Here is a 57,671-nt window from a genome sequence, read left to right as displayed (position 1 = left end):
CGCGACGTCGCGACGGGGCAGGATGTCATCAAATACGGTTCGCCGATCGGCCATGCGACGCGCGCCATTGCCATCGGCGAGCACGTCCACGGCCACAACCTGGCGACCGCGCTAAGCGGGCAGGCCGACTATGCGTTTGAGGGCGGGGCGGATATTGCGGCAACCGTCGCACCTGGCAACGCGACATTCCAGGGATATCGCCGTGCCGATGGCAGGGTCGGGACGCGCAACGAAATCTGGATATTGCCCACGGTCGGCTGCGTCGCGCGCACGGCCGAGCGGATCGCGGTGCGATCAGCCGTGGCGCTCAGCGATGTAGTCGACGGTGTCCACGCCTTCACCCACCCGCACGGTTGTTCGCAGCTCGGGCTCGACCTTGCGGGGACGCGCGCGATCCTCGCGTCGCTCGCTTGCCACCCTAATGCCGGTGGCGTGCTGATCGTCGGGCTGGGATGCGAGAACAACCAGATCGCGGCACTGCTCGCCGAAATCCCCGCGTGGCGGCGCCCGGCGATCCGCACGCTGACCGCTCAGGCGAGCGGCGATGAGGTCGAAGAAGGCTGCGCGCTGGTCGCCGAACTCGCCGCCAACGCGGTGTGCGAGCGGACGACGGTCGGGCTCGATTCGCTGGTCGTCGGGGTCAAATGCGGCGGGTCGGATGGGCTGTCGGGGCTGACCGCCAACCCGCTAGTCGGGCGAGTCAGCGACCGCGTTACCGCTGGCAACGGCCGCGTGATCCTGACCGAAATCCCCGAGCTGTTCGGGGCCGAAGGCCTGTTGATGCACCGCGCTGCGAATGAGCGGGTGTTCGATCGGCTGGTCGGGGTGGTCAACGGATTCAAGCAATATTTCCTCGACCACGGCGAGCCGGTGTCGGAGAATCCGTCCCCCGGCAACATCGCCGGGGGTATCACGACGCTCGAGGAGAAGTCGCTCGGCGCGGTGCAAAAGGCTGGCCGTGCGGCGCTCGCCGACGTGATCGGATACGGTGAACGCGCGACGGCCGACGGGCTGACCTTGCTCGAAGCACCGGGGAACGACGCGGTGTCGTCGACCGCGCTGGCGGCGGCCGGCGCGACCGTCATCCTGTTTACGACCGGACGCGGCACGCCGCTCGGTTTCCCAGTGCCGACGGTCAAGATTTCGTCGAACAGCGACCTCGCCGCGCGTAAACCGGGCTGGATCGATTTCGACGCTGGCCGCGTCCTAGACGACGGGTTCGACGCTACCACCGACGCGTTGCTCGATCGAATTTGCAGCATCGTATCGGGCGAAGAGACCGCCGCCGAGCGTAACGGCGAGCGCGAGATCGCAATCTGGAAGCGCGGGGTGACGCTGTGACTCGGCTATCGAAGGCTAGCCTTAACGCCTTGCCCGAAAACATCGCCGCGCCGCGCGATCGCGGTGCGATCGGCACCGGGATCGTCCATTTCGGGCCCGGCGCGTTTCATCGCGCGCATCAGGCGGCGTATGTCGATCGGTTGCTCGACCACGACCCGCGCTGGGGGATCGCGGCGGTGTCGCTGCGCAGTGCTGGGACGGTCGAAGCGCTCGCCGCGCAGGACGGTCTCTACGCGCTGGCGGTGCGCGATGCCGATCCGCGGATTCAGGTGATCAGCGCACACACGCGATTTCTCGGTCCTGGCGACAGCGCGGCGACGCTCGCGATACTGGCCGATCCGGCAATCGCGCTGGTGACGATGACGGTGACCGAAAAGGGCTATTGCCTGGCGCCTGACGGCACGCTCGATTTGGGTCACCCCGACATCGTCCACGATCTCGCCGCGCCTGCAGACCCCCGCAGCATCGTCGGCTGGCTCGTCGCCGGGCTAGCGGCACGGCGCGGCAGCGGCATTGCGCCATTCGTGCCGATGCCGTGCGACAACCTCGCGTCGAATGGCGCCAAGCTCCACGCCGCGCTGGCCGCCTTCGCGCGCCGACGTGATCCAGCACTGGCCGACTGGATCGGGGGCGAAGTGCGCGGGCCATCGACGATGGTCGATTCGATCACCCCGGCGAGCGACGCTGCGCTCTATGCCGACGTCGCCGCCGAACTTGGCGTCGAGGACCGCGCAGCGGTGCAGCGCGAGGCGTTCGTGCAATGGGTGATCGAGGATATCGGGCCGATCGGCCCCGACCTCGCTTCGGTCGGCGCGACCGTCACCGGCGACGTCGCGGGCTATGAGAAGGCCAAATTGCGTATCCTCAACGGCGCGCATTCGACCTTGGCCTATGCCGGGTTTCTGCACGGCCATGTCAGCGTCGCCGACGCGATGGCCGACGCCGATCTCGCCGGCTTCGTCGATATGATGATCCGCGAGGATATCATGCCGATGCTGCCGGCTGTTCTTGGGCTCGACCTCGACTCTTATCGCGCGGCGGTGCTGCAACGCTTTCGCAATCCGGCCATCGTCCACCGGCTCGACCAGATCGCGCAGGACGGATCACAGAAGCTGCCCTACCGGCTCGGCGACACGCTGATCGCCAATCGCCGCGCGGGACGGATGCCCGCTCACGTCGTCGCGGCGTTCGGGTGCTGGGTCGCGTTCCTGATGCACCGGGTTCGCGACGGCACCCCGATCATCGATCCGGCAAGTGTCGCGCTGGTCGAAGCGGCGAACACACCTGATCCGGCGATGGTGGTTGATCGGCTGCTCGACGTCGGCCTTGGCTTACCTGTGGAGGTGGCTGGCGATGATGCGCTCATTGCCGCGCTGAAAATCGCGGCAACACGCGCTTTTCGCGAGGAACTTGCGTTCGTGCCGGTCAACTGATCGCAAGGCCACTTGTCAATGACACCGGTTTCCTTTAGCCGTTCGCGAACGACGCTAGCAAAGGCGGGGAGGGGATTTTTCCGGGGTGCAGTCGAGCAACGACACCGACAATATCGCGCGGATCGCCCGGTCGTTCGTCGAAGCGCGCCGGACGGGCACGGCCTTGCCCGATTATCCCGGCACGATGCCCGCCGCGCTCGACGACGCTTACGCCGTGCAGGACGCCGCGATCGCGCTGGCCGGCGGCAAGATCGCCGGGTGGAAGGTGGGTCGCATCAATCCGCCGATTTACGGGATGAATCGCCTTGCCGGCCCGATCTTCGCCACCACTGTCGCGGCTGCCAATGGCGCGGAACTGGCGATGCCGGTGTTTCGCGACGGGTTCGCCGCCGCCGAGGCCGAATTCCTGCTGCGGATCGGCGCGACGCCCGACCCGGCGAAAACCGAATATACGATCGACGAGGCGCGCGGCCTGATCGACGCGGTGCATGTCGGGATCGAGATTGCCAGCTCGCCCTTTCCCGGGATCAACGAGCATGGGCCGAGCGTCACGATTTCCGATTTCGGCAACAACAACGGCTTGGTCGTCGGCGCGCCGATCAACGGGTGGCACGAGGTCGATCTTGATAGCTGGCCGGTCGAGTTGCGGATCAACGGTGAACGCGCCGGCGCGGCGACCACCGCGACGATGCTCGACGGGCCGTTCGGCGCGGCGCGGTTCCTGTTCGAGGCGATGGCGGCGCGCGGCATTCCGCTCGCGCCCGGCCAGTGGATTTCGACCGGCGCGGTCACCGGGGTTCACCCGGTCGCGATCGGCGACCGCGTCGAGGCAAGGTTCGATGGCCGCTTGACGGTCGATTGCGTGATCGAGGCCCGCTAAGAGGCTCAATCGGGAGAGTGACGATGGCGGCAACCGGCGTTTCGGAAGTCGATCCGAGCGGATCAAGGATCGGGCGTTACCGGTGGGTGATCGTCGGGCTGCTGTTTGCCGCGACCGCGATCAATTATGTCGACCGCCAGATGATCGCGGTGCTCAAACCCGATTTGGCGATCGAGCTCAAATGGTCCGAGAAGGACTATTCGGACATCGTCTTCTATTTTCAGCTGGCCTACGCGATCGGGTATCTGGGCTTCGGCAAGATCGTCGACGCGATCGGCGCGCGCTTCGGCTATGCGATCGCGGTCGTGATTTGGACCATCGCGCACGTCGCGCATGGCGGGGTGCATAGCGTTACCCAGTTCGCCATGGCGCGCTTTGGCTTGGGTATCGGCGAATCGGGCAATTTCCCGGCCGGCGTCAAAGCGGTCGCCGACTGGTTTCCCGCCAAGGAGCGCGCGTTTGCGATCGGGCTGTTCAACGCCGGATCGAATGTCGGTGCGATCCTGACCCCGCTGCTGATCTGGGCGATGGTCCCCGCGATCGGCTGGCGGATGACCTTCGTCGTGACCGGCATATTCGGCGTCGCGTGGCTGATCGCTTGGCTCGTCATCTTTCGCGACAGCCCGCGCGGTAATCCCAAGGTGGGCGGGGCTGAGCTAGCGCACATCACGCAGGATCCGGCCGACCCTGTAGTCAAGCCAAAGGGTCTGTGGACCAAGCTTCTGCTGCTGCCCGAAACCTGGGCCTTTGCACTCGGCAAGTTCTTCATCGACCCGATCTGGTGGTTCTATCTGTTCTGGCTGCCCAGCTATCTGGGCAAGCAATACCACCTTAACCTGACGTCATGGGCGACACCCGCGGGCGCGTTGGCGCTGGCGGCGATCTATCTGATCTCGGACGCCGGCAGCGTCGCCGGCGGCTGGACGTCGGGCCGTTTCATGAAAGCGGGGATGACCGTCAACAAGGCGCGCAAGCTGACGATGCTGATCGCCGCCTTGTTCGTACTGCCGGTGATGTTCGTGACTCAGCTCGACAATCTGTGGGTCAGCGTCGCCATCATCGGCGTCGCGGCGGCGGCGCATCAGGCCTTTTCGGCGACGCTCTACACGCTGCCGTCCGACTTGGTGCCGCGCTATGCGGTGGGGTCGGTGATCGGGATCGGCGGTACGCTGGGCGCGGTCGGCGGGATGGTGTTCACCACCTATATCGGCCAGGTCCTGACCGCGCTGGGTAGCTATACACCGTTGTTCATCGCGGCGGGCGCCGCCTATTTCCTGGCCTTGCTGTCGATCCACCTGCTGTCGCCGAAACTGGCGCGAACCGACGTCAAATAACCCGGCGGAGCAGCCGATAGTATTGCGATCTGAGCAAGTTGTCCGGGAGAGTCTGACGTGCGCCGCCCCAGTCTGATCACCTTGCTCGTCCTTGCCGCCACGACGATCGCTTGGCCGCTCGCCGCGGCGCAGGACAATTCCGGCCCGCTGTTCCGCATGTCGGCCGACAAGAGCCTGACCGCCGAAGTCGCGGGCGGCGACGCCGTCCCCAATTTCCGCAGCGGTGTGAGCGTCGTTCCCGACGGCGCGATCGGCGGCGCGGCGCGCTGGGCCGATGACGGCTATGTCGCGTGGAAGGCGCCGGGCAACATGCGCGCCGAGCGCGGCACGTTATCGTTTTTCTGGCGCTCGCGCGATCCAGTCGGCGAGGCACCGTTCGCGATCTTCCGCGCCGGGTTCGCCGACCATTCGAGCTGGGACATGGCGTTCCTGCGTGTGGACTGGAACGGCCACGGCTTCGACGCCTTCGTCACCGATAACAACCTGTCGCGCGTCCGCGTGTCGTGGGCGATGCCGACGTTGCCCGCGCCCGACGCGTGGCATCACATCGCATTCGGCTGGGACGAGACGGTCGGGGCGCAGCTCTACATCGACGGCAAGCTCGTCGCGCGCAAGGATCAGAGGGCCGATCTCGATTCGGGGCTCGACCAGTTCGGGCTCGCCGGGCGCGTCATGTCGCCCCACCAGGTGCAGAGCCGCTATCACTTCATGCGCGGCAGCGATGTTGATGAGATCCGGGTGTACGACCACATGCTCGGCGCGAGCGATGTCGCCGCGCTCGCCGACAAGCGCGATCCCGGCGCGGCGTCCGCGCCCGACGCCGCCGCGCGCCGCGCCGCCTGGCTGCATCGCTACGGCTGGGACCGCGGCGCGCCGCCGCTGCTCACCGACGCCGTCACCCGCATCCGCAAAGTTGAGTTCGCCGACGCGAAGGACCTCAAGGAATGGATGTGGAAGGGCGTCGATGGGATCGCCGAGACGACCTGGCCCGGCGTCTACAACCGCTCGCGGCTACCCGGGCGCGACGATTATTTCGAACTGCCCGACTGGAACGTCTATGTCGAAGGCGGCAAGCGCTATGACCTAACCGTGCCGGCGGGCGAGAAAGTCAATCGCGTCGAACTGCGCGGCGCGGCGTACGGTTCGCTGCTGTGGAATGGATCGCCCATTGCCAAGCGACCGGCTGGCGTCGCGCGCAGCATCGACAGTTTCCCCGAACGCACCGGCGGCACGATCAGCTTCGTCAACACAATGCAGGAACAGCCGATCCAGGAACTGTGGGCCTATGATGTCGGCGTCGGCAGCGAACCCACGGGCAGTTTCAAGCTGTCCTACACGGTCGATTCGAGCCTCGCGCCGCGCATGGCCGCGCTCGATTCGCTCAATGCGTTCATCGCCGGGCGCTACGCCCCCGACGAGCGCGCGACAGTGCTCGCGATGCCGTCTTCCGGGATCAAGGCTGCGGTCGGGGCGGGCGCCGCCGGTGGTAGCGGCACGATCGAGCGGCCTAAGGGCGATGCGCCGATCGTCCACATGCTGATCCCGGCAAGCTTCGGCGACGCGTATGCCGACAAACCGATTGCGCGTGCGTTCGATTATGGCTGGCAGAACATCCACGACGGGCTCGATGGTATCGCGATCGATATCCCCGCGCTCAAAGCGACACCCGATGCAAAGGGGTTGATCGCGCTCAACATAAGGGTCAAGGACCCGATCTGGCCGGGCCGCGACATGATCGACGTGTCGGTATCGGTGAAGCCCGGCGAAGCGCGGACCCTGTGGCTCGACCTGCGCGACCGCATCCTGCCGCCCGACAGCCTGTACCTGACGGTCGCTTCCGCCGCGCCCGACTTCAATGCCGAAAGCCTGAACGGCGCGAAAATCCGTTTGGTGTTCAAGCCGCGTGCCGAGGCGTTGAAGGAACACATCGCCGACCGCTTCAACCAGGTGAAGGACAATTGGGGCTTTCTGGTCGAGGAGCATACGGCATCGAAGCGTGCATCGCTCTACGCTCGCGCGTTCGCGGACATCAGCGATTTGCTCCGGGTCGATCCCGACAACGTGCTCGCGCGCGCCTATTGGGCCGACATCAATTATCGCCCCGAAAACATGCCTGCGTTCGTCCAACCGACTCCGCCACCCGGCGTGCCGCTATGGGCGTTCCGCCAGCTCGAGGATTTGAAGCTGTCGAAGCGGTTCGTCGATTGGTGGATCGATAATCGCCAGGTGCCGTACGGCGATTTCGGCGGGGGGATTTCGGACGACACCGACTTGACCGAGCAATGGCCGGGCCTCGCTCTGATGGGGATCGAATCCGACAAGGTGAACGCGTCGCTCACCGCGCTGTCTGACGCGGTCTACAAGAACGGGATGCGCACCAACGGGCTCGGCACGATTACCACCGACGAGCTCCATGCCTATGAGGAAGGCCTCAACAGCGATGCCGAGCGGCTCTACCTCAATTGGGGCGAGCCGCGCGCGATCGAGCGGCTGATGGACACCGTCCGCGGCCTGCAGCGCGTGCTGCTGGTCAACGCGCAGGGCCACATGCACTTCGTCAGCAACTGGTATGGCGGGCGCAAGATCTACCGCGAAGGCGCGTGGGAGTGGCAGAAGCCGTACAGCTTCACTGTGATGCACGCGCCGATGCTGGTCGGGCTGTACAACGGCAACCCGGCGGCGAGAGGACTGGTCATCGGGGTGATCGACGGCTGGCTGGCGCACGGCAAGCAGGGCGCCGACGGGGTGTGGAGCTTCCCCAACGAAATCAACTGGCGCACCGATGCGGAGCGTGCGGGCGACGGCGGCGGGCTCACCACGCCGCTCCAGTCGAGCTGGGCGGCGTATCGCTTTACCGGCAACGTCAAATACCTCCGCCCGATCGAGGCGCGCGTTTCGAAAGCGGGGCCGGGGTCGCTGAGCGAACTCAACGACAACGTCTTCGCAATCGCGCCGATGGGCGAGGCATGGCGCAAGGCGCTGCTCGCCAAGCCCGGCGACAGCGACTTCGCGCACTACGCCTCCTGGAGCAGTGGCGGCGACGTTTCGCTGCTGGCCGACATCCAGGCCGGGTCGATCGCGACCAAGGCGCAGCGGCTGTACATGATGACCGAAGGGCATTGGTGGGCCGACCGCGTCGAGTCCGACATGAGCATCCTGCAACGCGAACGGCTCGGCGGCGTGGCACTGGTGCGCAACCAGACCTGGCCGGGGCATGTCGTCAGCTGGCGCTTCGCCGACCCGCAAGCGGGTGAGCAAGTCGCGATTCTGCTGCCCGATGCGCGGCCCGACCATTTTCGCGTGATCGCGTACAACACGACCGACCGGCCCCAGCGCGCGACGATGACCGGATGGAGCGTCATCGCCGGGCAATGGTCGATGACCTATGCGACGAGCAATGACGGCGGCGCGACGCTCAATACCGATAGCGGCCGCGCGATCGTGACGCTCGAACGCAGCGCGCCGGTCGAGGTCAGCTTCGCCCCGCACACGACGACGGTGTACGATTTCACGCTGACCAAGGCGGGGACGCCCGTCGCCGAGCGCCCCGACCTCGGCATCGGTCGCGACGACGTGAGCGTGAAGGGGCGGAGCGTGTCGGTGACCGTCCATAGCCTCGGTTCTGTTGCGACGACGGGCGGCAGTGCGATGCTTGTCGATAGCGACGGCAAAGTGCTCGCGACCGTAGCGATCACCCCGCTCAAAGCGCCGCTCGACCTGTTGCCCAAGACTGCGATGGTCCGGCTGCAGCTTCCCGCCGGGATCGAGCTGAAACGCGTGCAGGTTCGCATCGCGCTGCCCGGAGACACGGCGGAAGTCACTCGGCTCAACAACAGCGTGCCGCTCGCGGCGGCGAGCGGATGATCACGCTCTCGCGGCGGCAGGCATTGGCCGCCGGCGCGGCGATGCTGGCGGTGCCAACGGCAGCGTTGGCGGCAAACGACGATGCGCGGCTCAAGGTGGCGCTCGACGCCCTTCCGAAAGAGGGCGATCCCGCCGCAAAGCTGGACGCCCTGGCCGGGCTCGACCCCGCCAGACTGTCGTTATCGCCGCAGCTCGACTTGCTGACGATCCGCGCGGGGCTGGCGGTCGATGCGGAGATCGCGCGCCGCTTTCCCGGTGCGAAGACGATCGCCGCGATTCCCATGCCGGAACGGCCGGTTTATTACCGACTACTGCTCAAGCGGCGGCTCGGCGATGTCGGTACCAACGACGCCAGAAGGCAACTCGGTGCCGCGCTGGTGACGCTGACCGCGCGTGCCGATGCAGCGTTGCGCGCGATTGGCCGTCGCGACGGCAGCGTCGGCACGCGGCTGACCGCGTTGATGGCGGACGAGCGCTTCCTCTATCCCGACAGCGACGCGGGCCGCGACCGTGCCGTCGCCGACATGAACCGGATGCTCGCCGCGCGGCGCACGCAGGTGCCGGTTGCCTTCGATACCGTGCCCGCCTGGTGCCTCGAGGTCGCGGTCAGCCGGCCGGCGCGCGCCGACGAACCGGCGGGAAAGCGCATCCTCCCCGAACCGGGCAGACCCGGCGGGTACATTGTCGATCTGAAAGACATTCGCCGCCGCCCGAGCTGGACGCTGGGCAGCGTCGTCGCGCACGAGCTCGTACCCGGCCACCTCGTCCAGCTGCCGATCGAGGCCGCCGCCGGGATGCACCCGTTGCGTGCCGATTATGCTGCAGCGTTCGTCGAGGGCTGGGGCGTCTATGCCGAACAGCTCGCCGCGGCCGAGGGCGCGTACGATGGCGATGCGCTCAGGCTGATCGGCCACCTCCACTGGCTGCTATTCCGCGCCGCGCGCGCGCGAATGGACATGGGGCTGCACCTCGATGGCTGGAGCATCGACCGCGCGCGCGCTTTCCTCGACGAGCATCAGGGCCCGCCCGCCTATTTCGCGCCGTACGATATCGAACTCGCCCGCACCGCCGCCGAACCCGCGAGCCGCGCCGCCGACGCGCTTGCCTGGCTCGCGATCGCCGACCTCGCGCCGCGCGACTGGCGCCGCCGCAAGCAATTCCACACGCGCGCGCTGGCGGGTGGGCGCAAGCGGCTCGATCATCTCCGCCGCTATGTGATTACCGGAAGTCTGGCATAAAGATCGGTTGCCGAACGCATTGGCGCGGCGGCGCCGTGCGCGATGGCGCCCTTCCATCGCTTAGGTCGCTATGGTAGCTTGAAGACCGGGTCGCGAAAAAAAGGGGTTGGACGCCAAACAGGTGCCATCCTCTAACGGGGATGCAGATGTTCCGCGCCGCGCTTTTGGCTGTCTTGCTTCTCGCACCCGTGATCGCGCGACCGCAATCGGCGGTCAGGCCCAGCATGGCCGACAGCTTCGCCTTGGGAACCGGCGGCGACGCGCTGTGCCGGGTCGGAGCGACGAACGCCGATCCTGTGGCCTCCGGATTGTTCGATCGCGCTTATGCGATCGTCTGTCGCGACGCCGCCGCGCCGATCGGGCACCTCTATGCGCTCCGCACAGACAAGGGCGATCCGACCGCGCGGCTTGCGGCCCGTCGCGAAGGGCTGGCCTGCCAACCCGCCACGACCACCGCTTTGGCCGACGCCGGGCAAGTGCAGGCGATCCGCTGCACCACCAGGGACGGAGCAGCCTATACCGTCCTGATCGCGACGCGGGGCAATACGCTCTACATCGCGGAAGGGTTGGGCGGTTATGTCTCCGCGCTCGAACTCGGGCTGCGCTCGATCGTCGCCGATCGCGTGGTGCCGGGCGAGGTGAGCATTGCCGTCACCGAAGCGGGTGACCCCGCCGCTTTCGCGCGCGCGCAGGCGGGCGTGCTCGATCCCGCCGCGGCGCGCGACCAGGGGTATCGCCGCAACAATTCGGGCAGCTATGCCGAAGCGGCGGCATTTTTCGAAACGCTGCTCGAGCGAGCCGGCGCGCTGACCGACGCCGCGGTCGCGCGGCGCGGCGAATATCTGGTCAACCGCGCGCTGCAGGAATCCGACCTCGGCAATTTCGCGCAGGCCGACGCGCTGTTCGCGCAGGCCGATCGCGTCCCGACCGGCGACCGCGTCGAGCTGCGGCTGCGGCGCAACTATCGCGCGCTCCATCTGCTCAATCAGGAACGGCCCGGCGACGCGATGACGGCGCTCGATGTGCCGGTCGAGCCGGCCTATCCGGCGCCGGCCGCGAGCACGATCGACGTCGAGACCGCGGTCGCGCTCAACGAAGGCGTGCCGCTCGCGCGCAAGCTCGGGATTACTGCGTCCGAGAAGCTGACATCGGGCGAAAAGGCGACGATCCTCGACGCGCAGGCGATGGCGCTGCGCGGCACGATCCTGCGGCTGCAAGGACGCCCGGATCAGGCCGCGCGCGCGCTCGACCAAGTGCCGCCGGCACTCGACCGCGTCCGCAATGGCCGCATCGCTTCGACCGCGCCGTTGCGCGCCCAAGTGCTGACCGAGCAAGCCTATTTGGCTGAGGGCGCGGGCAACTGGGGCGGTGCGGAAAAGCTGCTCAATGGCGCGATAGCGGTGCTGGGGCGCGAATATCCGGCATCGAACGCGCTGTCCGCCGCCAATGCGCGGCTCGCGGCGTTTTACGCGCGGACGGGCCGGACCGACGAAGCGCTGACGCTCTACGCGCAGGTGGTCAAGGAGCTGGGTGCTGCGGGCGGCGCGCCGACCGGGTTCGCGCGGTTGCTCGACCCGTACATGACCTTGCTGGTCGACCGCTCGGCGCGGCGGCCGGAGCTGACCGCCGACTTGTTCCTCGCCAGCCAGGTACTGCTGCGCCCCGGCGTGGCCGACACGCAAGCGACGCTGGCGCGCGAATTGTCGGGCGGGTCGGGCGAGGCGGCGCGGCTGTTCCGCCAGTCGCTGACCGAGGCGCGCCGGGCCGAGGTGTTGCGCGTCGAGCTTGCGCGACTGACCGCCATTCCATCACCGACCGAAGCCGATCGCGCCGGGATCGCCGCCGACCAAGCCGAGATCGCGCGCATCCAGGCCGATCAGGGCGCGACACTGGCGAAGCTCGCCGCCTATCCTGCGTACCGCGCGATCTCGACCCAGGCGCTCGACCTCGCCACCTTCCGCGCGTCGCTCAACCCGGGTGAAGGCTATTGGAAGCTCACCGTGGTCGGGCGGTCGATCTACGGCATGCTGATCACCCGCGACGACGCGACCGCATGGAAGCTGCCGCTCGATCCCGCCGAACTGGCCAAGCGTGTCGATGCCCTGCGAGCGACGATCGCCGAGCCGCAGGACGGCCGCACCGTCACCTATCCGTTCGACGCGGCGGGATCGCGCACACTGTATCTGGCGCTGGCCGGGCCTGCTGCCGACCGCTTGCCGCAGCTCAAACACCTCATTTTCGAGCCCGACGGCGCGATGCTGCGGCTGCCGGTGTCGCTGCTGATCGACGATCAGGCCGGCGTTGATCGCTATCTGACGCGGATCAGCGATCCTCAGGCGGATCCGTTCGACATGCGCGGGATCGACTGGCTGGGCGCGCGGGTCGGGATCAGCACCGCACTGTCGGCCCGCGCATTCCGCGACGTTCGCGCCACGGCGCCATCGGCGGGCCAGCGTGCCTATATCGGGTTCGGCGACAACGCGCAGATCCCGCCGTTCCGCGCGCTGACGACCCCGCCCGGATCGGCGGGGCTGCTCGATTGCCGCTGGCCCGCCAGCGCCTGGGCGAGCCCGGTGTCGCCCGCCGAGCTCTACACCGCGAAAACCGCGATCGGCGCGGGCGGCGCAACGCTGGAGACCGGCGCGGCGTTCACCGACACCGCGATCACCGGCGACGCGGCACTCGACAGCTATCGCATCCTCCATTTCGCCACGCACGGCCTGATCGTCGCGCCGCGCCCGCAATGTCCGTCGCAACCGGCGTTGCTGACCTCGTTCGGATCGAAGGATTCGGACGGGCTGCTCAGCTTCGACGAGATCTACGCGCTCAAGCTCGACGCCGATCTGATCATCCTGTCCGCCTGCGATACCGCGGCGGCGGCAAGCGTCGAGGCGACGCGCGCGGCGGGCGTCACCAACGGTGGCGGCAACGCGCTCGACGGGCTGGTCCGCGCCTTCATCGGTGCGGGCGGGCGATCGGTGCTGGCCAGCCACTGGCCAGCGCCCGACGATTACAAGGCAACCGAGCGGCTGATCAGCGGACTGTTCACCGCGCCGCCGGGCACATCGACGGCGGAAGCGTTGCGGCAGGCGCAGATCAAGCTGATGGCCGACCCGGAAACCTCCCATCCTTATTACTGGGCCGGCTTCGCGCTGATCGGCGACGGCACCCGACCGGTGCTGCGCGGCCGGTGAACGCGCTTCGCCAGTTCCGACGGACGGTCGCGCGGATCGGGTACGGCCGGTTGCTGGTGACGGCGTTGCTGTTGGGCGCCGCTTTGCTGATGGCGCGATATTCGTGGGACATCCCCGTCGCGGTCGACGTCGAACATGCAGCCTATGATGTTCGCGCCCTGGTCGCCGAGCCGAAAGTCGATCAGGACCAGCGGATCGTGATGGTCACGTTCAACGACGATACGCTGGCCAAGGTCGGTCGCCGTTACCCGCTCGACCGTGCGCTGCTGGCGCGGGCGCTGACCAATCTCGACCGGCTCGGTGCGAAGGGCATCGGGATCGACGTCCTGATCGATCAGGCGACTCCCGACGACCCCGCGCTAATCGCCGCCATGCGCGGCATGCGGACGCCGACATTCCTGGCGTTCGCGACCAACGCGACCAACCCCGATGCCGTGCTGTCGTGGCAGGAGCAATTCCAGCGCCGGTTTCAGTCGCAGCTTGCCCCCGGCAACGTCCACCCCGCCAGCATCCGCATCGAACCCGCCCTGGATGGCGTGATGCGGAGCTGGCCGGGGCGGCCGCCTGGATTGCCGCCAATGCTGGTCGATCAATTGACGGGCGGGCCGGGCAAGTTCGCCGGCTACGACCGCAGCATCGCCTATCGTTTGCCGCGCTACAAAGACGGCTTTGTGTTCGCCGAACTGCCGATCGACCTGTTCGACAGCGACGATACGCCGGACATGCTCAAAAACCAGATCGAGGGCCGCTACGTGTTGATCGGCGGCGATATCAGCGACCTCGACCGGTTCGATACACCGGGCACGTTGATGACCAAAAAAACCACGAGCGGCCTCGAAATCCACGCGACGATGCTGGCGCAGCGGCTCGACGGGCGAATGCCGATGGCGATCCCGTCGTGGCTGCTGTGGCTGATGGCGGGGATCGTCACGCTCGCGGGGGCGGCGGTCGGGACGGGCGATTTCGGCGGGTGGCGGCTGGCGACGTTGGTCGTATCGGGCCTCGCCGTGATCGTGCTGCTCCCGTTCGGGCTGCAATATTGGGGGGTCGATACGCAAGGGCTGCCCGCGTTCGGCGGGCTGATCGGCTGGACGATGGCGTATAGCGCCGCGGCGGCGCTGGCGCGGATGTTCGGGTCGGAGGAACGCCGCTTCGCGCAAGGCGCGCTCGGCCGCTACCTGCCGCGCGACGTCGCCGCCGCGATCCTGCGCGATCCGAGCCAACTCAGCCTGCACGGCGAGCGCACGACGATCTTCGCACTGTTCAGCGACCTCGAGGGGTTCACCAAGCTGACCCACGCGATATCCCCCGAGACGACGGCGGTTCTGCTCAACTCCTATCTCGACCGGCTGAGCGGTATCGTGCTCGCGCATGGCGGCACCGTCGACAAATTCGTCGGCGACGCGGTCGTCGCGTTCTGGGGCGCACCGATCGCGCGGCCCGACGACGGCGACCGCGCGCTGGCCGCGGCGATCGCAATGGTCGAGGCGGGCGAAGCCTTCCGGCAGGCGCCGCCGGCGGACTGCCCGCCGGTCGGCCGGACGCGGGTCGGGGTGCACCGCGGCGAGGCGATCGTCGGCAATTTCGGTGGCGAAGGACGGATGCAATATACCGCGCTGGGCGATGCGATGAACACCGCGTCACGGCTGGAGGGCGCGAACAAGCAACTCGGCACGCGCGCGCTGGTCAGCGCCGAAGCGGCGGCGGCGATGACCGACCCGCCGCTGCGCCCGATGGGGCGTATCACCGTCCGGGGCCGGTCGACCCCGATCGAGGTATACGAGCCGGTCAGCGGCGTGTCCGAAGACGAGCTGCATCTTTTCCGCAAAATGCTGCGTAATTTCGACACCGGAAAGAGCGGCGCGCTCGAAAAGCTCGAACGCTACGCCGAAGCCCGGGACGGCGATCGGGCCCTCGGCACGCTCGTCGAAAATTTGCATCGTATTGGACCAGGAGGCTGTCTTGCGCTCGATTAGATCACACTCGTTCCGCTGGCTGATGTTCGCCGGCTTTTCGCTCGCGGCGACGTCCGCCGTCGCCAAGGTCATGGTGCTGCGTGCGACCGGGCCGTCTGCGGCGAGCTTTGTGCCGGGCAAGACGTTGGCCGACGAAGCGCGCGTGACGCTGAAGGGCAATGACGAATTGGTCGTGCTCGACGCGAAGGGCACGCGCGTGCTGCGCGGGCCGGGCAGCTTCGTGATCGGCCGCAGCAGCACCGCGACCACCAGCACGCTCACCGCGCTCGCTACGCCGACCAATTCGCGCCGCGCGCGGATCGGGGCGGTGCGCAGCGTGCCCCCGGTGGACGGGCAATTGCTGCCCAATATCTGGTTCGTCGATACCGCGCGCGGCGGCACGACGTGCGTCGGCGATCCGCGCGACGTGACGCTGTGGCGCAGCGTCGCCGACAAGGCCGGCAGCACGACGATCACCGCCGACGGCGGCGCGACCGCCACGGTCGACTGGATTGCCGGGCAAAGCACGGTCGCGTGGCCGGCCGCGCTGCCGGTGACCGATCATGCCGCGTATCGGATCGCCGGATCGCGGATCGAATTTCGCGTCGTCCAGCCGCAGCCCGCCGACCTGCAACAGCTGGCGGGGGCGTTGGTCGCCAACCAGTGCCAGGGCCAGCTCGACGTGCTGATCAAGTCGACGTCGGACAAGAAATGACGCGCGCGGGCCATAGTGGAGGGCGTGGATGACGCGCTGGCAGGCCACGAGCTTGACGTCGCTGGCGGTGGCGCTGTCGTACGGCGTCGCCGCACCGGCGGCGGGCCAGGTTGCGCCGCCGACGCGCGAGGAAATCAACCGTATTCCCGATCAGGCCTTGCCGCCGACTCCGCCGCGGCTGACGGTTTCCGGCGGGATCGAACGCGCGCCCTGCCCGCTCGACGATCCGCGCTTTCAGGCGGTCACGGTGACGATCACGCAAGCCGTGTTCGATCAGCTCGAGGCGGTCGATCCGGCCGAGCTCGCGCCCGCCGTCGCGCCGTATCTCGGCAAAACCTCGCCGATCTCGGTGGTGTGCGAGATCCGCGATGCCGCCGCGACGATCCTGCGCAACAAGGGATACCTCGCCGCCGTTCAGGTGCCGCCGCAGACGATCGAAGGCGGCGTCGTCCATTTCCAGGTGTTGATGGCAAAGCTCGTCGCGCTGCATGTTCGCGGCAATGCCGGCAACGCCGAAAAGCTGTTCGCCGGGTATCTCGAGCAGCTCAAGACCGGGCGGCCGTTCAACCGCTTCGAGGCAGAACGTTCGCTGCTGCTGGCGGGGGACTTGCCGGGGTATAATGTCCATCTCGTGCTCAAGCCCGCTGGCACGGTGCCCGGCGAAGTCGCGGGCGACGTGATGGTCACACGCACGCCGGTCGAACTCTACGCCAACATCCAAAATTACGGGTCGCGCGCGGTCGGGCGCTTTTCCGGTCTAGCGCGGCTGACGGTCAACGATCTGCTCGGAATCGGTGACCGCGCCACACTAGGCTTCGACAACAGTTTCGACGCGCGCGAGCAGACCGTGGTCGAAGCCGGATACGAGATCCGGCCGGGCACCAGCGGACTCAGCCTGACCGGCCGTTTCACTTATGCCTGGACGCAGCCCACGATCGGCGGCGGCAATCCCTTGCGCGCCCGCACGATGGTCGCGACCGGCGAGCTCGGTTATCCGTTGATCCGGCACCAGGCCGAGACGGTCCGCGCCGCGCTCGGCCTCGACGTGATCGACCAAAAGCTCCGCTTCGCCGGGCTGGCGCTCAACACCGACAAGTTACGCGTGCTGTACGGCCGGGTCGATTTCGACGCGATCAGCCCCGACAGCATCGGCGACACGCGCGGCTACAACCCGACCGAGCCGCGTTGGCGCCTCAGCGGCTCGCTCGAAATCCGTCAGGGTCTCGGCGTCCTCGGCGCGAGCCGCGATTGCGGGCCCGCACCGTTTTACCTGCGCTGCGCCGTCGCGCCGTCGATCAGCCGGTTCGATGCCAATCCGCGCGCGGCGTTGGTCCGCACCAGCGCCAGCTTCGAGTTCCGCCCGACGCCCAAGATCGCGTTCGTGCTCAGCCCGCGTGGGCAATATGCCGTCGATCCCGTGCTCTCCTATGAGCAGATGTCGGCCGGTAACTACACCGTCGGCCGTGGCTACGATCCCGGCGCGCTGACCGGCGATAGCGGCATCGGGGGTTCGGCCGAGCTGCGGCTGTTCTCGATCGTTCCCAAGGGCGCGAACAAGCTCGCGCTGCAACCCTATGCGTTCGTCGACGGGGTCCGCCTGTGGACGCAAGGGCCGCTGGCGGCGGGCAACAATTCGCGGTCGATCTATTCGATCGGCGGTGGGCTTCGCGCCGCTTATGGCGACCGCGCGCGGCTCGACGTGACGCTCGCCGCGCCGCTCAGCCGCTTGCCGTTCGCCACCAAGCGTGAGGGCGTCCGCCTACTCGTGAGCTTCACCACCCGCTTGTTGCCCTGGAGGCCGCTATGACACCGCGCTGTCGTGCCATCATGATGCTGCGTTTATCCTGCGCTGCCGGTGCCCTCATCGCTTCCGGATATGCCTTCCCGGCGGCCGCGCAAGGCTATCAGGGCAATCCGACGGTCATCAACGGCGGCGTGACGATCGTTCGCACGCCTGGGCACGACCAGATCACTATCGATAGCGCGACGGCGGTGATCGACTGGTCGTCGTTCAATCCCAGTCCGGTCGGGCCGCTCGACTTTCTTCCCGCCGCGAACTCGGTCAATTATCTCGGCACCCAGGCGAATTACACAGTCCTTAACCGAATTGTGCCCAACGCGGCGGTGCCGATCATGCTCAACGGCGCGATCACCAGCCAGGTCGCTGGCGCTGCCCAGCCCGTCACGGGCGGGTCGATATGGTTCTACACCCTCGGCGGCTTCATGGTCGGCAGCACCGCGACGTTCAACGTCGGCGGGCTGCTGCTCAGCGCCAACGACATACCGCTCAACTCGAATAACGACTTCAACCCCAATGTAGCGCGTTTTGTCGGGAGGGTCGGCAGCACGTCGGAGGTCAACATCGCCGCCGGCGCGAAGATCGCCGCCCTCAATTATGTCGCGCTGATCGCCCCCAGGATTGTCCAGTCGGGCAGCATCCGCGCCGACGGCCAGATCGCCTATATCGCCGCTGAAACCGGCACGCTCACCATGCCACTGGGCGACGGGCTGTTCAGCATCGCGATCGACGCCGGCGGCGGGACGACGGTCGGCGGAACGGCGATCGTGCATGACGGCTCGACCGGCGGCCCAGTCACGCCCGGGTCCGCGCTGAACAAGCGCATCTACATGGTCACGGTCGCCAAGAACAACGCGGTGACGATGCTGCTCGGCGGCGCGATCGGCTACGACCTCAGCGCCGCGGCGGTCGGCAACACGGTGGTGCTGAGCGCTGGACGTGACGTGATAAACGGCGACGCGGTGATGACCGGCGCCGCGGCGGGGCCGGCGGCGAGTATTCAGCTGATCAACGGCAAGCTGACCACGCCACTGATCGCCAGCGCATCGGGCGACATCACCTTGCTTGGGCAAGGCGCCGGCACCTTGTCGCTGAGCGGCAACACGCTGGCGGTGGCGGACGGCACCGTCACGGCGCGTGCCACCACCGGGACGATCAACGCGAGCGGCAATCTGACCCTGCAAAGCGCGCGCTTCGGGCTCGATGCCGGCACCGCTCAGGTGATCGCGGACAAGGGCGGACAGATCAACATCAAGGGTGCCTTGAATGTGCTTGCCGACGGGGACGGCGTACGCCGCGGTTATAAAACCGGCGGCAGCGCGACCGGCGGGGTGGCGAGCGTATCGGCGGATGGCGGGTCGATCACCGCCAACACGCTGACCGTCAGCGCGACCGGCGTGGCGCAGCCCACGTCGCTTGGACCGGTAACCAGTCGCGGCGGGACCGCATCGGTGCTGCTCGCCAATGGCGCGAGCCTGAACGTCGGCCCGATCGTCATCGACGCGAGCGCGGGTGTCGGCCCGGGCGGGACCGTGCTCAACGACCCGACCTTTGTCGGTGCCGCGGCGATTGGCGGCACCGCCAGCCTGACCGTCGATAACGCGGTGTTCGCGCCCACCGCCCCGCTGACAATCACCGCGCGAGCGCTGGGCGGGAGCGGTCAGGCGGGCGGCGGCGCGGCGACCGGCGGCACCGTGCTCATCCAATCCATCAATGGCGGGGCGTTGACGCTGCCCGGCCTGTCGATCGACGTGACCGGTACCGGCGGGGCCTCGGCGGGCGGCGCAGGCGGCGCAGGCCAAGGTGGCGGCGCGACGGTGCGCGCGCAGAACGGCGCAATCACGATCGCCGATCTGGCAGGCCCGCAGGCGCTAACCATCAATGCTCAGGGTCGCGGCGGTACGGGGACCGGCGGCGTGGTCGGCAGCACCGGGGGCACAATCCTGGTCGCGGCGAACGGTGCGCCGCTCAGCGCCGGGACGACCTCGTTGCTGGTCGATGGCAATGCGGGCGGTTCGGGCGGCACGGCGTCGCTGACCGCCGCCGATGCGGGCGGCGCCAGCGGATCGATGACGCTCGGCGATACGACTTTGTCCGCCAATGGCGGCAACGGCGGCAAGATCGCGCTGACCAATACAAGCACCGCCGCCAGCCCGGCGATGCGTCTCGCGAGCCTCAACGCCAGCGCGTTGGGAGCGGTCGTCGCGGGCGGATCGTCGTTCGCGCTCAGCGCTCAGGGCAACCGCATCGCCGTCACCGGCAACGCCACCATTCTTACAGGCGGCGACCAGACCTATGCCGCGAGCGGCGGCGGGGGGTTTACTGTCGGCAACACGCTCCTAGCCACCGCCGGCGGCGCGGTGTCGCTCGTGCACACCGGTAATGCCGGCGCGGTCGATACGGTCAATGCCGGCGACGCCGACATGCGCGCCCAGAGCATCTCCGTCGGCGCCGGCGCGATCCTCGGCGCGACTCGGTCGATCCGGCTCAACGCCGTGACCACGATCGACGCGGCGACGCTGCGCGCGGGAACGAGCGCCGACGCGACGGCGGGCACGACGGCAACGATCGGCAATGCCACCGCGGGCACGTCGCTCAACGTCGCCGCGGGGACTGCCGCCACGCTCAACAATGCGACGGCGGGAACGGCGCTCACGCTGACCGGCGACTCGACGGCTACACTGGGCAACGGGACGGCGGGAACGACGCTGACCGTCATCGGGGGCACCACGGTCACCTTGGGCAACGGGACCGCTGGCACCGCGATCAACGCCACCGGCCAGACGATTGCGGTCAACGGCACGCTGCGGAGCCCGCAGATCGCGTTCCGCTCGGCGGCGATGCAGATCGGCGGCGCGTCGCAGATCGGCGGCGCCGGGCTGACGCAGAACGTCAGCTTCACCAATACCGGCGCCGGGGCGAGCTTCATCGGCGGCGTCGGCGGAGCGGGCTATTCGCTAACCAATGCCGGGCTCGGCCGCGTCCAGTCGCGCGATATCACCATCGTGCTTCCCGGTGACACGACGGTCGGTGCCTTGGCGCTGACCGGCGCGGCAGGGGCCGCCCCGGTCAATCTCGGTGGGACCTTCTCGATCACGACGCCCGGGACGGTCACCGTCAACGGCGCGGTGGCGCTGACCGGCGCCACCGCCGCCAACGCGCTCACCTTCAACGCCGGACCGGCGGTCCGGGTGATCACCCGGACGGGATCGATCGCGCTGCTCAGCACCACCGGGGCGCCCGCGGGCACGCTGACGCTCAACGCCGCCACTGTCGCGGTCGCGTCGCAAGCGGCGCTCACCGACATTGCTGCCGCGACCGACGTGTCGGCCCGCAACGCCCGGCTCGCGGTCAATGACGGACCGGTCAACGATCAGGGCTATCTGACCGCCGGCGCGATGCGCTTCTCCGTGACCGCCGGGCTGTATATCCAAAATAGCGGTGCGGTCTCGGCTCTGCTGACCGCGCGGCGCGGCTTCACGGTGGGCGATGGCGGGGTGACCATCTCGACGCTGGGCGGCCAGCGTGTGGGAATCGTCATCAACGGCCGCCAGCTCCTGGCAAACGGCACGATCATCACCGGCGCGCCACTGATCCCGCGGATCACGCTGAACAACGGCGCCGGAGGGGCCGCGCTGTTCGATCCGCAATCGACGGTCAACGGCTGCAAGATCATTCCGGGCGTGTGCCCGGGCAATTTCGTCATACCAAAGACGCTGGTCGGCATCCGCGACACGATCGGTCTGGTGAATGGCGGGACGGGTCCGGCGTCGGCGGTGAACGGCATCATCCCGCCGATCATCCTCCCCGCGCTCGGCATCGAAGGCCTCGACCCCTATAGCGTCGAGCCGCCGATCGACGAGCCGGTCATCGGCATCGGCAATGAGGATGTCTGGTCGGACGGCACGAAGCCGTGATCGCCGGCTCAGGCGCCCGGCACATCGAGGGCGCGCGCGGCGTCGGTCAGGCGGGCGAGCGTCGCCTTGTCGGCCGAGAAGGCACGCTTTGCGCCCGCCAACGCGTCGGCGGCACCCTTGGCGTCGCGCAACACCATGCGCGCGCGCATCAGCCGGACCCAGCCGTCGAAATCGTTGGGCTGCGCGGCGAGGCGCTGGGCGAGACGATCGACCATGCCCTGCGCCATCGCGTTCTGCTGGCCCGGCGCAAGCCCAGCCGCATCGCTCATTTGCTCGGACGTCGGACCGGGGATCGCGGCGCTCACCGCGTCGTCGCCGCCCGCCAAGGCCGGCGCGGGGGCCACATCGGGCAGCCGGCCCTTGACGTCGATCTTGTGCTGGGCCGCGACCTTGAGGACCAGATCGTGCACCGATTGCGCCCAGGGGGCGTCCTTCGGGCCGTCGCGCAGCATAGCGATCCAGTCGTCGATCGCGCCCTTATGATCGCCCTTCACGTCCTTCTCGACCGCGAGGAAATAGCGCGCGCGCGAATCCCTGGGATCGATCGCGAGCGCCTTGCCGAAGGCATCGTGCGCGATCGGATCGACTGCATTGGACGCCAGTGTCTGCGCCTCACCGAATGCCGACCAGAGTTCGGCCTTGTCGGGCAGCAGCTTGGTCGCCTTGGCATAGGCGCCGGCAGCGTCGGCGTAGCGCTGGACCTGGAAATACGACCAACCGAGCGACTTCCAGCCCTCGCCATCGTCGGGGTGCGCGCGCATCCGCCCCTCGAGACTCGTGATCGCCGCCGCGGGATCGGCGGGCGCTTCGGTGTTGGCGACCGGATCGGGCTCGCCCAGCGGCGCGGTGCCGCCACGGCTCAGCCCGATCGCGGCGATCAGGATCGCCGCCGCGCCGGCCAGCGCGAACCAGCCAAGGCTTCCGATCGTCCTACCGCTATCGTCGGCCATTGCTTCCACCCCAACTCCCGCACTGATAGTAACGCGGCGGGGCAGGAACGCTAGCATGGGGTCGGCGGATACAGACAGGGTCGCGGTCGCGATCATCGGCTCGGGGCCTGCGGGCTTGAGCGCCGCGGCGCGCGCCGCCGCGCGGGAGATGCCGCACGTCCTGCTCGAAAAGAGCGCCGACCATTTGTCCGACACGATCTTCAAATACCAGAAGGGCAAGCACGTCATGGCGACGCCGAGGGGGCTCGTGCTCCGCTCGGACGTGGAGTTCGACGCGGGCAAGCGCGAGACGGTGCTCGACACTTGGGACCGCCAGATCACCGACGCCAAGGTCAATGTGCGCTACGGCGCGGAAGTAAAAAAGATCGAGGGAGCGAAAGGCGCCTTCACGCTTACGCTTACCGATGGATCGACCATCGACGCCGAAACGGTGATCCTGGCCGTCGGCACCCAGGGCAACCCCAATCTGGTCAGGATGCCAGGCGCCGACGGGAGCCGGGTCCAGTACCAGCTCGACGACCCGGCCGAATATGTCGACGAGCATATCGTCGTGATCGGATCGGGCGATGCGGGAATCGAGAACGCGCTGGGACTCGCCGCCGACGCCGAGCAGGGCAATGTCGTGTCGCTGCTCAACCGCAGCGCCGACTTCGCGCGCGCCAAGGCGGCTAACGTCGATCTGCTGATGGCGGCGCGCGACGCGGGGCGAATCCAGGTGCTGACCGAAACCACCCCGGCGGCGATCGAAGGCAACGAGATCGTGCTCGACACGCGCGACGGGCAAGTGCGTCAGCGTTGCGATCGGGTGATCGCGCGGATGGGATCGACCGCGCCGCGCGCCTTCGTCGAAAGCTGCGGCGTCGATTTCACCGGCCCCGACCGCGAGGCTTTTCCCGCGCTCAGCCCGCAATTCGAATCGAGCACGCCCGGCATCTATGTGATCGGGGCGCTCGCCGGCTATCCGCTGATCAAGCATTGCATGAACCAGGGCCATGACGTGGTCGAGTTCATCGCCGGCAACACCGACTTGAAGCCCGCCGACGAGCCGATCGTCGAGGAGCGGCTGGCGGCGTTGGGCAATAGTCGTTCGACCGCCGAATGGCTCGATTTCCTGCGCGAGCGGGTCGGCGTGCTCAACGAGCTGTCGCCGCTCCAAATGCGCGAATTCATCCTCGACACCGAGGTGCGGCGCTACCGCGCAGGCGAGGTGGTGTTCGAGAAGAACGCGATCGGATCGTCGCTGTTCGGCATCGCTGAAGGGACAGTCGAGGTGCTGACCGCCGATGGCGGCGCGATCCCCATCGAAACGGGCTCGATCGTCGGCGAGGTGGGGCTGATTTCGGGCCGCCGCCGCGGCGCCACCGTGCGCGCGGGCGAAGACGCGATCCTGGTCGAAATCCCGCGCACCGCCGCGCTCAAGCTGATGGCGACCGTGCCCGCGGCCAAGCGCACGATCGACCGCATCTCGATCCAGCGGCAGCTGCTCCAGCTGTTCGGCTCGGGGCTGACCGCCGCCGATCTCGACGAAGTGCTGGCGACCGCCGAGGTCGTGCGCGCCCGGGCGGGGCAGAAGATCGTCGAGGAAGGCGGCACCGACCGCGACATCTATGTCGTGCGGGTCGGCAGCATGATCGTCGAGAAGCAGATCGGCGGCAAACCGATATTCCTCAACTATCTGCCGGCCGGGTCGTATTTCGGCGAGATGGCGCTGATCGACGCCCGCCCGCGCGTCGCGACGGTGCGCGCGGCGATCAAGTCCGAACTGGTCAAGCTCGACGGCGACGCCTTCGCGCGGCTGCTCGCGGGCAATCCGGCGCTCGCCGCCAAAGCCCGCGCCGACATGGCGGCGCGGCAGGAGATCAACGCGCATATCGAGGCGAGCAAGAGCGAGTTTTCGGGCGCGGTAGACATGTATTCGTCGGTCGCCAACTTCTTGATCGACAACGGCATAGGCGAGGCGACCGACGTGCTGCTGATCGACGAGAAGCTGTGCGTCGGGTGCGACAATTGCGAGAAAGCGTGCGCCGACAGCCACGACGGGCTGTCGCGGCTCGACCGCGAGGCGGGGCGGACCTACGCGCACGTCCACGTGCCGACGTCGTGCCGACACTGCGAGCATCCGCATTGCATGGCCGATTGCCCGCCCAACGCGATTCGCCGCGGGCCCGATGGCGAGGTGTCGATCAACGAGACGTGCATCGGCTGCGGCAATTGCCAGCGCAACTGTCCGTACGGCGTGATCCGGATGGACCGAGCGCCGCCCAAGAAACCACGGCTGGTCGACTGGATGCTATTCGGGCGCGGACCCGGCCCGGGCGAGCCGAGCAAGAAATGGGCGGACAAACATCGCACCGTCGAGACGCCCAAAAAGGCGATCAAGTGCGACATGTGCGCGGGGATATCGGGCGGGCCGGCGTGCGTCCGTGCCTGCCCGACCGGCGCGGCGTTACGGGTCGCGCCCGAAGACCTGCTCAAGGTTGCCAAGCTCGAGCGCGAGGCCGGCTGAATGGCGGCCGGGGGAGCGATCAGGTCGCGGATCGGCGAGAATGAGGGCTTCCTGCGCCACAAACGGCTGCGCTGGGCGAAGATCGCCACGATCGTCGTGGTCGTCGCGATCCTGATCTACGCGATCGACGATCCGCGGCCGGTGCCCAACGGCGGGAGCCCGTACGGCTATATTCTCGGCACGATCGGCGCACTGCTGATCCTGTGGCTGACCGCGCTAGGGATCAGAAAACGTGCCATGACGCCCGGCGCCTGGTCGCTCAAGGCGTGGACCTCGGCGCACGTCTATCTCGGGCTCGCGCTGGTCGTGATCGCGACGCTCCATACCGGATTCCAGTTCGGCTGGAACGTCCACACGCTCGCTTACGTGCTGATGATGCTGGTGATCGCATCGGGGTTCGTCGGGATCATCCTCTACGCGACGTTGCCGCGCTTGCTGTCGGACAATCGCGGGGAGCGCACCGAGACGCAGATGGTGGTCGAGTTGCGCACGCTCGACGCGCAACTCCACGACGCCGCGCAGTCGCTCGACGGCCATCACGCGGCGCTGGTGCGCGATGCGCTCAACGACGATCCGTTCGCCGCCGGGTTCTGGCGTCGGCTGACCGGGCGGTTTCCGCGCGGGGCGACCCGGAGCGCGCTGGACGCGTTTCGCCGCGAAAGGCCGGATGCCGAGCAAGTAGTAGGCCTGCTCGAACGCCGCTCATCGATGCTGACCACGATGCGCCGTCACATGCGGCTGAAGGCGGCGCTCGAAGGCTGGCTCTACGTCCATGTCCCCACCACCTTCGCGCTGATCGCGGCGCTGACGGCGCATATCGTCGCCGTGTTCTTTTATTGGTGACGCGACGGTGAGCTTCGTCCTTCACCTCACTTCACGCGCCGCCAGCGGGCGCGAGATCGTCCGCACGCGGCGGATCGAGGGCGACGTTCTGACGGTCGGCCGCGATCCGGCGAGCGACATTCATCTGACCGATTTGGAGGTCACGCTCCACCACGCCGAAATTCGCCACATCGTCGCGCGTGTCGCGGTCAACGCGCTGGCCGCAATCCCGCTGCTCGTCGATGGCCGCTCGACCGAGCACGGCGAAATCGACATCGCGCGCGGCGGGGAAATCCGCATCGGCGCGGCCCGCATCGCGATATCGGCAGGCGAGGAAGAGGGTATTATCGCGATCGCCGTGACCCGCGACGGCGCGCAGCTCGAAGGGGCGGACGATGCGGGCAAACGCTTTTCGCTCGCCGGTACCGCGCTGGGCAAACGGCCGATGGCCTGGACGCTCGCGCTCTTTATCCTTGCGATCTTCCTCGCCTGGCCGATCTGGTCGTTCACGCATGCGCCGGCGAAGCTGACCGACGTGCAGATGGCGAGCGGCTACAAGCATATCGACTCGAGCTGGTCGTCGGGGCCGCTATCGCGCGCGCACTCGTCGCTGACGCGAAACTGCAAGTCGTGTCACGTCGAGGCGTTCGTCGCGGTCCCCGATACCGCGTGCACGAGCTGCCACACGGATATCGCCCCGCATGCCGACGCCGACCGGCAAGCGCGTGCCAAGCCGCAGCCCGACGGTATCGCCGGGCTCAAGCTCGCGATCGCCGACATGTTCGGGCGCGATCCGGGGCGCTGTGTCGATTGCCATGCCGAGCATTCGGGCCCCGGCGCGATGCCGGCGGTGGCGGAAACCCAGTGCGCTGCGTGCCATGCCGATCTCAAGACCAAGCTGCCCGACACCAAACTGGGCGACGCAGCCGATTTCGGGCGCGTGCATCCGCAATTCCGGCCGGCGGTGATGACCACGCCCGGCGACTATCCGCGCTTCACCCGCATTCCGCTCGGCGATCCGTCGGCGCGCATACAGGATAGCGGGCTCAAATTCCCCCACGCGCTGCACCTGTCGCAAGTCAGCGGCGTTGCGCGGATGCAAGCGACGCTGGGGCGCAAGCCGCTTGCGTGCACCGAATGCCACGTGCCCGACGATAGCGGCGCGCGCTTCCGCCCCGTGTCGATGGAGCGCAATTGTTCGCAATGCCATAGCCTCGCGTTCGACCGCGTCGGCGGAACGGTGCGGACGCTGCGCCACGGCAATGCCGCACAAGTGATCGCTGACATTCTCGCGGCGGGCGGCGGTGGCGGCGGCTCGGCACCGAGCGACCGCCAGCGGCCGGGCGAGATCAGGGCGACGCCGGTCTATTCGGGCGGCGGTGGCGGCGCGGCGATGGTCCGCGCGATCTTCTCGCCGAAGGGCGCGTGCTACGACTGCCACGTCATCGTGCAACCGAGCACCCCCGGCGGGCTCAATTACCGCGTGGTGCCGGTGCGCGAGCAGCTTCGCTTCATCGGCGAGGGCTGGTTCGACCATGCCGCGCATACCACGACGACGTGCGGCGGCTGTCACGCTCAAGCGCTGACCACGAACGATTCGCGCATTCTGATGCTTCCGGGTATTTCAACCTGTCGACAGTGTCACGGTGGGGACACGGCGCGAGCGCCGCAAGTGCGCTCGACGTGCGCGATGTGTCACGATTATCATCGCGGGAACGGTGCACCGCATGCCCTGCGATCGGGCAAGATGGCGGCCAAGGGGGGAGGGCGAAATGCTGATAGCCCAGATTTCGGATCTGCACTTGGGATTCGTTCTCGACGATCCGGACGAGATGAACGCGCGCCGCCTTGACGCGGTGCTCGATCGCCTCAAGTCGCTCCCGACCCCGCCCGACGCACTAATCGCCAGCGGCGATTTGACGGAGCGCGGCGACGAGGCGTCGTATCGGCGGCTGCGCGCGAAGCTGGAGGCGTGCCCGTTCCCGGTGCACTACGCGCTCGGCAATCACGACACCCGCGAAGGGTTCGCCGCCGCGTTTCCCGATCTGGCGATGCCGGGCGGATTCTTTCAGTATGCCGCCGATTGCGGCGAGCTTCGCCTGCTGGTGCTCGATACGCTCGAACCGGGGCGCCACGGCGGCGGCTTCGACGACGCACGCGCGGCGTGGCTGGCCGAGCGGCTGGACGAAGCGCCCGAACGCCCGACGATCATCGTCCTCCACCATCCGCCGATCGAAACGGGGATCGACTGGCTGACCACCGACCCCGCCGAGCCCTGGGTGCGCCGCCTCGCCGATACGATCGCCGGACGCGGCAACATCGTCGCACTGGTCAGCGGCCATATCCATCGCTCGATCACGGGGCAGTTTGCCGGGTTTCCGGTGGTCGTCTGCCCGCCGACCGCGCCGGTCGCCGCGCTGGAACTGGCGCCGATCGACCCTGACCGCCCCGACGGCCGCCCGATCATCGTCGATACGCCCCCGGCCTATGCGCTGCACCTGTGGCGGCACGGCCAGTTGATCAGCCACGTCGATCGCGTCGAGCGGCAGGAGCCGGTCGTCAGCTACGATAAGACGATGCAGCCCCTGATGCGAAAAGTGTTCGGCGAGCGGCCCTAGCGGCTGGCGGCGACTGGTGTGACATCACGCCAGCCGCCGCAGTCAATTTTGCCGGATCGAGGGCTGACCTTGCCGTATACGACGAGCACTTCGACCTTCCGGTCGCTCGCCCTGCAGGCTTCGGGATCTGGATTAGTCGCGCATGATTGAGCGCCGGACTTTCCCTTTCCGTAGGCCCTGAACAGGCCGCTGGGCCAGCCCGACTCCAGTCGTAAGCGTTCGGCGATCGTTCGTGCACGTCGGTCGGAAAGCTGCTGATTGTAGATTATCGAACCTTCTTCGCTCGCATAGCCGAACACCACGATCGTGTCGGGCAAGTCCTGGCGCTGGCTCGCTTCTACTTTGCGGTCGCCAACGTATTTCTGGATGATCGCTTCACCATCCGGTTTTAACTCAGAGCTGCCTTTGAAGAAAAGCGCGCTGGCCGGGAAAGTGGTGGTCCCGGAGAGCGAGCAATCCCGTTCGAACCGCTTCACCTTTTCGACGATCTTCAAGGCCTCACGCGACGGAACGGGAATTGAAAGCAGGATGAGCAGCGCTCCGATTGTCGCTGAACAAATGAGTGCGGCGTTGCCCGTTGGCCATCGTGTAGGATCAGCGCTCATGCCGGGATCGTGGCCAGGGGCAGGAGTATTCGCCGGCCCTGCGAGGGCGGCGGCCGCGGCTGCGGGCAAGGATGCGCGCTGGAGATTGCCCGCCAGCTCGGAGAGAGCCCGGCGATTACCTGCTGAAAAGTTACGTGCCTCATCAATCCAAGCGGCGATGTCGCCTGCGGCCGGGACAGTGCCCGATGCGGTCAGCATCTCCTCAACCTTGTCGACCGAACTTCGGGCCAGCTTGGCGACTGTGTTGATGCCGCCAAGCCGCAACCGCTCGCTCAGCGCCGCACCGATTCCGGTAATATTCTCCAAAACGGTCACGCCCGCCGTCAATTTGATGGCAAGCTTGAGGAAACCTTCGATATCTCCGGCAGCGATCAGCCTCGCTTGCTCCGGCCACGTCGCTGGATCGGCGAGCTCGAATGACGGCCCGGCTTTGGTAAGGATGTCTTGAAGCTCATCCGGGGTTTTTGCGGCGACATCCTCGAAGCGCGTGAGGCCAGCTCCCGCCAGTAGCCCGGCAATTTGGGGGCCGACCCCCTCGATACCCTGCAATTGATCGGCGGGGAGCGTTCGGCGGCGCTCGCGGTCTGAAGAATCAGAGCCATTTCTTCCGGCTCGATCCCAGAAGCGACGGAGCGAATAACATAGCGTGGGGACGATAATACCGCCGACGCCTGACCACAGCAACAGGTTGTGCAGGTCTGCATCAAGATATTCGGCCATCGCCTGCCCTATCTAGATTACCTATTCGATCTGTTTGCCCGCTTGGAGTTCGTTTCGGATAGTCAAAGCTTACAGATTCTGAAATTTGCCGACGCAAAGGATTGACGCTCGCGGCAACGAACCACGTTTCTGCAGTTCATGCACTACGATAAAATATCCGGTTTGGACCGATTCATTCTATTCGCGCGCCTACGCCATAGGCCTTGCTGTGATTCGTCTTTGTGACGCGCGGGTCATATCCTGATCGATCCACGCCGCGCCCATTTCGTTCAACCGCAGTCAGAATTTGCGTTAGCGGCCCACCCAGTCCTCCAGATGCGGGCCGTCATCGACTTTCCACGGCACACCCTGCCGGTTGAGGAAGAAGCGTTCCATCTCCGCGCGCGTGAACGGGCGCGAGCCGAGCCGGCCGAACACCGCGATCTGCCCGCCGGTCTCATCCACCGCGCGGTCACGATCCAAGCCCTTCGATAGCGCCAGCGCGGGCGAGGGTGTGCGCGCCCAGGCGATCAGTTCGGGTTTGGGCGCAGGCGAGAAGCCGTAGAAATTGGGCTGGCTCGACGGCGAGGTGAGCTGGAGCACCTTCAACCCGTTCCGCCCGTCGGCGACATAAGCGAACAGCGACGCGTTGGTCGATCCGATCACGACGTCCTGTGTGTCGTTGACCTCCCCGCCGAAGGTCACGCGCTGGTAAACGACCGGCACTTCCGGATTGGTGACGTTGACGATTACCAGTCCGTCCTTGCCCGCCGCGACATAGGCATAGGTCCGCGCGACATAGACGCGGCGCGCATCGGCCAACGGCACGACCGCGCCGGGTATCGCAACCGGGCGGTCGAGTCGCGTCACGTCGAACACCTCCAGCCCGCGCGACGTCGTCACCCACAAATAACGGAACTGCAGCGCGGTCGCGCGCGGGCCGGGGACATGGATCATCGCGGTCATCCGCGGCCGCAGCGGGTCGGCGAGGTCGACCACCGCCACCCCGGCATCGGCGGCGATATAGGCGTAATTGCCGGCCAGCGTGATGTGCCGCGCGCCCTTGAGCACATTGTTCGGGTTCCAGGTGACCGCGCGCTTGAGGAAATTGTTGCGCGGCTCGCCGTCGGCCAGCGTGTCGACATTGACCAGGATCAGCCCCTCGACCGAGTCGGTGATTGCGGCATAGTGATAGATCGGCGCGAACCCCTGTTCCTGGTTCGCCGCGCGCATCGCGGGGGTGTTGCGCAAGGGCGAGATCGGCTGGTCGGTCGGCAGCGCCATGCACGTCGCGTTGGTCGTCTTGACCTGCGTGTCCTGCCCGAGCGGCGAGACGGGCGCGGTCAGGATCTTGTCCGACACCCCCTTGTTGGCGATCGACGCGACATCGTACGCGCGGAAACCGCCCTTGCCCTCCGCCACGAACATATACTCGCCGCGCAATTGCAGGCACCGCGCCGCGCCGTCGGTGCCGCGCGCGACGTTTCCGATCACCTCGGGGGGGCTGGCGTCGTTCGACAGCTTGATCGGCCCGCGCGTCCAGTCGACCAGCTCGCGCTTGTTGCGATCGACATGCAGCCGGAAATAATCGGGATAGGCGTAGCGTTGGAGGTACGACCCGAACACCGCCTGCGGCTCGGACCATTCGGTGACGCGCACCGCCTCGATCCCGCCCTCCAGCCCGACCCACGCATTGAGCCCGACGAAATTGACGAAATTGGTCCCCTGTAGCAGCAATTGCGCCATGATCGCGTTATTGTCGTTGGCGGCCGACAGGTGGCAGTCGGTGCACTTCTTGGTCTCGGTGGTGCGCACCGTGTGGGGGAAATGCGGCGCGAATGCCTGGCTCGAGAAACCGATCGAGGAGATTGGCGGCTGCTGGCTGTAGATCCGCTCGCGGTTGACGTTGGTCGACGACAGCATCAGCGCGGAGGAACTGCGCACCGGGGCGATCGAATTGCCCTTGGTCGTCATATGAATGCCGAGCTGGAACATGTCGTCACGCGCGACCTGGGGGTTGTAGGTCGCGAAATTGCGCGTTTCCTCGCCCTCGTAGATTTGCGTCTTGGATTTCCAGTTGGCCTCGATCGGCAAATGGCACCCGCCGCACGACGGCGTCCAGGACAGGTGGCAGGTGTAGCAGGTCATCTTGCTCGGATCGTGCGCGCGCATCGATTGCGGCACGCCGGTACCCCACGCGAAACTCCCCGTGTTGGGACCGCTGGTCGACATCAATTTGGCGCGCGCCGCCGCGGCGTTGAAATATTTGCTGTCGCGGCTGACCGTTTCCTTGACCAGGCTGACGCGCCACCACAATTTCGGATCAACCACTGACCGCTGGACCAGCATGCGCTCGCCATTGTCGTCGGTGCGCCATTCGAAGCGGCGCTCGCCGTCGGGATTACGCAGCAGGCTGAGGTCGTGGCCCTTGGGCGGCGCGGCGGGGCCGGATGTCAGCAGCGTCGGGAAGGCGTCGGCGGTGCCGTGGCAATCCTGGCACCCGATCTCGATCGCGTTCGCCACCTCACCGTAAATCAGGCCGTTGCCGTGGCTGTCCTGCGCGAAGTGGCAATCGGCGCACTGCATGCCTTTTTCGGCATGGATATCCATCAGGTGCACCGCCTTGCCGAGTTGATCGCCGACCGGCGCGAACATGCCCATGCCGTTCTTGCGGAATTTCTCGGGATCGTCGGGCCAGATGATCTTGCCCTGCGCGTCGAGCAGATTGCCCTCACGGTCGCGCGAATAAACCGCGCGGAAATTCCAGCCATGGCCGTGATAGTCGGCAAATTGTGTATCGGTCGCGACCGGGTTCACGTCATCGACGACGCGGCGGAGGAAATCGACGTTGCCCCAATTGCCACGCGGCGCGGCGCCCTCGGGGTTGCGCTCGTTGACCGTCCGGACGTCCTTCGCGGTCGGGTATTTCTGCTTCCCCGGCCACATTTGCGGCGCGGCGGTTTCGTAGTCCCACATCGTGTAGCCGAGGTACGAATTCAGGAACACGTTGGGCTGGTGCATGTGGCACGTCATGCACTGCGCCGTCGGGATTGCGCGGGTGAAACTGTGCTTGATCGGGTGGCCCGGCTCCTTCTCGCTGCCGCCGGGGAAGGGCTGGATCCGCCCGTTTATGGTCGGATCGGCGGTCGCGGTCTGCCCGTCGCGGCCGTACTGCGCATAGACCAGGCTGTGCTTGGGATCGCGGTCGTTGGCGTAGACGACATGGCACGACGAGCAGCCCGACTGGCGGTAATCGCCCGGCTGGTCGTTGGTGCCGATCATCCAGGTGTAGGGGTCGTTCAACCGCGTCTTGTTGATGTTGAGCACCGGAATCGCGATGCGCAGGCCCGTGCCGGGGCCACGGTTCGACTGGCGCAGATCGGGACGGCCGGGCTCGTCGAGCTTCTGGATGCTGCCACTCGGGTTGGGCAAGCCGACCTCCGCGAATTGCGTGCCGTTGATCCGCCCGCCGCGTTCGAACACGCGGAACACGTCGCCGGGCGGCATCACTTCCCAGGTCGGCAGCGGGTAGAGCTGGGGCAGCGCGCCGCGCGCCTTTTGGGCATTGGTCACGGTGCCGACAGGCTGTCCCGGCGATAGTAATTTCGCGGGTTTCCCGTCGCGCGTGAAGGCTTCGCCGAAGATATAGTTCTTGAACGGCTGGACGCCATTATTGTAGCTCGCGCCGCCCCACAGCATCGTGCCGGTCGCCATCAGCGAGCGTTCGTTGGCCTGGACGATCGACAAATGACACGCGCCGCATGCCTCGCGCGCGACACGGAAGTCGGACGGGTTGACGAAGCGGATGTATTCGGGCGCTTCCTTGTTGAGCAAGGTGTAGCTGCGCTGCGGGTTGGCCGGGTTGGGCCAGTTCCACGCCTTGGGATAGCGCGGCAGGACGTGCGCCTTGTCGCGTATCGCGACGTAGCGCGGGTCGGTCGGCGATGTACCGGGCACGATCGCCGCGGTCGGGTCGCCGCCATGGCAATCGGCGCAGCCCAGCACCACCGCCTTGGTCGGGTGCATCGACGTTTCGTCGGTGGATGTGTGGCAGCTTTGGCAGCCCGCGCTCTTGGCCTTGGCCTCGTCCGGCGTTTCGCTGGCCGGGGCGGAGGGGTAAGCGACGTAGCTGCGCTTGACCGCGCCGCCGCCCTCGCTCTTGGCGAGCAGCGCGCTGCTCCCCGTCGCCAGCGCCATGCCGGTCGCCGCCAGAACGAGAAGGAAGCGCAGTCCCCGCATCAGTAGGTCAATATCGCATTGGCGAGCACCGAAAAATAGCGCCCGCTGCCGTTGGATTGGGTGAACAGATCGCGGAACCCGCCGCCCGCCTGGAGCATCGCGGCAGAGGCGCGGAACACGATATTCTGCGTCGTGCGCGGGCGCCAGATCGCCGACACCGAATAGTCCATCCCGATCGACCGCGGGATGCTGCCCTCGTTGCGCAGCGCCTTGAGCACCGCGGTGTCGGCGAACGACAGCCGGTTGACGTTGGCCGACACGCGGATCGCCGTGGTCAGGTCGAAATCCGCGCCCGCGCCGATCAGCATCGTCCCCGGATTGTTGAAGTTCGACTGCCCCTCGTCCTTCGACGATCGCAGATCGGCGAGCACGCCGTTGCGCCCGTTGACCCCGATTGCGCGCCCGCCGCCGGCGAACGGGATCGACTGGCGGATCCAGTAGCTCGTGTCGGCCCCGGCGAAGATCGGGTTTTCGAGGATGGCGTCGTAGCCGGTCTCTTTGTTGTCGTACGGGTTCTTGTCGCCGCTCGCGTAGAGGAACGACAGCCGGAACCGCGCCCAGTCCATGTCGTAGCTCGGCTCGGCGGCGAGGAAGAAGGCGCGGACCTTGGCGGGTCGTGAGGTGAAGATGCTGTTGCGGTCGCTGCCGAGCGCGGCATAGGCCGACAGCGTCAGGTTGATCCGCCCGAAATGGCCATCGCCGTTATAGCCCAGATAGGTGATGTTATAGTCGCGCCCGCGCTGGTCGCCGATCAGCGCCGGGCGCACCGGGAAGCCGTTCTTGTCGTAATAGAACTCGCGTCCCTCGCGGTCGAAATCGTGCGCGGCGGTAATCTGGCTGGTGAAGCCGGGCACCGGGAAATCCTGGCGGTAGAGATTGGCGATGGCGATCCAGTCGCGCCGCGGCGTCTGGCCGAGGTCGTTGAGCCCGGTGTTGGTATCCTTCTCCAGCCGCCAGAACAGCGCCAGATTGTACTGGAAACGGTTGTTGTCGCGATTGCCGAACAGCCGGATGCCGAGGTTCTGGTCGTTGAACAGGAAGCCGCGGAAATCGGCCTGGAACGGCTGGATGCCGATGCGGACGGAGTCGAAATCGTAGCGGTCGCTGACGTTGCGGATGTGATAGTCGATGAACGCCTCTTGGACGCCCAGGAACGTGTCGTGACGGTATGGCGGCTTCGATGGGCTGACGAACAGGATGCGCCGCTCATTCACCCGCGTGTAATTGTAGTTGTACGCGATCGCGACCCGATACTCGATCTCGGGAGGCTTGAAGGTGGTCTGACCCTTGTAGAGCGAGAATCCGACGACGAAGGTCTGCGCGGCGAACAGGCTGGAGGATCGGCCGAAGCTGTCGAGGCTGCCGGGGCGTGAGGTCGTTTGCGTTCCGACCGGCGTGGGGAAGGATCTCGGCTCGATCACCGTGTCCGACACGCCCGACAGCACGAAGAACCAATCGTCGCCGCGGATCGGCAGCCACGGCACTTTCTTGCGGTCGAGCGGCCGGTCGCCCTTGATCGTGCTCTGGCGATAGGGATCGAGCGGCGAACGGCAGATCGCCTGGATCGCGCGGAACATCTTCTCCGGGCAGAGCGCCGTCGCCAGCCGCCAACGGTCGGGCAGCGGGAATTCGTCGCCGGGAAACGCGGAATCGGGTGGTGGACGCACCGCGCCGGGATTGAACTGCGTGACCTTGGACGGCAACGGACCCTGAATGTCGCCCGGACGGCGGCGGCCGGGGATCAGCGCCTCGTCGAGGCTGTCGGGCGGGTCCATCGGCTGCGGTTCGAGTAGCTTGTCATCGTTGGGCGCGGGCGGCGGCGGTTCGAGCTGCGCCGAGGGCGGCGGGGTCATCGTGTCCGAGCCCTTGGGCGGTTTCTTGGTGGTGCGGACAGCGTCGGTCGTGGCGGCGTCCTGTGCCCAGGCGGACGAAGCGGCCAATGCTATCCCGGCGGTCGCGAGTATCAGCGCGGGCCGCACGCCACCCCTCATTTGCCGTTGCAGACGTTCTGGTCCGCCGTGTCGAGGAACGGCGCGACCGGACAATTGACGTAGCGCAGCCGCACCCCCTGCGGCGTCAGCTGGTCGGCACGGATCGCCGACGGCGCCTCGCCGATCGACCCGACTTCGACCCCGGCATTGTAGAGCCCGAGGAACGCGATCATGTCGTCCTGATCGACGCCGTCGCCCGACACGCCGATCCCGCCGACCAGCACGCCGCCGCGATACACCGGCACCGAGCCGGGGAAGATCTGGATGCCGTTCTGCAACCGGTTCTGACCCGGAGTAGCATCGGGCAGGGTCGTGCAGCGCGCCGGCGTGTCGGTTGGCGCGCCACCGATATAGCCGAGGTGCTGGCCGATATTGCCGATGATCAGCGCCGATTGCAGCCCGGTGGAGAAGGCGCTGAATTGTGCGATCGGGCGTGACAGCGGGCCCGGCGGCTTGCCGTCCTCACCATCGGGATAGAAGGGCCGTGAGAGGTTGCCGTTGGCACGGTCGGTGAAGGCGGTCTTGCCGGTCAGCGCAGTGGCATCGCCAAGGAAGGTGCGGAACGCCGGCACGAACGCGCGCACGTCGGCGCTGGCATTGGCGATCAGGTCGCTGCCCGCGTTGTTCCCCGAAAAGAACGCGGCGGTGCGCGCCTTTTGCAGCGCCACATCGGTGCCGAAGATCGGCGCGTCGGGCGATCGCACCAGCCCGAGCGCGGCGCCGTAGGTATCGACCAGGGCGATCGACACTTCCGCGCGGCTGTCGAGCGGCTGGCGGATCGCGGCGCGCGCGCGGCGCATGACGGTGAAGGCATTTTGCAGGATCGCCTTCGCCTCCGCGGCGGTCAGCGGGCTGGCCACTGCCGCACCATCGGTGCCGCTCCGCAGCGGGAAGCGGTTGTGCGCCGATCCGTCGGTCAGGACGAACGCGTCGAGATTGTCGAACTCGGCGGTCGTCGCCGCACGGATGCCCGAGGCTTCGGTGCCATAGGCTTGTCCCGCGACGAGCGCGGGCGGGCCGCCTTCGCCGTAATAGCCGCGCACGGTGGCGAGACTGCCTGCCGTGCCGTTGATCGTCGCGAAGCCGGGGGCGCTCGCCGGGTTGGTTGAAAGCCCCGCGCTGGTCGCGTCGAGGTAACGCAACGACACGCCCCCGGCGATAATCCGGTCGGCGGTGATCGAGGATGGTGCGGTGAACCCGGTCGCGCCGGCGAGCGCGATGAACTCTTCGGCATCGTTATCGACATCGAGCGTGTTGGGGTCGAAGCTGTACACCCCGTCGCCCATCACCCCGATCCCGCCGACGACGACACCGTTCTTGTACAGCGGCATGCCCCCGGCATCGGCGGATAGGCCGAGCGGGGATCGCTTCGGCCCGATGAACGCACCGACGCCGCCCGCCGACTGATAGCGCGCCGACAGGTCGGAGCACGGCAATTGGCTGAACTGCACCCCGAACAACGGCCCGCTTTCCAGCCCGAGGCTGCCGGGTCCGGGGGTAAAATGCTCCTGCACGATCTGCGATGCGGTACGCGTGGTGAAGGCGTTGCCGCTGCTCGACAGATAGGCGGCGGTCACCGCCTTGGCGATCGCGCCGGCGGGGGCGGGGAAGGTCACGCCCTGCGCATCCATGCCGATCCCGCTGGTGGGGAGCGGGATCGTCGCGGTCGCGGGTGCGCCGGTCATATGGAACACCGCGAGGACGTTGCCGACGCGATCCGACACGGCGATGTCCGACGGCAGATTGCGCGCTTTCGCTTCAGCCACCGCCTGCGCGACGATTGTGCCGATCTCCGCGCTCGTCAGCGCGACTTGCGCAGGGGCGGTGTAGTAGTTCGTCGGGCCGCTCGGTGTGGGGGTCGGGCTGCTGCTGGTCGGTCCGCCGCCGCTCGATCCGCCACCACCGCACGAGCTGAGCACCAGCGCGACGGTGGCGAGCATCGCGATCGAGCGCCGCACCTTCATCGCAGTCCACCGATCGCATTGGTCGCGGTGCGCAGCGCGGTGCGGAAAGCGCCCGGGTTATAGGCGTTGGGATCGCGTACCGCGGCATAAGCGCGATCGATCGACGGCCGGATCCGCGCCACGTCGCCGCGCGACACCGCGCCGCCATCGGCGAGCGATGACAGCAAGGTATCCACTGCCATCACCGCTTGCACGCTCCCCTCATAATCGGTGTAGCGCGGCGTGGTGACCGTGTCGGCGAGCGCGGCGATCATCGCGAACGTTTCGCGCGGACCACTGCCCGACAGGCGATCGGCGAGCGCGCGGGCATCGGCGCGCAGCTTCGCCGCAGCGGCGACCGCGGTGGGGCGGCTGACGGTCATCGCGTTGTGGAAGGCGAGACTGTTGGCCAGGAACCGGTTGGCGAGATCGGGCGAACGCACGCGCGCTGCCGCCGCCAGCATGATCATGTTCTCGTCCTGGAACGGCGGCGTGCCCAGTGGGGTGCCGCGCCCGGGATTGCTGATGCTTGAAGGACGGTAGCTGGGTTCGTCGCCGATGCGGCGGTGACAGCTCTGGCAATCGAAGAAATACAGTTCGGGAAACACGCCGCGATTGGCCAGGCGGTCGTTCGAGAACAGGCTCAGCGAGCGTTCGAGCGCGGTCGCCTGGCCGACCATCCACAAGGTCGCGGCGCTCGGTGAATTCTTGCGGGCGGCATAATCGCCGTCCACGTTCCAATGCTTTTCCAGCGTCGAAAACAGGTCGAGCTCGAACGTCAGCCGCGGATGCCCGGCGGCCATGATGCGGTGCTCTGCGAACTGCCCGCCTTTGTCGCTGCCGTAGTGGCAATCGAGGCAGACCGCGGCGCGCACCGTCGGCTGGTCGAGCGCGCGCATGCCGCGCGCGACATTGTTCGCGTGCGTGCCGCCGACCGCATAGTGGCTCGCCAGCCAGCCCGCAGCATTGCCATGGCACGCCTCGCACCCGACGCCGTCCGAGGGTCGCGCGGCGGCGGTGCCGACGTGACAACCGGTACACGTCGGCGCGCTTTGCGGGTCGCCGATCCCGAGCCGAGCCGCGATCGCCCGCGCGCGCGCTTCGCCCAGCACGCGCCACGCGCGGCTGTGCGCGCCGGCGGGGGAGGATTCGTCCTGCCACAATTTGAGTTCGTCGAGCCGGACCACCGCGCCGGTCGGCTCCTCGCGGCCATGGCAGGTCGATCCCGCGCACGATGCCACGCCGACGGGGCCGCCAGCGGTGGATTGCGGGGATGCGGGCGACGCCGGGGCGGTCGACAAGGCGGCGCTGGGGTGCGCGAAGATCGCAAAGACGAGCAGAGCCAACGCGATAACCGGCAAACCGGCTTGCCAAAACCCCACGATTCCGGCGCGCTTCCCCAACACAGCCTCCGCTCGTTTCGCGCCCGTTCGCCGGTCGGTCGCCGCCTTGCCGGCATGATCCGGGTGGGGGCCCCAAAAGTCAATTCACGAGTCCTCCGGATCGTCGCGGATACCGCTCTGCCGAGCCGCATCGAATGCTGCTATGTCCCGATTGCGACTCCGGACGAACGGAGCGTGGTCGCCGCATTGCAAACCCGTGTGGGAGTACGGAATGGCCAGCAGCGAGCATGTCGATCTGTCGCATTTCATCGAGGGCGTGGGGCGGCGCAATCCAGGTCAGTCAGAATTCGTCCAGGCGGTCCAGGAAGTCGCCGAGGACATTTTCGACTTCATCGCCGACAAGCCCGATTATCACGAATATCAGATCCTGCGCCGCATCGCCGAGCCCGACCGGATCATCTCGTTCCGCGTCTGCTGGGAGGACGACAGTCACAATGTCCGCGTCCAGCGCGGCTGGCGGGTGCAGAACAACAATGCGATCGGCCCGTATAAGGGCGGCTTGCGCTTTCACCCCAGCGTCACCGAAAGCGTGCTCAAGTTCCTGGCGTTCGAACAGACGTTCAAGAACGCGCTGACGGGGCTGCCGATGGGCGGCGGCAAGGGCGGCGCGAACTTCAACCCCAAGGGCAAGAGCGACCACGAAGTGATGCGCTTCTGCCAGAGCTTCATGACCGAGCTCTATCGCCATGTCGGCGCCGATGTGGACGTGCCGGCGGGGGATATCGGCGTCGGCGGGCGCGAGATCGGGTACATGTTCGGCCAGTACAAACGCATCACCAATCAGTTCACCGGCGTGCTGACCGGCAAGGGGCTCGAATATGGCGGGTCGCTGATCCGGCCCGAGGCGACGGGGTATGGCGCGGTCTATTTCCTCGCCAACATGCTCAAGACGCGCGGGCAGGATCTGGCGGGCAAGACCGCGGTGATCTCCGGATCGGGCAACGTCGCGACGCATGCCGCGGAGAAGGTGACCCAGCTCGGCGGCAAGGTGCTGACCTTGAGCGATTCGGGCGGGTTCATCCACGATCCCGACGGCATCGGCCAGGAGAAGATCGACTGGATCAAGGTGCACAAGACCAGGCGCCGGGGCCGGATCGAGGACTATGTCGCCGAGTTCAAGGGCGCGAGCTTTGTCGCCGGCAAGACGCCGTGGGGCGTGCCGTGCGATGTCGCGCTGCCGTGCGCGACGCAGAACGAGCTCAACGGCGAGGATGCGCGGACGCTCGTCGCGAACGGCTGTATCGCGGTGGCCGAAGGCGCCAACATGCCGACCGACCTGGAGGGGGTCCACGTCTTCAAGGCAGCGCGCATCCTCTACGCGCCGGGCAAGGCATCGAACGCCGGCGGGGTCGCGGTGTCGGGGCTCGAAATGAGCCAGAACTCGGAACGCCGATCGTGGAAGGAAGCCGAGCTGCAGCAGCTGTTGCTCGACATCATGGCGGGGATTCACGACCGCTGCCTGGTCCATGGCCGCGTGTCCGACGATTACGTCGATTACGTGAAGGGCGCCAATATCGCGGGGTTCAAGAAGGTCGCCGACGCGATGCTGGCGTACGGCGTGATCTGATTAGTTATCCACAATCTATGGTTCGCAACATGGTTGTCACAGGCAGCGCCTAGCGACAGACTGGATTGGATTCGCACGATTCTTATCGTTCGACCCGCCATGCCGCGAAGGAAGCCAGTATGTCCCGTATCGTGTTCGACCTGCAGAATGACGTCCCGCTCAACTACGGCGTGACGCCCGATGCCGGGCCAGTGCGGTTCGACACGCCCACCCTCGCCGGCGATCTCCAGCCGCCGGCCGATCCCACACAAGCCGCGCAGGCCGGTACGGGCAGTGTGTCGCTGACGACGCTTGGCACGGCGTCCACGCAGGACTTCAACACGCTGTCGAACACCGCGGGCAGCTCGAACAACACCACGATGCCGAACGGCTGGTATTTCCTCGAATCGCTCGGCGGCGCACGCGACAACGGGCAATATGCTGTCGATACCGGCGGCAGCACCACCGCCGATACCTATAGCTATGGCGCAACGGCAAGCACCGAGCGCGCACTCGGCCAGTTGCGCAGCGGCACGCTTGCGTCGGTCATCGGCAGCCAGTTCACGAACAATACCGGCGGTGCGATCGGGTCGCTCGAGATCACCTATGACGGCGAGCAGTGGCGGTTCGGCGGGGTGCATTCAACCGTGCCGGACAAGCTGGATTTCCAGATCAGCTACGACGCTACCAGCCTCAGCACAGGGACGTGGATCGACGTCAATACGCTCGACTTCAACTCGCCGATAACCACCGGCACGGCCGGCGCACTCGACGGCAACGCGGCCGCTAACCGCGTGGCCGGGATCAACGCGATCATCTCCGGCCTCAATATCGCAGCCGGCGCCACTTTCTGGGTGCGCTGGGTGGACCAGGATGCAACGGGGTCCGACGATGGTCTCGCGATCGACAATTTCTCGATCAAGGCGAATGCCGCAGTCGCCACGCCCGGCAGCCTGACGATCGCCGACATGGCGGTAGCCGAAGGGAATAGCGGCGATACCGACATGGTGTTCACCGTGACTCGCGCCGGCGGCAGCACGGGCGCGATTTCGGCGGCCTATACGATCACCAACGGCACGACCGATGCTGGCGATTTCGGCACGGGCTTCGTCGCGACCGGCACGGTCAATTTTGCCGACGGCGCGACCACCGCGCAGATCCACGTGCCGATCGCCGGCGACACGACCTACGAGCCCAACGAGACCTTCTCGGTCGCGCTCAGCGCGCCGACCGGCGGCGCCACGCTCGGCGGTCACTCGACCGCGACCGGCACGATCACCAACGACGACGCCGCGCCGGCGGGGACGCTGAGCATCGGCAACGTCACGGTGGCGGAGGGCAATAGCGGCGACACCGACGCGGTGTTCACCGTCACGCGCGCGAACGGCAGCGTCGGCGCGGTCTCCGCGACCTATACGATCGCCAACAGCACCACCAATGCGAGCGATTTCGGCGCGGGCTTCGTCGCTACGGGAACGGTGACCTTCGCCGACGGCGCGACCACCGCGCAGATTCATGTGCCTATCCATGGCGACACCACCTACGAACCCGACGAGACCTTCACCGTCACGCTCAGCGCGCCAACCGGCGGCGCCTCGCTCGGCACCGCGACCGGCACCGGCACGATCACCAACGACGATCCGATCCCGCCGCCGGCTAACGTCTATATCAACGAGATCCACTACGATAATGCCGGCACCGACGCCGGCGAGGCGATCGAAATCGCCGGGGTCGCGGGCACCGACCTGACCAATTACAAGCTGGTGTTCTACAACGGCAGCAACACGCCGGGCGCCGCGCCGACGTACATGACGACCAGCCTGACCGGGGTGATCGATAACGAAGGCGGGTCGGGCTATGGCGCGCTGTCGTTCAGCTACCCAGCCAACGGCATCCAGAACGGCATCGCCGACGGCGTCGCGCTGATTGCGCCCGACGGCACGGTGATCCAGTTATTGTCGTACGAGGGCGTCTTCACCGCCGCCGCCGGCACCCCGGCGGCAGGTGTGACGAGCACCGATATCGGCGTGTCCGAAGACGGCAGCGGGGCGCTCGGCCAATCGCTCCAGCTGATCGGCAGCGGCGCGAGCTATGCCGACTTCACCTGGCAATCGGACGCCACCAGCAGCTTCGGCTCGCTGAACACCAACCAGATCATTATCGCCGACAATGCGACCGGGCAGATCCGCGTCGCCGACGCATCGGTGGTGGAAGGCAATTCGGGCACCGCCAACCTGACCTTCACGGTCTATCGCGCGGGTGGACTCGGCTCGAGCGCGACGGTCGATTATTCGGTCAACCTCGACGGCACCGCGACCAGCGACGATATCGGCGCGGGCGCGGTGCTGACCGGCACCATCACCTTCGCGGTCGGCGCGCACAGCGCGACCGTCACGGTGCCGGTGGTCGGCGACACGGTCGGCGAGGCCAACGAAACGCTGTCGCTGACGCTCAGCAACCCGACCGGCAACATCGCGATCACCGATGGTGCTGCGGTCGGCACGATCCTCAACGACGATTTCGTGACGCTGACGATCAGCCAGATCCAGGGCGCCGGCCACACCTCCGCCTATGTCGGCCAGCCGGTCCAGACGACGGGCATCGTCACCGCGGTCGATACCAATGGCTTCTACCTGCAGTCGGCGGTCGGCGACGGCGATGCCGCGACCTCCGACGCGATCTTCGTCTTCACCAGCACCGCACCGACCGTCGTGGTCGGCGACGGCGTCACGGTCGGCGGCACCGTCACCGAATTCGCCGGCGACGCGCAGGGCCTGACGATGACCGAGCTCAATTCGCCGGTCGTGACCATCGACAGCCATAACAATGCGCTGCCCGCCGCGATCGTCATCGGCAACGTGCCCGGCGGCATCCTGCCCCCGAGCCAAGTCCTCGATGACGATCATTTGACGACGTACGACCCGGTGCACGACGGGCTCGACTTCTGGGAATCGCTCGAGGGCATGCGCGTCACGATCGACGCGCCGCAGGCGGTGTCGAACACCGACAGCTTCGGCGACACCTTCGTCGTCGCCTCGCACGGCTCGGGCGCGACGGGGATGAACGACCGCGGCGGGATCACGATCTCGCCCAACGGCGACGGCACGGTCGACTACAATCCGGAGATGATCCAGGTCATCGGCGATAGCGGCGTCTATACCGGATACCACCCGACCTACACCGTTGGCGATCAGCTCAGCAGCATCACCGGCATCGTCAATTACGCGTTCGACAATTACAATGTCGTCGTCACCGCCCCGGTCACGATCACCAACGACGTCACGCTGACGCGCGAGACGACGACGCTCCAGAGCAACAGCGACTATCTGTCGCTCGCCACCTACAATCTCGAAAATCTCGACGCGTCGGACCACAAGTACGACATTCTGGCGAGCGACATCGTCTACAATCTGCGCGCGCCGGACATTCTGGCGGTGCAGGAAGTCCAGGATGCCGACGGCGCGGGCAGCGGCACCGATCTGTCGGGCGTGAGCAACGCGCAAGGGATCATCGACGCGATCTTCGCGCTGACCGGCATGCATTACGGCTATGTCGAGATCGCGCCGACCGTCGCCAATTCGACCGGGGGCGAGCCCAACGGCAACATCCGCAACGGCTATTTCTACAATCTCGATCGGGTCCAGTACGTCGCCGGCTCGGCCGAGCTGATCACGGGTTCCGCGTATAGCGGCAGCCGCAACCCGCTGGTCGCGAGCTGGCTGTTCAACGGCCAGACGATCACCACGATCGACGTTCATGCGACCTCGCGCGGCGGCAGCGAACCCTTGCGCGGCAACGACCAGCCCGCCGGCGACGCCGGCGATGCGCAACGCACCGCGCAGGCGGCCGGGGTGAAGGCCTATGTCAACGCGCACCTCGCCGATAACCCGAACCTCAACATCGCGGTGCTCGGCGACTGGAACGGCTTTTACTTCGAGCAGGCGCAGACCCAGCTGACCGATCACTCCCAAGGCGGGATGCTGACCAACGTCAATTATCTGCTCAGCCCCGAGGAGCGCTATTCGTATCTATTCGACGGCAACGCGCAGCAGATCGACAACATCCTGGTTAGCGCGAACTTGCTGGCGGTGGCGAGCAACTACGACGCGGTCCACCTCAATTCGCAGTTCGGCGACACGCGACCGACCGACCATGACCCGCAAGTCGTGCTGTTCCACCTCGGCAATTCGGGCGGCGACAGCTTCTTCGGCACCAACGGCGACGACACCTACACGATCGATAACGTCAACGATCATGTCTACGAAAATGCCAATGGCGGCACCGACACGATCAACAGCTCGATCACCTACTCGCTGGTCAACGCGCCCAATGTCGAGAACTTGACGCTCACCGGCACCGCCAACATCGACGCCACCGGCAGCACGGGCAACAACGTGCTGGTCGGCAACAGCGGCGACAACACGATCGACGGCAATGGCGGCACCGACACGATGCGTGGCGGCGACGGCAACGACACCTACACCGTCGACAGCGCCGACGATGTGGTGATCGAGAATGCGGGCGAAGGGATCGACATCGTCAAGTCTACGGTCAGCTACACGCTGGCCGCGGGGTCGAGCGTCGAGCTGCTCCGCCTGTCCGGCACCGACAATATCAACGGCACGGGTAACGCCGAGGCGCAGAAGCTGGTCGGCAATAGCGGCGACAACGTGCTCGACGGCGGTGGCGGCGGCGACGTGCTGCGCGGCGCGGCGGGCAACGACACCTATATCGTGCGCGACGCGACCGACCGGATCGTCGAGAATGACGGCAACGGCAGCGATATCGTCAAGGCGGCGGTCAGCTACACGCTCGCATCCGACGCCTCGATCGAAACGCTGCGCACGATCGACGACAGTGCGACGACCGCGATCGACCTGACCGGCAACAGCCACACCACGCTGATCGTCGGCAACGCCGGGACCAACCATCTGACCGGCGGCAGCGGCGACGAGACGCTGACCGGCGGCGGCGGCGCGGACGTGTTCGTCTTCGCCGGCACCGGGGTTGGCCACGACACGGTCGGCGACTTCGCCAGCGGCACCGACCGGCTCGACCTGACCGCCTATTTCGCCGATTTCACGACATTCCAGGCGGCAACGCACGATGTCGGCGGCAATGCAGTGATCGACCTGGGCAATGGCGAGACGGTCACGCTGAGCGGCGTGCTCTCAGCCCAGATCCAGTCGGGCGACGTCATCACCGCCAGCGGCCAGGCGCCGTTCCACATCGACAAGGTCGATGTGCAGCACATGCTGATCGATGCGCTGAGCATGCCGTCGCACGGAGCAATGATCCACGAAACGTGGGGCAACGGACCCGCCACCTTCGCGCTGCTGTAAAGGCGGGCTCGGCCTTTCACGCAACGCTGATAAAGCGATCCGCGTGAAAAGGCTCCGCTCGTGCGTCAATTTAATCCACGCAGCGACGCGGAGCGATCAGCGCATCATGCGGAAACGAGCCGGGAATTTGGTCAGGGCCGCGGCCCGGCGCTTGACCTTCGAGATCCGAATAACGGCGTAACGTTCGATCGGATAAGCGATCGTTACGCTACCGAATAACCTATAACGTTAACATTCGCGCAAGAAACGATGCACAATTCCCATTTTGAGACTTTAGACAAAAAACAGTTATTTCGTTGTTAACCTTGATTGGGGTGTATTAACTATATTATATTATAGCACCGGGGATAATGATCGTGACTGATAGAGCTACCCGCTAAGATAAGTTACATTACGTGTCTTTCGATTTCGGATATATATCGCCTCATTGACTCTCGGCCTACTCATCAGCGACCATAAGGTATTCAATTGATACCTTGTTCGGGAGCGGGATGGCGATGTCAGACAAGCAGGTCTCCAATAAGAATGCACCGGTCGCAGAGGCGAAGCCGGCGCCATCGACGGTCCCGAAGGATCCCGCTCTGGCGGCGCTGATGCAGGCAACTGCGGTCGTGACCGGGCTCGATCTAAAAAAGGCGGCCGGCGATATCCAGGCGGACGTGCAAAAACTGCGCGAGAAGCTGACGCCGCAGCCGCCGCAACCGGTGCCGGACCACAATCATCGTCACGCGGACCCGCAGATCGGTCCCTTCCTGACGCAGCAGAAGCTCGACCTCGCCAAGGCGGACATCCGCTATGACAATGCCCAGTCGGCAGCGGTCGCGGCATTGGAGGGCGAGCTCAACAATTGGAAGCAGGCGGTCAGCCAGTACCATTTCGCGATGAATACCGCCCATCTCGCGGTAACGGCAGCGGTCAAGGCGACGAAGGACAGCTATGCACTGAAGCATACCGACTCCAACAGCCGCAGCTTGTATCTGTTCTACACGATGGCCGAAGAGGTCGATGCCGCGGTCCAGGCCTACGAGGTGAGCGCGGCGAGTGCCGCGACGGCGCTGGCGGCGGAGGCCGGAAACCTGCTCGCCGCGCACGCCACGTTCCGCGGATCGATCGCGGCGGCGACCAGCACCCTGATGACCGACCAGACCACGGCGGCGCAGACATTCTGGCAGGGAGCCGAACAGGCCAACGGCGTTGGCTGACGGCATACCGACCCGCCCCCCAGGCAACAACCATGGACCCGGCCCCGCAACCGAATGGCGGGTCGGATGGTTCGAAGAGGAACGCTCATGCCGATCGAAGTGACCTATCCGGGCGTCTATGTCGAAGAACTGCCCAGCGGGCAGCACACGATCACGCCGGTCGCCACCAACATCGCCGCCTTTGTCGGGCGTGCGCCGATCGGCGCGGCCGACGCACCGGTGACGATCTTCAACTTCGGCGATTTCCAGCGCGCGTTCGGCGGGCTGAAGTTCGATTATCCGCTGAGCTATGCGGTGCAAGATTTCTTCGCCAATGGCGGGTCGCAGGCGATCATCGCGCGGCTGTTCGAGCCCAATGACGGCGATGGCGTCGCGCGGCTGAAGTTCCCCGGGCCGCCGCCGGTCCTGCCCGAAGGCTGGCTGCTCGACGCCGACGCCGCTGCGGGCGCGACGCAGATCGTCGTCCACGCGCCGACCGGCGGGTCGGAGGGCGAGCCCGATCTGGGCATGACGCTGTTCCTCAACGGCGACACCAGCCGTCCGTATCTGGTCACCGGCTTTACCCAGGCCAATCCGGCCAAGAAGATCGACGCGAGCGTGACGATCGTCCCCGCGCTCGACCGTGCGTTCCGTAAATGCGCCACCTTGTCGTTCGATCACGGCCCCTCGCCGAGCGGCTGGTCGGTGCTGACGGTGTCGGGCAATGCGGTTACCTTGCAGGGCGGTACCGGGCTTCCGGAGCTGGGCGACACATTCCAGTTTTCCGGCGACGACACCGTCTATGTCGCGGTCGCCGAACCGGTGGTGCGCGGCAAGGATATGGATTCGCTTCAGGTCGTCGTCACGCTCGACCCCAAGCCCGGCGCGATCAGCGGCGCAGCGACCATCGCCGATCCCGTGCCGCTGCCGATGCCCGACGGTTGGGAGATCGAAACCTTTACCGCCGGCAAGACGCCGTCGGCGGCCACGCTCACGCTGATCAACGGTGTCGGCGACGCGCTGGTCGGCGACCAGTTCAGCATCGGCACCAAGCCCGACGTCTACGTCGTCACCGGCTTCACCCCCGCCGACAAGAAGAACCCGACGACGCTGAGCTTCGTCAGCATGTCGGGCGACCCGCTCGACCCCGACACCTTCTGCCTGTGCTGCGCGCCGATCTTCGACCGCCAGCCGCCAGCCGACTTCGCGGTCAAGACCGGCCCCAAGCTTGGCGACACGAGTTTCATGCCCGCGCGCAGCGACGCGTCGTCGGGCACGATCGACATCGGCGACACGTTCCAGGTCGACAATGACGAGACAGTCTATTCGGTGCGCTACATCGGCGCCGACGGCACGATCCATTTCCTGCCCGAGGCGGCCTCCGCATTCAGCGCATCGACCGGGATCACCTTCGCGCCGCCGCTCGCGCTGAGCGCGGCCAATCCCGGCGAGTGGGGCAACTACTTGACCGCGCGAGTCGACACCCAAGGCATTAGCGACGCGACCGCGAAGCAATTCGCCGAATACGATCTGACCGCGGTCGATCTGTTCAACCTGACGCTGACCCTCAAAAACGCGCGGGGCCAGGTCACCGCGACCGAGCGCTACCTCAACCTCGCGGTCAAATCGACCGGCAAGGCGGCCTATTTCCCCAACCGCATCGACCGCGTGCTGACCAGCGCGTCGAACCTGGCGCGCATCGACCGGCTGTCGGCGATCCCACCCGCCGACGGTGCCAGCGCCAAGGGCATCGGCGGCAACGAAGGCACCTATCTCAGCACCGAAACCTATCTCGGCGACCAGAGCGCGAAATCCGGCCTCTATCTGCTCGAAAAGGCCGCATTGTTCAGCTTGCTGTGCATCCCGCCCGACCGCCGCATCCTGCCCGACGTGCCCGAGAGCGAGCAGGATCTCGACCCGGTCGTGCGCCAGGCGGCGGCGAGCTACTGCACCGATCGCCGCGCGATCTACATCGTCGATCCGCCGGTCGCGTGGAAGAACAAGGCCGAACAGGGCCAGCTGTCGGCGATCGACCCCGAACAGGTCGGCATCACCGGTGAGAACGCCGCCGGGATCGAAGTCGCGCGCAACGCCGCGGTCTATTTCCCGCGCATCTGGAAAGAAGATATCCTGATGAAGTCGCGTCCGGCCTTGTTCGCACCGTGCGGTGCGATCGCCGGGGTGATCGCCGCCACCGATATCGGCCGCGGCGTGTGGAAAGCACCGGCCGGGCAGGATGCCGGGCTCGCCAATGTGATCGGGCTCGAGGTCAATCTGACCGACAACGAGAACGGCCAGCTCAACCCGCTCGGAATCAACTGCCTGCGCAGCTTCCCGATCATCGGCCCGGTCGTGTGGGGGTCGCGGACACTACGCGGTGCCGACCAGTTCGAGGACGATTACAAATATCTGCCGGTCCGCCGCCTGACCTTGTTCATCGAGGACACGCTGCTCCAGAACACGCGCTGGGCGGTGTTCGAGCCCAATGCCGAGCCGTTGTGGTCGTCGCTGCGGCTGAGCGTCGGCAGTTTCCTCGCCGATCTCGCGCGGCAGGGCGCGTTCTACGACTATGCGGTGACGTGCGACGCGACGACCACGACGCAGGACGATATCGACAACGGCATCGTCAACATCCTGGTCAAGATCGCGCCGGTCAAGCCGGCCGAATTCGTCGTCCTCCAGATACAGCAACTCGCCGGCGGCAAGCCGAACTGACCGCGCAAAGGATTGGGTGAACCATGCCGAGCAACACCGAATTTCCCAAGGCGACGTATCGCTACGATCCCTACCGGAATTTCAAATTCCGGCTGAAGTGGGACGGCAAATACGTCGCGGGCGTGTCGAAGGTCAGCGCGCTCACGCGCACGACCCAGGTCATCACGCACCGCGCCGGCGGCGACCCGACGACCCCGCGCCGGATGCCAGGGCAAAGCGAATTTGCCGCGATCACGCTGGAGCGCGGCGTGACGCACGACGTCGCGTTCGAGCAATGGGCCAACAAGGTCTGGGATTACCACAATTCGACGATCGACGATCAGCAGGGCGGCACCGGCAATCAGGACGTCTCGCTGCAGGATTTCCGCAAGGACATCATCCTCGAAGTCTATAACGAGGCCGGGCAGAAGGTGATCGCGTACAACATCTACCGTTGCTGGCCGTCGGAGTTCGTCGCGCTGCCGGAAATGGACGCGAACGGCAACGCGGTTGCGATCATGACACTCAAGCTCGAGAACGAAGGCTGGGAACGCGACACCTCGGTCACCGAGCCGGCCGAGCCCAGCTACACATTGCCCGCGAGCTGAGGGTCCGAACTCACCTGCAACGAGGATCGTGATCGCCCGTGGAAAGCCGCCGACAAGAAGCGCAGCGCAGTCGCGTAGCCGGGGCTACGCGCAAGCAAGCGACGCCGCTCGGCGGTTTTCCACGGGCGACCGCGAAGCGGCGGGCCGATTTTGGCGCCGGGCGGCGTCGCCGCGTCGGTCACGATGCTTCAGCATCGCTCCCTCCTTGCTTCTTGCCTGACACCAAAATCGGCTCCGTCACGACCGCGTTGCAGGTGAGTTCGGACCCTGCATCATGACCGCGCTGGCGCCGGCCGATATCGTCGCCGTGTGGGAAACGGGCGAATCGCGCCCGGACTGGAACAAGGCGCTGGTCGCACTGGCGCGCGCTACGCCGGGCAGCACCCTGGGCGATCTGTCCACGCTCAGCATCGGCGAGCGCAACGCGCGGCTGCTCGAGCTGCGCGAGGCGACGATCGGTCCGGTCATGCGCGCCTTGGTCAATTGCTCGTCGTGCGGCGAGCCGCTCGAGTTCGAACAGCGGATCGATGAATTGCTCGCCGGCTACGTCCCCCCGCCGCAGCGCGAGTTCGACATCGAGATCGAGGGCTATCGGCTCCATTACCGGTTGATGACCAGCCAGGATCTGGCCGCGGCGGTCAGCGGCGACCCTCTGCGCGTCCGCCGGACGCTGGCCGAGCGTGCGGTGATTGGCGCGACGGTAGCGGGCGCGACGATCGCGCCCGCCGACTTGCCCGAATCGGTGCTGGAGGCGCTGGGCGCGGCAGTCGCCGAGAAAGATGCGCTGGCGCAGCTGGCGATCCCGCTGGCCTGCGCGGCGTGCGACCACGTCTGGAACGCCTCGCTCGAAGTCGTGCCGTTCCTGTGGGCGGAAATCGAGCGCCGCGCGCGCACCATCCTGGAGGATGTCGTGACGCTCGCGCATGCCTATGGCTGGAGCGAGGCCGCGATCCTGGAGATGAGCCAGGCGCGGCGGCAATATTATCTCGACGCCATCGAGTAGCCCGGAGATGGATGTGTTCGCCGCACTCGCCGGACATGCCATGGGCGGCCGGGGCGATCTCCGTCCCGTGCCGCAGCTGGGCCGCATGGTCGCCTCGACGCCGATAATCTGGAGCGCCCGCGCGATGCCCGTGGGGTCGCGCATGCGCCTGCGCGTTCCCGCCCACCGCGCGCCACGTCGCGCGCCGCGCACCGCACCCGCCCCCGATCGCACCACGCATATCGAGCGCTGGCCGTGAGCGACCATTTCACCATCGCGTTCGTCACGGCGGCGCTGCACGACATCGTCCAGGCCGCGGTGCAGGACGTCGCGCCCGGCGTGGTCGTCCGGGTCGGGCCGCCGCAAGCGCCGACGCCGGGAGAGAAGGAGGTCAATCTGTACCTCTATCACCTCGTCCCCAACGCCCAGCTGCGCAACGCCGATCTGCCGACTCGCGACGCCGCGGGCGAGCTGGTCGCGCGACCGCAAGTCGCGATCGACCTGCACTATCTGATTTCCTTTTCGAGCGAGGATCATCTCGCCACCGAATTGATGCTGGGCAAGGTGCTGACCGCGCTCCATGCTGCGCCCGTGCTGACCGGCGACGAGTTGCGCCGGACGGTGGGCGCGCGCAGTGCGTTCGCGTTCCTGCGCGACTCGGACCTGCCGCGCCAGCTCGACCGTATCAAGATCATCCCGCAGACGCTGAGCCTCGACGAGCTCGCCAAATTGTGGACGGTGTTCTTCCAGATCGCGCACCGCCCCTCGCTGCAATATATCGCCTCCGCCGTCCTGCTCGACGCCGAGGGCGGACCGGTCGAAGGACCGCGCCGGGCCCGATCAGCGGTGGCGGCCTGACATGGCGGACGATCCGCGCGGCGCGATCGACGATCTGGCCGCCGAGCTGCGGCGGATCGCGGCGATCCTGCAATTGTATCGCGACGGCGAGCGATCGGGCGACGCCGGCGCGCCCGACGGCCGGGACCCGGCGACGCCGCTCGTGCGGGTGGCGGCAGCGTTCGGGCTGAGCGATTTCGAGCGCGACGTCCTGCTGCTGTGCGCCGGGATGGAGCTCGATGCGGGGTGCGCCGCCCTGGTGGCGGAGTTGCAAGCCGGCGCGCCGGCCAATTTCGCGCTCGCGCTCGCGGCGTTGCCCGCCGCGCACTGGAGTGCGACGCTCCCCGATGCGCCGCTGCGCCGCTGGCACTTGGTCAAGCTGGGCGACGGGCCGTCGCTGGTCGGCGCGCCGCTCAGGATCGACGAGCGTATCCTGCATCACCTGACCGGCCTCGATCCGCTCGACGCGACGCTGGCCGCGATCGTCGAACCGGTGCGCCCGGGCGGCGAGCTCGCGCCGGCGCACCTTGCCGTCGCCGATCGCGTCGCCGCAGTGTTGGGATCGCCCGATGCCGGACAAGGCGACACGATCGTGCAACTGGCCGGCGACGATCGCTCGGCCGCGCGCGAAATCGCCGCCAACGCGGCGACGCGGCTGTCGGCCGACCTGTTCGCCGTTGCGGCGCGCGACTTGCCCGACGATGCCGAGGCGATCGACCGCTTCGCGCGGATCTGGGGCCGCGAAGCACGGCTGGTGCCGCGCCTGCTGATGGTGACCGGGGAAGGCGACGGCGTGGAAGATCGCGTGCGGCGGCTCGCCGACCGGATCGACGTACCGTTGCTGCTGGTCGGACTGCGCCAGCCGATCGACGCGATGCGCGCGGTATTGCGGATCGACATCCCCCGCCTGACCCCGTCCGAGCAGCTCGCCTTGTGGCGCGATGCGCTCGGCGACACTGCGGAGATGTCTGAGGACGCGCTGCGGACGCTCGCGTTCCAGTTCGAGCTGGACCTGTCGGCGATCCGCGGCGCCAAATTGGCCGCATCAAGCGCGCGTGACGACGGCACGCCGTTCGCCCGCCGAGTGTGGGCGTATTGCCGCGGCCAGGCGCGCGGGCCGATCGGCGACACGATCGAACGGATCGAGCCACGTGCGACCTGGGACCAGCTCGTGCTGCCCGACCATGAGATGGCGATGCTGCGCGCGATCGCCGGGCAGGCCCGCGACCGCGCGACCGTCTATGGCGACTGGGGCATGGCCGAAACCGGCGCGCGTGGGAGCGGAATGGTATCGCTGTTCGCGGGACCGAGCGGAACCGGCAAGACGCTCGCTGCCGAGGTGATCGCGAACGACCTGTCGCTCGACCTGTACCGGATCGACCTGAGCGCGGTGGTCAACAAATATATCGGCGAGACCGAGAAGAACCTGCGCCGCGTGTTCGACAGCGCGGAAGCCGGCGGCGCGGTGCTGTTGTTCGACGAAGCCGATGCCTTGTTCGGCAAGCGTAGCGAGGTGAAGGACAGCCACGACCGCCACGCCAATATCGAGGTCAGCTATCTGCTCCAGCGCGTCGAGGCCTATCGCGGCGTGGCGATCCTGACGACCAATCTGCGCGACGCGATCGACCAAGCGTTCCTGCGCCGCTTGCGCTTTCTGGTGCAATTTCCGTTTCCCGACGCTGCCGAGCGCGCGGCGATCTGGCAGCGGATGTTTCCCGCCGCGATGCCGGTGGCGGCGCTCGATTTCGCCCGGCTCGCGCAACTCAACGTCGCCGGTGGCGGCATCCGCAACATCGCGCTCAACGCGGCTTTCCTGGCCGCGGCCAATCGTGCACCGCTGACCATGAGCGACATTCGCGCCGCCGCGGGAATCGAATATGCCAAGCTCGACCGGCCGCTGACCGAAAGCGAAACGCGGGGGTGGCTGTGACTCGCGCCTTCGTCACGCGGCCGGTGGATAGTCCCGCGAAAAAATCGGGTGGTGAGCCGATGCCGTCGGTCGCCGCGCCCGACAGCGCGCCGCTGGCCATCCCGGCCTTCTCGCTCGACCATATCGCGATCGCCCCGTCGCAAGGCGTAATCCAGGCGCGCTGGGTGCCGGGTCCCGGACCGGGCCAGGTGCATTGGGTCGGGCGATCCGACGAGGAGCACCGGCCGGGCCCGCCCGAGGGGATGGAGGTGGTCGACGTGCCGCTCGAAACCGGGCTGGCGATGCCGGCGGCGAGCGGGCATCGCAGCATGCGTGGGCTCTACACCCAGCCCGACGCACCGACATTGGGGCTCGACAATCTCGTCCATGCGGCGGCCAATGTCGAACAGGGGCGCGGGCTCGCCTATACCGGCCCGGCCGAGGTGCGGGGGATCGGCGCGCAACCGGTGCTGGCGGCGGTGCCGCATCGCGACCCGAACGAGCACCGCACCGTCTTCCGCCAGAATACCGGGTTTTCCAGCGCGAACGATTATAACGCCGATCTCGGCCTGCAGCGCCCGGGGATCAATTATCAGATCGGCCATGGCATGGGGCATGGCCAGGGCGGCGCGGCGACGCAGGACATCGATAACCTGGCCACCATTTCGCAAGGCGCGAACGGTGAGATGATCCCGTTCGACAATGCTATCTCGGGCAACACCGACGTCATCGTCAACACGTCGTTCAACATGCGCCCGAACACGCACCGCGCCGAGTCGGTGCAACAGACCTTCGCGCACCGCGACTATCCCGACGATCCGTTCCACAACCGCCTGATCGACGCCGACCGGCCGCTGCCGAGCAGTTCCGAATGGGATTCATTTCAGGCACAGGCGTCGCGGTTCGCGCCCGACGCGCTCGACGCCGCGGCGACGATGATCAGCATGACTCAGCCCCGCGCCTCGGATCTCCAGGCGCGACAGCCGCCGCGCCAGCTCGGCCGCGACGAGGATGAGATGGAGGACGAGGAATGACGCGCGCCCGCGGCCCGCGCATCCTCAAAGGCGCGCTCGTGACGATCGATCCGACCGATCCGACGCCGCGAGTCATCGCGTTCACCTATAATCCATCGACACTGAAGCGGTCGCTGCAGCCGCAGATGGTCGGGGGCGAGGACAATGCCCAATCATCGGCAGTGCGCTTCACCGGCGCGCCGGCGCAGACCATCACGATCGAGATCGAGCTCGACGCGAGCGACGATATCGGCAGCGGCAAATCGGCGGCGCTGCAATACGCCGTACTGCCGCAGCTCGCGGCGCTCGAACTGCTCGTCTATCCGGCGCTGGCGGCGGTCAATGAGGCACAGAAACAGCTGGCGAGCGGCGTGATGGAAATCGCGCCGCTGACCGCGCCGCGCACGCTGTTCGTGTGGGGCCAGAAGCGCGTGCTGCCGGTGCGCATCGCGAGCTACGAAATCAACGAGGAGTTCTTCGATACGCGGCTCAACCCGATCCGCGCGACGGTCACGCTGGCGATGCGCGTGCTGACGTACACCGACGTGTCGGCCGACAACCACGCCTATTTCACGTTCACGGCCTATCAGCAGGCGCTGAATACCATCGCCGGGCAAGCGACGGGCAGCACTACGCCGCTGATCGGCGTGGATTCGGGCGGATTGTGAGGAAGCGCTGATGGCCGATCCCCGCAATCGCTACGCTGCCATCGGCAATCTGCGCTGCGTCACCGACGACGGCATCGAGGTGATCTACAAGAAGCGCCGTTTCCTGCCGCGGGTCGATCCCGACGCGGCACGGTCGACGATCGTGCCGCGCGATGGCGATCGGCTCGATCTGGTCGCGGCGCGGGCGCTCGGCGACCCCCTGCTGTTCTGGCGGATCGCCGATGCCAATCTGGCGCTCGATCCGTTCGACCTCGTCGAGCCCGGCCAGGTGCTGGCGGTGCCGGCGCTTCGGCCGTCGGGGGATCGGTCATGACGGCGCCCGCCAGCGTCAAGCTCGAGCTTTGGCTCGGATCGACCGTCCCGAGACCGGCATCGGCCGCCGTGATGGAACGGCTCGACAGCGTCGAGGTCACGTGCGCCGACGACGCGCCGCGGTCGTTCAAGCTAACCTTCAAGGCGGATCGCGCGGCCGGCCCGGCGGCCGATTTCGCGTTGCTGAGCGGCGGCGACTTGGCGCCGTGGAACCGAGCGATCGTCAGCGTCGGGCTGGGATCGGCATCGCAGGTGCTTATCGACGGGTTCATCACCCAGCACGAGCTATCCCATGATGGGCCGTTCGGCGGTGTTGTGCTGAGCGTGACCGGCGAGGATGTCAGCATCCTGATGGACCGCGTCCAGATCTCGCTCGAATATCCGCAAATGGGCGATTCGCTGATCGCACTGGCGGTGCTCGCCAAATACGGCCCGATCGGCGTGGTGCCCGAGGTGATCCCGACCGCCGCCGACCTTACCCCGATCGTCATCGAGCGCACGCCCCAGCAAAACGCCACCGACCGCGCCTACCTGCGCGAACTCGCCGCGCCGCACGGTTATTTGTTCCACGTCCGGCCCGGTCCCGAGCCGATGACCAACATCGCCTATTGGGGTCCGCCGCTCAATATCGGGTCGGTCAAGCCGGCGCTGTCGGTCGATCTCGGTTCCACCACCAATGTCGATCGCATCAGCTTCCGGCTCGATTCGCTCGCGCCCGTTCAGCTCTATGGCATGGTCCAGGACGACGACACCGAGATCGACGCGCCGCTGGTGACGTTCGGCAGTTCACGGATGCCGCCGCTCGCGACCGATCCGGCGCTCAACCCGGTCGGCCTGCTCCAACGGCGCGACATCTTCACCGATCCGCGGCTCGGCTATATCCAGGCTTTGGTCAGCGCGCAGGCGACGACCGACGTCTCGACCGACCAGGCGGTGACCGCACAAGGCGAAGTCGACACGCTGCGCTACGGCGCCGTTCTCGAAGCGCCCGGGCTGGTCGATGTGCGCGGTGCCGGGACCAGTTATGACGGCCGCTACCGGGTCAAGACGGTGACGCATTCGCTCGCGCGCGGACGGTACCAACAATCCTTCACGCTCGCCCGCGAAGGCATTGGCAGCACCATCGACCGGGTG

33 protein-coding genes (2 of these 33 running past the window's edge) are annotated in these 57,671 nt (G+C 66.9%); 27 read left to right on the top strand and 6 right to left on the bottom strand.

Annotation, left to right across the window (positions count from 1 at the left end; translation table 11 throughout):
* The 11 genes from JWM94_RS09400 to JWM94_RS09350 form a co-directional block, all read left to right on the top strand.
* A protein-coding gene (locus JWM94_RS09400; protein WP_299425522.1) for a UxaA family hydrolase crosses the window boundary here: on the top strand, window positions 1–1,341 show its 3' portion. The gene continues 174 nt to the left of window position 1, outside the view; the window shows 1,341 of its 1,515 coding nt (coding positions 175–1,515); its start codon lies off the left edge, out of view; its stop codon occupies window positions 1,339–1,341.
* Window positions 1,338–2,774, top strand: a complete 1,437-nt coding sequence (locus JWM94_RS09395) for a mannitol dehydrogenase family protein (RefSeq protein ID WP_299425519.1) — start codon at window positions 1,338–1,340, stop codon at window positions 2,772–2,774. The genes JWM94_RS09400 and JWM94_RS09395 overlap by 4 nt, the downstream gene beginning before the upstream one ends.
* 85 nt (window positions 2,775–2,859) lie before the next feature.
* The gene (locus tag JWM94_RS09390; protein WP_299425516.1) at window positions 2,860–3,654 is read left to right on the top strand and encodes a fumarylacetoacetate hydrolase family protein; all 795 of its coding nucleotides are present in this window, start codon (window positions 2,860–2,862) and stop codon (window positions 3,652–3,654) included.
* A gap of 23 nt (window positions 3,655–3,677) precedes the next feature.
* Window positions 3,678–4,988: an MFS transporter gene (locus tag JWM94_RS09385; RefSeq protein ID WP_299425513.1), complete on the top strand. Its 1,311-nt coding sequence runs from the start codon at window positions 3,678–3,680 to the stop codon at window positions 4,986–4,988.
* Window positions 4,989–5,045: 57 nt separating this feature from the next.
* Entirely contained in the window at window positions 5,046–8,852 is a 3,807-nt protein-coding gene (locus tag JWM94_RS09380) for a LamG-like jellyroll fold domain-containing protein (RefSeq protein ID WP_299425511.1), read from the top strand.
* Window positions 8,849–10,090: a DUF885 family protein gene (locus tag JWM94_RS09375; RefSeq protein WP_299425508.1), complete on the top strand. Its 1,242-nt coding sequence runs from the start codon at window positions 8,849–8,851 to the stop codon at window positions 10,088–10,090. Before JWM94_RS09380 ends, JWM94_RS09375 begins: the two co-directional genes overlap by 4 nt.
* Window positions 10,091–10,314: 224 nt before the next feature.
* Window positions 10,315–13,284 carry a CHAT domain-containing protein gene (locus JWM94_RS09370; RefSeq protein WP_299425505.1) on the top strand — a complete coding sequence of 990 codons (2,970 nt, stop codon included), beginning with the start codon at window positions 10,315–10,317 and terminating at the stop codon, window positions 13,282–13,284.
* Window positions 13,281–15,260, top strand: a complete 1,980-nt coding sequence (locus JWM94_RS09365) for an adenylate/guanylate cyclase domain-containing protein (protein WP_299425502.1) — start codon at window positions 13,281–13,283, stop codon at window positions 15,258–15,260. Before JWM94_RS09370 ends, JWM94_RS09365 begins: the two co-directional genes overlap by 4 nt.
* Window positions 15,247–15,954 (top strand): hypothetical protein, encoded by a 708-nt coding sequence (locus JWM94_RS09360; protein ID WP_299425499.1) that lies wholly within the window; start codon window positions 15,247–15,249, stop codon window positions 15,952–15,954. Before JWM94_RS09365 ends, JWM94_RS09360 begins: the two co-directional genes overlap by 14 nt.
* Window positions 15,955–15,982: 28 nt before the next feature.
* Window positions 15,983–17,761: a ShlB/FhaC/HecB family hemolysin secretion/activation protein gene (locus JWM94_RS09355; protein ID WP_299425495.1), complete on the top strand. Its 1,779-nt coding sequence runs from the start codon at window positions 15,983–15,985 to the stop codon at window positions 17,759–17,761.
* Window positions 17,762–17,781: 20 nt separating this feature from the next.
* A complete protein-coding gene (locus tag JWM94_RS09350) occupies window positions 17,782–21,669 on the top strand; it encodes a hypothetical protein (RefSeq protein ID WP_299425492.1) in 3,888 nt (1,295 codons plus the stop codon).
* 8 nt (window positions 21,670–21,677) lie between these two features.
* Here the strand turns inward: JWM94_RS09350 and JWM94_RS09345 are convergent, their stop codons facing one another.
* Window positions 21,678–22,619, bottom strand: a complete 942-nt coding sequence (locus tag JWM94_RS09345) for a hypothetical protein (RefSeq protein WP_299425489.1) — start codon at window positions 22,617–22,619, stop codon at window positions 21,678–21,680.
* A gap of 55 nt (window positions 22,620–22,674) precedes the next feature.
* Here JWM94_RS09345 and JWM94_RS09340 point away from each other — a divergent pair, with 55 nt between their 5' ends.
* From JWM94_RS09340 to JWM94_RS09325, 4 genes are read left to right on the top strand one after another with little or no spacing between them, the layout of a single operon-like run.
* The gene (locus JWM94_RS09340) at window positions 22,675–25,125 is read left to right on the top strand and encodes a cyclic nucleotide-binding domain-containing protein (RefSeq protein ID WP_299425486.1); all 2,451 of its coding nucleotides are present in this window, start codon (window positions 22,675–22,677) and stop codon (window positions 25,123–25,125) included.
* Window positions 25,126–25,968 carry a hypothetical protein gene (locus JWM94_RS09335; RefSeq protein ID WP_299425482.1) on the top strand — a complete coding sequence of 281 codons (843 nt, stop codon included), beginning with the start codon at window positions 25,126–25,128 and terminating at the stop codon, window positions 25,966–25,968. It abuts the gene before it with no gap.
* Window positions 25,969–25,975: 7 nt separating this feature from the next.
* Window positions 25,976–27,799, top strand: a complete 1,824-nt coding sequence (locus JWM94_RS09330; protein WP_299425476.1) for a cytochrome c3 family protein — start codon at window positions 25,976–25,978, stop codon at window positions 27,797–27,799.
* Window positions 27,750–28,565, top strand: a complete 816-nt coding sequence (locus JWM94_RS09325; RefSeq protein ID WP_367185877.1) for a metallophosphoesterase — start codon at window positions 27,750–27,752, stop codon at window positions 28,563–28,565. The genes JWM94_RS09330 and JWM94_RS09325 overlap by 50 nt, the downstream gene beginning before the upstream one ends.
* Here the strand turns inward: JWM94_RS09325 and JWM94_RS09320 are convergent.
* The 5 genes from JWM94_RS09320 to JWM94_RS09300 form a co-directional block, all read right to left on the bottom strand.
* The gene (locus JWM94_RS09320; protein ID WP_299425470.1) at window positions 28,562–29,890 is read right to left on the bottom strand and encodes a helix-hairpin-helix domain-containing protein; all 1,329 of its coding nucleotides are present in this window, start codon (window positions 29,888–29,890) and stop codon (window positions 28,562–28,564) included. The two genes, JWM94_RS09325 and JWM94_RS09320, sit on opposite strands and share 4 nt — an antisense overlap.
* Before the next feature lie 291 nt (window positions 29,891–30,181).
* The gene (locus JWM94_RS09315) at window positions 30,182–34,066 is read right to left on the bottom strand and encodes a hypothetical protein (protein ID WP_299425577.1); all 3,885 of its coding nucleotides are present in this window, start codon (window positions 34,064–34,066) and stop codon (window positions 30,182–30,184) included.
* A gap of 41 nt (window positions 34,067–34,107) precedes the next feature.
* Entirely contained in the window at window positions 34,108–35,961 is a 1,854-nt protein-coding gene (locus JWM94_RS09310) for a hypothetical protein (RefSeq protein WP_299425574.1), read from the bottom strand.
* Between the two features lie 134 nt (window positions 35,962–36,095).
* The gene (locus JWM94_RS09305; RefSeq protein ID WP_299425467.1) at window positions 36,096–38,063 is read right to left on the bottom strand and encodes a heme-binding protein; all 1,968 of its coding nucleotides are present in this window, start codon (window positions 38,061–38,063) and stop codon (window positions 36,096–36,098) included.
* Window positions 38,060–39,388, bottom strand: coding sequence for a multiheme c-type cytochrome (locus tag JWM94_RS09300; RefSeq protein ID WP_299425463.1), 1,329 nt, complete (start codon window positions 39,386–39,388; stop codon window positions 38,060–38,062). The genes JWM94_RS09305 and JWM94_RS09300 overlap by 4 nt, the downstream gene beginning before the upstream one ends.
* 268 nt (window positions 39,389–39,656) lie before the next feature.
* Between JWM94_RS09300 and gdhA the strand changes: the two genes are divergently transcribed.
* The 12 genes from gdhA to JWM94_RS09240 form a co-directional block, all read left to right on the top strand.
* Window positions 39,657–41,012, top strand: coding sequence for an NADP-specific glutamate dehydrogenase (gdhA, locus tag JWM94_RS09295; RefSeq protein WP_299425460.1), 1,356 nt, complete (start codon window positions 39,657–39,659; stop codon window positions 41,010–41,012).
* Window positions 41,013–41,131: 119 nt separating this feature from the next.
* Complete coding sequence (locus JWM94_RS09290) at window positions 41,132–46,333, top strand: Calx-beta domain-containing protein (RefSeq protein ID WP_299425456.1); 5,202 nt, start codon at window positions 41,132–41,134, stop codon at window positions 46,331–46,333.
* 497 nt (window positions 46,334–46,830) lie between these two features.
* Window positions 46,831–47,535, top strand: a complete 705-nt coding sequence (locus JWM94_RS09285; protein ID WP_299425452.1) for a hypothetical protein — start codon at window positions 46,831–46,833, stop codon at window positions 47,533–47,535.
* An 87-nt stretch (window positions 47,536–47,622) separates the two neighbouring features.
* On the top strand, window positions 47,623–50,229 hold the full coding sequence (locus tag JWM94_RS09280) for a phage tail sheath C-terminal domain-containing protein (protein ID WP_299425450.1): 2,607 nt from the start codon (window positions 47,623–47,625) through the stop codon (window positions 50,227–50,229).
* Between the two features lie 23 nt (window positions 50,230–50,252).
* On the top strand, window positions 50,253–50,816 hold the full coding sequence (locus JWM94_RS09275) for a phage tail protein (protein ID WP_299425448.1): 564 nt from the start codon (window positions 50,253–50,255) through the stop codon (window positions 50,814–50,816).
* A 274-nt stretch (window positions 50,817–51,090) separates the two neighbouring features.
* Window positions 51,091–51,819 carry a hypothetical protein gene (locus JWM94_RS09270; RefSeq protein WP_299425444.1) on the top strand — a complete coding sequence of 243 codons (729 nt, stop codon included), beginning with the start codon at window positions 51,091–51,093 and terminating at the stop codon, window positions 51,817–51,819.
* Window positions 51,820–52,053: 234 nt separating this feature from the next.
* Window positions 52,054–52,656 carry a DUF4255 domain-containing protein gene (locus JWM94_RS09265; protein ID WP_299425439.1) on the top strand — a complete coding sequence of 201 codons (603 nt, stop codon included), beginning with the start codon at window positions 52,054–52,056 and terminating at the stop codon, window positions 52,654–52,656.
* 1 nt (window position 52,657) lies between these two features.
* Window positions 52,658–54,565: an AAA family ATPase gene (locus JWM94_RS09260; RefSeq protein ID WP_299425436.1), complete on the top strand. Its 1,908-nt coding sequence runs from the start codon at window positions 52,658–52,660 to the stop codon at window positions 54,563–54,565.
* Entirely contained in the window at window positions 54,556–55,578 is a 1,023-nt protein-coding gene (locus JWM94_RS09255; protein WP_299425432.1) for a hypothetical protein, read from the top strand. Before JWM94_RS09260 ends, JWM94_RS09255 begins: the two co-directional genes overlap by 10 nt.
* On the top strand, window positions 55,575–56,225 hold the full coding sequence (locus tag JWM94_RS09250) for a hypothetical protein (protein WP_299425429.1): 651 nt from the start codon (window positions 55,575–55,577) through the stop codon (window positions 56,223–56,225). The genes JWM94_RS09255 and JWM94_RS09250 overlap by 4 nt, the downstream gene beginning before the upstream one ends.
* A 10-nt stretch (window positions 56,226–56,235) precedes the next feature.
* Complete coding sequence (locus JWM94_RS09245; protein WP_299425425.1) at window positions 56,236–56,538, top strand: hypothetical protein; 303 nt, start codon at window positions 56,236–56,238, stop codon at window positions 56,536–56,538.
* Window positions 56,535–57,671 carry the 5' portion of a hypothetical protein gene (locus JWM94_RS09240; RefSeq protein ID WP_299425422.1) on the top strand. 9 nt of this gene lie beyond the right edge of the window, so only the first 1,137 of its 1,146 coding nucleotides appear in the window; its start codon is at window positions 56,535–56,537; its stop codon lies off the right edge, out of view. Before JWM94_RS09245 ends, JWM94_RS09240 begins: the two co-directional genes overlap by 4 nt.

Source organism: Sphingomonas bacterium (assembly GCF_028289855.1).
GTDB lineage: Bacteria > Pseudomonadota > Alphaproteobacteria > Sphingomonadales > Sphingomonadaceae > Sphingomonas.
The sequence above is the reverse complement of the archived record's forward strand: the minus strand, read 5'-3'. Positions and strand labels throughout refer to the sequence as shown.

Excerpts from the sequence above, each read along its gene's own strand:
- JWM94_RS09385 (WP_299425513.1), top strand. The coding sequence starts at position 3,678 with ATGGCGGCAACCGGCGTTTCGGAAGTCGATCCGAGCGGATCAAGGATC.
- JWM94_RS09375 (WP_299425508.1), top strand. The coding sequence starts at position 8,849 with ATGATCACGCTCTCGCGGCGGCAGGCATTGGCCGCCGGCGCGGCGATG.
- JWM94_RS09370 (WP_299425505.1), top strand. The coding sequence starts at position 10,315 with ATGGCCGACAGCTTCGCCTTGGGAACCGGCGGCGACGCGCTGTGCCGG.
- JWM94_RS09355 (WP_299425495.1), top strand. The coding sequence starts at position 15,983 with ATGACGCGCTGGCAGGCCACGAGCTTGACGTCGCTGGCGGTGGCGCTG.
- JWM94_RS09350 (WP_299425492.1), top strand. The coding sequence starts at position 17,782 with ATGATGCTGCGTTTATCCTGCGCTGCCGGTGCCCTCATCGCTTCCGGA.
- JWM94_RS09345 (WP_299425489.1), bottom strand. The coding sequence starts at position 22,619 with ATGGCCGACGATAGCGGTAGGACGATCGGAAGCCTTGGCTGGTTCGCG.
- JWM94_RS09340 (WP_299425486.1), top strand. The coding sequence starts at position 22,675 with ATGGGGTCGGCGGATACAGACAGGGTCGCGGTCGCGATCATCGGCTCG.
- JWM94_RS09335 (WP_299425482.1), top strand. The coding sequence starts at position 25,126 with ATGGCGGCCGGGGGAGCGATCAGGTCGCGGATCGGCGAGAATGAGGGC.
- JWM94_RS09320 (WP_299425470.1), bottom strand. The coding sequence starts at position 29,890 with ATGGCCGAATATCTTGATGCAGACCTGCACAACCTGTTGCTGTGGTCA.
- JWM94_RS09315 (WP_299425577.1), bottom strand. The coding sequence starts at position 34,066 with ATGGCGCTGGCGACGGGGAGCAGCGCGCTGCTCGCCAAGAGCGAGGGC.
- JWM94_RS09310 (WP_299425574.1), bottom strand. The coding sequence starts at position 35,961 with ATGACCCCGCCGCCCTCGGCGCAGCTCGAACCGCCGCCGCCCGCGCCC.
- JWM94_RS09305 (WP_299425467.1), bottom strand. The coding sequence starts at position 38,063 with ATGAAGGTGCGGCGCTCGATCGCGATGCTCGCCACCGTCGCGCTGGTG.
- gdhA (WP_299425460.1), top strand. The coding sequence starts at position 39,657 with ATGGCCAGCAGCGAGCATGTCGATCTGTCGCATTTCATCGAGGGCGTG.
- JWM94_RS09290 (WP_299425456.1), top strand. The coding sequence starts at position 41,132 with ATGTCCCGTATCGTGTTCGACCTGCAGAATGACGTCCCGCTCAACTAC.
- JWM94_RS09285 (WP_299425452.1), top strand. The coding sequence starts at position 46,831 with ATGTCAGACAAGCAGGTCTCCAATAAGAATGCACCGGTCGCAGAGGCG.
- JWM94_RS09280 (WP_299425450.1), top strand. The coding sequence starts at position 47,623 with ATGCCGATCGAAGTGACCTATCCGGGCGTCTATGTCGAAGAACTGCCC.
- JWM94_RS09275 (WP_299425448.1), top strand. The coding sequence starts at position 50,253 with ATGCCGAGCAACACCGAATTTCCCAAGGCGACGTATCGCTACGATCCC.
- JWM94_RS09270 (WP_299425444.1), top strand. The coding sequence starts at position 51,091 with ATGACCGCGCTGGCGCCGGCCGATATCGTCGCCGTGTGGGAAACGGGC.
- JWM94_RS09260 (WP_299425436.1), top strand. The coding sequence starts at position 52,658 with ATGGCGGACGATCCGCGCGGCGCGATCGACGATCTGGCCGCCGAGCTG.
- JWM94_RS09250 (WP_299425429.1), top strand. The coding sequence starts at position 55,575 with ATGACGCGCGCCCGCGGCCCGCGCATCCTCAAAGGCGCGCTCGTGACG.
- JWM94_RS09245 (WP_299425425.1), top strand. The coding sequence starts at position 56,236 with ATGGCCGATCCCCGCAATCGCTACGCTGCCATCGGCAATCTGCGCTGC.